The 57,671-nt window shown below is 41.8% G+C and carries 67 protein-coding genes and 2 pseudogenes (2 of these 69 cut by a window edge); 65 read left to right on the top strand and 4 right to left on the bottom strand.

All coding sequences use genetic code 11. The features are described from left to right. From essC to HP548_RS34070, 10 genes and pseudogenes are all read left to right on the top strand, one after another. Positions 1 to 3,714: the 3' portion of a type VII secretion protein EssC gene (essC, locus tag HP548_RS07475; protein WP_175381322.1), read on the top strand. It extends 291 nt beyond the left edge of the window; 3,714 of the gene's 4,005 nt are visible here — the last part of the coding sequence; its start codon lies off the left edge, out of view; its stop codon occupies positions 3,712 to 3,714. Positions 3,715 to 3,730: 16 nt separating this feature from the next. After that, a complete protein-coding gene (locus HP548_RS07470) occupies positions 3,731 to 4,561 on the top strand; it encodes a hypothetical protein (protein WP_109999890.1) in 831 nt (276 codons plus the stop codon). A gap of 6 nt (positions 4,562 to 4,567) precedes the next feature. Next, the gene (locus tag HP548_RS07465) at positions 4,568 to 5,116 is read left to right on the top strand and encodes a WXG100 family type VII secretion target (RefSeq protein ID WP_063566322.1); all 549 of its coding nucleotides are present in this window, start codon (positions 4,568 to 4,570) and stop codon (positions 5,114 to 5,116) included. 194 nt (positions 5,117 to 5,310) lie between these two features. Continuing rightward, positions 5,311 to 5,586, top strand: a complete 276-nt coding sequence (locus HP548_RS07460; RefSeq protein WP_017689071.1) for a WXG100 family type VII secretion target — start codon at positions 5,311 to 5,313, stop codon at positions 5,584 to 5,586. Between the two features lie 157 nt (positions 5,587 to 5,743). Beyond that, positions 5,744 to 7,834 (top strand): serine/threonine-protein kinase, encoded by a 2,091-nt coding sequence (locus tag HP548_RS07455; RefSeq protein WP_175381321.1) that lies wholly within the window; start codon positions 5,744 to 5,746, stop codon positions 7,832 to 7,834. A gap of 33 nt (positions 7,835 to 7,867) precedes the next feature. Beyond that, positions 7,868 to 8,620, top strand: a complete 753-nt coding sequence (locus tag HP548_RS07450; protein WP_064639011.1) for a vWA domain-containing protein — start codon at positions 7,868 to 7,870, stop codon at positions 8,618 to 8,620. A gap of 11 nt (positions 8,621 to 8,631) precedes the next feature. Then, positions 8,632 to 9,474, top strand: a complete 843-nt coding sequence (locus HP548_RS07445; protein WP_175381320.1) for a protein phosphatase 2C domain-containing protein — start codon at positions 8,632 to 8,634, stop codon at positions 9,472 to 9,474. A 189-nt stretch (positions 9,475 to 9,663) separates the two neighbouring features. Beyond that, on the top strand, positions 9,664 to 10,470 hold the full coding sequence (locus HP548_RS07440) for an SDR family oxidoreductase (RefSeq protein ID WP_076289576.1): 807 nt from the start codon (positions 9,664 to 9,666) through the stop codon (positions 10,468 to 10,470). Positions 10,471 to 10,649: 179 nt separating this feature from the next. Continuing rightward, positions 10,650 to 13,166, top strand: coding sequence for an ATP-dependent helicase HrpB (gene hrpB / locus HP548_RS07435; RefSeq protein WP_175381319.1), 2,517 nt, complete (start codon positions 10,650 to 10,652; stop codon positions 13,164 to 13,166). 256 nt (positions 13,167 to 13,422) lie between these two features. Beyond that, positions 13,423 to 13,632: pseudogene (locus HP548_RS34070) on the top strand (general stress protein); the annotation flags it as partial. Between the two features lie 530 nt (positions 13,633 to 14,162). Here the strand turns inward: HP548_RS34070 and HP548_RS07425 are convergent. Next, a complete protein-coding gene (locus HP548_RS07425) occupies positions 14,163 to 14,573 on the bottom strand; it encodes a YidH family protein (RefSeq protein ID WP_175381318.1) in 411 nt (136 codons plus the stop codon). A 61-nt stretch (positions 14,574 to 14,634) separates the two neighbouring features. Between HP548_RS07425 and HP548_RS07420 the strand changes: the two genes are divergently transcribed. Continuing rightward, complete coding sequence (locus HP548_RS07420) at positions 14,635 to 15,780, top strand: acyltransferase (RefSeq protein ID WP_175381317.1); 1,146 nt, start codon at positions 14,635 to 14,637, stop codon at positions 15,778 to 15,780. 15 nt (positions 15,781 to 15,795) lie between these two features. Here HP548_RS07420 and HP548_RS07415 read toward each other — a convergent pair whose 3' ends face one another. Then, entirely contained in the window at positions 15,796 to 16,008 is a 213-nt protein-coding gene (locus tag HP548_RS07415; RefSeq protein WP_175381316.1) for a hypothetical protein, read from the bottom strand. A 92-nt stretch (positions 16,009 to 16,100) separates the two neighbouring features. On the opposite strand from HP548_RS07415, the gene HP548_RS07410 reads away from it, so the two are divergent. From HP548_RS07410 to HP548_RS07385, 6 genes are all read left to right on the top strand, one after another. Continuing rightward, positions 16,101 to 16,475, top strand: a complete 375-nt coding sequence (locus tag HP548_RS07410) for a helix-turn-helix transcriptional regulator (protein ID WP_063563231.1) — start codon at positions 16,101 to 16,103, stop codon at positions 16,473 to 16,475. Between the two features lie 2 nt (positions 16,476 to 16,477). Continuing rightward, positions 16,478 to 17,479 carry a Gfo/Idh/MocA family protein gene (locus HP548_RS07405; RefSeq protein ID WP_076289581.1) on the top strand — a complete coding sequence of 334 codons (1,002 nt, stop codon included), beginning with the start codon at positions 16,478 to 16,480 and terminating at the stop codon, positions 17,477 to 17,479. A 292-nt stretch (positions 17,480 to 17,771) separates the two neighbouring features. Next, positions 17,772 to 18,212, top strand: a complete 441-nt coding sequence (locus tag HP548_RS07400) for a ribonuclease (protein WP_076289582.1) — start codon at positions 17,772 to 17,774, stop codon at positions 18,210 to 18,212. Between the two features lie 17 nt (positions 18,213 to 18,229). Next, positions 18,230 to 18,505, top strand: coding sequence for a barstar family protein (locus tag HP548_RS07395; RefSeq protein ID WP_099853184.1), 276 nt, complete (start codon positions 18,230 to 18,232; stop codon positions 18,503 to 18,505). A gap of 189 nt (positions 18,506 to 18,694) precedes the next feature. Then, positions 18,695 to 19,981, top strand: a complete 1,287-nt coding sequence (locus tag HP548_RS07390) for an MFS transporter (protein ID WP_175381315.1) — start codon at positions 18,695 to 18,697, stop codon at positions 19,979 to 19,981. 110 nt (positions 19,982 to 20,091) lie between these two features. Beyond that, a complete protein-coding gene (locus HP548_RS07385) occupies positions 20,092 to 20,775 on the top strand; it encodes an ArsR/SmtB family transcription factor (protein ID WP_090949185.1) in 684 nt (227 codons plus the stop codon). 159 nt (positions 20,776 to 20,934) lie between these two features. Here the strand turns inward: HP548_RS07385 and HP548_RS07380 are convergent, their stop codons facing one another. Further along, positions 20,935 to 21,501, bottom strand: coding sequence for a TraR/DksA C4-type zinc finger protein (locus HP548_RS07380; protein WP_076289586.1), 567 nt, complete (start codon positions 21,499 to 21,501; stop codon positions 20,935 to 20,937). 205 nt (positions 21,502 to 21,706) lie between these two features. On the opposite strand from HP548_RS07380, the gene HP548_RS07375 reads away from it, so the two are divergent. The 46 genes and pseudogenes from HP548_RS07375 to HP548_RS33305 all read left to right on the top strand — a co-directional run bounded on the left by HP548_RS07375 (position 21,707) and on the right by HP548_RS33305 (position 55,716). Next, entirely contained in the window at positions 21,707 to 22,084 is a 378-nt protein-coding gene (locus tag HP548_RS07375) for a DivIVA domain-containing protein (protein ID WP_024630343.1), read from the top strand. A gap of 62 nt (positions 22,085 to 22,146) precedes the next feature. Continuing rightward, the gene (locus HP548_RS07370; RefSeq protein WP_113052552.1) at positions 22,147 to 22,581 is read left to right on the top strand and encodes an Rrf2 family transcriptional regulator; all 435 of its coding nucleotides are present in this window, start codon (positions 22,147 to 22,149) and stop codon (positions 22,579 to 22,581) included. Positions 22,582 to 22,622: 41 nt separating this feature from the next. Further along, the gene (locus HP548_RS07365; protein ID WP_090949187.1) at positions 22,623 to 23,120 is read left to right on the top strand and encodes a metallophosphoesterase family protein; all 498 of its coding nucleotides are present in this window, start codon (positions 22,623 to 22,625) and stop codon (positions 23,118 to 23,120) included. Between the two features lie 231 nt (positions 23,121 to 23,351). Then, positions 23,352 to 24,266 carry a sugar phosphate isomerase/epimerase family protein gene (locus HP548_RS07360; RefSeq protein WP_175381314.1) on the top strand — a complete coding sequence of 305 codons (915 nt, stop codon included), beginning with the start codon at positions 23,352 to 23,354 and terminating at the stop codon, positions 24,264 to 24,266. Continuing rightward, complete coding sequence (locus HP548_RS07355; RefSeq protein ID WP_175381313.1) at positions 24,263 to 25,435, top strand: Gfo/Idh/MocA family protein; 1,173 nt, start codon at positions 24,263 to 24,265, stop codon at positions 25,433 to 25,435. Before HP548_RS07360 ends, HP548_RS07355 begins: the two co-directional genes overlap by 4 nt. Positions 25,436 to 25,488: 53 nt before the next feature. Next, positions 25,489 to 26,586 carry a Gfo/Idh/MocA family protein gene (locus HP548_RS07350; protein WP_175381312.1) on the top strand — a complete coding sequence of 366 codons (1,098 nt, stop codon included), beginning with the start codon at positions 25,489 to 25,491 and terminating at the stop codon, positions 26,584 to 26,586. Positions 26,587 to 26,790: 204 nt separating this feature from the next. After that, positions 26,791 to 27,441, top strand: a complete 651-nt coding sequence (locus HP548_RS07345; protein WP_175381311.1) for a hypothetical protein — start codon at positions 26,791 to 26,793, stop codon at positions 27,439 to 27,441. A gap of 176 nt (positions 27,442 to 27,617) precedes the next feature. Continuing rightward, positions 27,618 to 28,085 (top strand): hypothetical protein, encoded by a 468-nt coding sequence (locus tag HP548_RS07340; protein ID WP_175381310.1) that lies wholly within the window; start codon positions 27,618 to 27,620, stop codon positions 28,083 to 28,085. A gap of 189 nt (positions 28,086 to 28,274) precedes the next feature. Then, complete coding sequence (locus HP548_RS07335; protein WP_175381309.1) at positions 28,275 to 28,751, top strand: GNAT family N-acetyltransferase; 477 nt, start codon at positions 28,275 to 28,277, stop codon at positions 28,749 to 28,751. 247 nt (positions 28,752 to 28,998) lie between these two features. Then, positions 28,999 to 29,781: a nucleoside phosphorylase gene (locus HP548_RS07330; RefSeq protein WP_217504644.1), complete on the top strand. Its 783-nt coding sequence runs from the start codon at positions 28,999 to 29,001 to the stop codon at positions 29,779 to 29,781. Positions 29,782 to 30,043: 262 nt separating this feature from the next. Continuing rightward, a complete protein-coding gene (locus HP548_RS07325) occupies positions 30,044 to 30,691 on the top strand; it encodes a lysozyme inhibitor LprI family protein (RefSeq protein ID WP_175381308.1) in 648 nt (215 codons plus the stop codon). Positions 30,692 to 30,937: 246 nt separating this feature from the next. Then, entirely contained in the window at positions 30,938 to 31,315 is a 378-nt protein-coding gene (locus tag HP548_RS07320; protein WP_175381307.1) for a VOC family protein, read from the top strand. Between the two features lie 291 nt (positions 31,316 to 31,606). Then, positions 31,607 to 32,035, top strand: coding sequence for an NUDIX hydrolase (locus HP548_RS07315; RefSeq protein ID WP_076289599.1), 429 nt, complete (start codon positions 31,607 to 31,609; stop codon positions 32,033 to 32,035). A 91-nt stretch (positions 32,036 to 32,126) separates the two neighbouring features. After that, positions 32,127 to 32,975: a hypothetical protein gene (locus HP548_RS07310; RefSeq protein WP_175381306.1), complete on the top strand. Its 849-nt coding sequence runs from the start codon at positions 32,127 to 32,129 to the stop codon at positions 32,973 to 32,975. 201 nt (positions 32,976 to 33,176) lie between these two features. Then, the gene (locus tag HP548_RS07305; protein WP_175381305.1) at positions 33,177 to 33,725 is read left to right on the top strand and encodes an ATP-binding protein; all 549 of its coding nucleotides are present in this window, start codon (positions 33,177 to 33,179) and stop codon (positions 33,723 to 33,725) included. Between the two features lie 424 nt (positions 33,726 to 34,149). Next, a complete protein-coding gene (locus HP548_RS07300) occupies positions 34,150 to 34,716 on the top strand; it encodes a histidine phosphatase family protein (RefSeq protein ID WP_175381304.1) in 567 nt (188 codons plus the stop codon). Between the two features lie 119 nt (positions 34,717 to 34,835). Further along, positions 34,836 to 35,225, top strand: coding sequence for a hypothetical protein (locus HP548_RS07295; RefSeq protein WP_175381303.1), 390 nt, complete (start codon positions 34,836 to 34,838; stop codon positions 35,223 to 35,225). Between the two features lie 286 nt (positions 35,226 to 35,511). Next, a complete protein-coding gene (locus HP548_RS07290) occupies positions 35,512 to 36,621 on the top strand; it encodes a DUF3626 domain-containing protein (protein ID WP_326066300.1) in 1,110 nt (369 codons plus the stop codon). Positions 36,622 to 36,785: 164 nt separating this feature from the next. Beyond that, the gene (locus tag HP548_RS07285) at positions 36,786 to 37,301 is read left to right on the top strand and encodes a phosphotransferase-like protein (RefSeq protein ID WP_175381389.1); all 516 of its coding nucleotides are present in this window, start codon (positions 36,786 to 36,788) and stop codon (positions 37,299 to 37,301) included. An 80-nt stretch (positions 37,302 to 37,381) separates the two neighbouring features. Further along, on the top strand, positions 37,382 to 38,002 hold the full coding sequence (locus HP548_RS07280; protein ID WP_175381301.1) for a zinc dependent phospholipase C family protein: 621 nt from the start codon (positions 37,382 to 37,384) through the stop codon (positions 38,000 to 38,002). A 262-nt stretch (positions 38,003 to 38,264) separates the two neighbouring features. Beyond that, positions 38,265 to 39,044, top strand: a complete 780-nt coding sequence (locus HP548_RS07275; RefSeq protein WP_175381300.1) for a phosphotransferase family protein — start codon at positions 38,265 to 38,267, stop codon at positions 39,042 to 39,044. 198 nt (positions 39,045 to 39,242) lie between these two features. Next, positions 39,243 to 39,989, top strand: coding sequence for a class I SAM-dependent methyltransferase (locus HP548_RS07270; RefSeq protein ID WP_175381299.1), 747 nt, complete (start codon positions 39,243 to 39,245; stop codon positions 39,987 to 39,989). A gap of 45 nt (positions 39,990 to 40,034) precedes the next feature. Further along, positions 40,035 to 40,436 (top strand): GNAT family N-acetyltransferase, encoded by a 402-nt coding sequence (locus tag HP548_RS07265; protein ID WP_175381298.1) that lies wholly within the window; start codon positions 40,035 to 40,037, stop codon positions 40,434 to 40,436. A gap of 248 nt (positions 40,437 to 40,684) precedes the next feature. After that, a complete protein-coding gene (locus HP548_RS07260; RefSeq protein WP_246317980.1) occupies positions 40,685 to 41,038 on the top strand; it encodes a DUF5662 family protein in 354 nt (117 codons plus the stop codon). A 39-nt stretch (positions 41,039 to 41,077) separates the two neighbouring features. Further along, positions 41,078 to 42,073: a serine hydrolase domain-containing protein gene (locus HP548_RS07255; RefSeq protein WP_175381297.1), complete on the top strand. Its 996-nt coding sequence runs from the start codon at positions 41,078 to 41,080 to the stop codon at positions 42,071 to 42,073. 155 nt (positions 42,074 to 42,228) lie between these two features. Beyond that, entirely contained in the window at positions 42,229 to 42,753 is a 525-nt protein-coding gene (locus HP548_RS07250; protein ID WP_175381296.1) for a GNAT family N-acetyltransferase, read from the top strand. 242 nt (positions 42,754 to 42,995) lie between these two features. Next, positions 42,996 to 43,544, top strand: coding sequence for a GNAT family N-acetyltransferase (locus HP548_RS07245; RefSeq protein WP_175381295.1), 549 nt, complete (start codon positions 42,996 to 42,998; stop codon positions 43,542 to 43,544). A gap of 25 nt (positions 43,545 to 43,569) precedes the next feature. Continuing rightward, positions 43,570 to 44,088: a GNAT family N-acetyltransferase gene (locus tag HP548_RS07240; RefSeq protein WP_175381294.1), complete on the top strand. Its 519-nt coding sequence runs from the start codon at positions 43,570 to 43,572 to the stop codon at positions 44,086 to 44,088. After that, positions 44,089 to 44,612, top strand: a pseudogene (locus HP548_RS07235) (AAA family ATPase). 37 nt (positions 44,613 to 44,649) lie between these two features. Beyond that, a complete protein-coding gene (locus HP548_RS07230) occupies positions 44,650 to 45,564 on the top strand; it encodes a phosphotransferase (protein ID WP_175381293.1) in 915 nt (304 codons plus the stop codon). Positions 45,565 to 45,667: 103 nt separating this feature from the next. Then, a complete protein-coding gene (locus tag HP548_RS07225) occupies positions 45,668 to 46,075 on the top strand; it encodes an NUDIX hydrolase (protein ID WP_076289617.1) in 408 nt (135 codons plus the stop codon). A 367-nt stretch (positions 46,076 to 46,442) separates the two neighbouring features. Further along, entirely contained in the window at positions 46,443 to 46,916 is a 474-nt protein-coding gene (locus HP548_RS07220) for a GNAT family N-acetyltransferase (protein ID WP_175381292.1), read from the top strand. A gap of 110 nt (positions 46,917 to 47,026) precedes the next feature. After that, complete coding sequence (locus tag HP548_RS07215) at positions 47,027 to 47,512, top strand: NUDIX hydrolase (protein ID WP_175381291.1); 486 nt, start codon at positions 47,027 to 47,029, stop codon at positions 47,510 to 47,512. Positions 47,513 to 47,528: 16 nt separating this feature from the next. Continuing rightward, complete coding sequence (locus tag HP548_RS07210; protein ID WP_175381290.1) at positions 47,529 to 47,951, top strand: GNAT family N-acetyltransferase; 423 nt, start codon at positions 47,529 to 47,531, stop codon at positions 47,949 to 47,951. A gap of 245 nt (positions 47,952 to 48,196) precedes the next feature. Further along, the gene (locus HP548_RS07205; RefSeq protein ID WP_099853056.1) at positions 48,197 to 48,619 is read left to right on the top strand and encodes a DUF1801 domain-containing protein; all 423 of its coding nucleotides are present in this window, start codon (positions 48,197 to 48,199) and stop codon (positions 48,617 to 48,619) included. A gap of 33 nt (positions 48,620 to 48,652) precedes the next feature. Further along, entirely contained in the window at positions 48,653 to 49,084 is a 432-nt protein-coding gene (locus tag HP548_RS07200) for a GNAT family N-acetyltransferase (protein ID WP_175381289.1), read from the top strand. A gap of 13 nt (positions 49,085 to 49,097) precedes the next feature. Continuing rightward, positions 49,098 to 49,985 carry a class I SAM-dependent methyltransferase gene (locus tag HP548_RS07195; RefSeq protein WP_175381288.1) on the top strand — a complete coding sequence of 296 codons (888 nt, stop codon included), beginning with the start codon at positions 49,098 to 49,100 and terminating at the stop codon, positions 49,983 to 49,985. 125 nt (positions 49,986 to 50,110) lie between these two features. After that, positions 50,111 to 50,512, top strand: coding sequence for an NUDIX hydrolase (locus HP548_RS07190; protein ID WP_175381287.1), 402 nt, complete (start codon positions 50,111 to 50,113; stop codon positions 50,510 to 50,512). Positions 50,513 to 50,530: 18 nt separating this feature from the next. Next, on the top strand, positions 50,531 to 50,956 hold the full coding sequence (locus HP548_RS07185; protein WP_246317979.1) for an NUDIX hydrolase: 426 nt from the start codon (positions 50,531 to 50,533) through the stop codon (positions 50,954 to 50,956). A gap of 311 nt (positions 50,957 to 51,267) precedes the next feature. After that, positions 51,268 to 51,822: a GNAT family N-acetyltransferase gene (locus tag HP548_RS07180; protein WP_175381388.1), complete on the top strand. Its 555-nt coding sequence runs from the start codon at positions 51,268 to 51,270 to the stop codon at positions 51,820 to 51,822. Positions 51,823 to 51,851: 29 nt separating this feature from the next. Next, positions 51,852 to 52,736 (top strand): hypothetical protein, encoded by an 885-nt coding sequence (locus HP548_RS07175; protein ID WP_175381285.1) that lies wholly within the window; start codon positions 51,852 to 51,854, stop codon positions 52,734 to 52,736. A gap of 46 nt (positions 52,737 to 52,782) precedes the next feature. Next, positions 52,783 to 53,589: an N-acetyltransferase gene (locus HP548_RS07170; protein ID WP_076289629.1), complete on the top strand. Its 807-nt coding sequence runs from the start codon at positions 52,783 to 52,785 to the stop codon at positions 53,587 to 53,589. A 27-nt stretch (positions 53,590 to 53,616) separates the two neighbouring features. Continuing rightward, complete coding sequence (locus HP548_RS07165; protein WP_063563283.1) at positions 53,617 to 53,895, top strand: hypothetical protein; 279 nt, start codon at positions 53,617 to 53,619, stop codon at positions 53,893 to 53,895. Between the two features lie 12 nt (positions 53,896 to 53,907). Next, positions 53,908 to 54,705: an aminoglycoside phosphotransferase family protein gene (locus tag HP548_RS07160; protein ID WP_175381284.1), complete on the top strand. Its 798-nt coding sequence runs from the start codon at positions 53,908 to 53,910 to the stop codon at positions 54,703 to 54,705. 81 nt (positions 54,706 to 54,786) lie between these two features. Beyond that, positions 54,787 to 55,251 carry a hypothetical protein gene (locus HP548_RS07155; RefSeq protein WP_175381283.1) on the top strand — a complete coding sequence of 155 codons (465 nt, stop codon included), beginning with the start codon at positions 54,787 to 54,789 and terminating at the stop codon, positions 55,249 to 55,251. 3 nt (positions 55,252 to 55,254) lie between these two features. Then, positions 55,255 to 55,716 carry a GNAT family N-acetyltransferase gene (locus HP548_RS33305; protein ID WP_175381387.1) on the top strand — a complete coding sequence of 154 codons (462 nt, stop codon included), beginning with the start codon at positions 55,255 to 55,257 and terminating at the stop codon, positions 55,714 to 55,716. 43 nt (positions 55,717 to 55,759) lie between these two features. On the opposite strand, the gene HP548_RS07145 is transcribed toward HP548_RS33305, so the two are convergent. Beyond that, positions 55,760 to 56,107: a hypothetical protein gene (locus HP548_RS07145; protein ID WP_063563286.1), complete on the bottom strand. Its 348-nt coding sequence runs from the start codon at positions 56,105 to 56,107 to the stop codon at positions 55,760 to 55,762. 305 nt (positions 56,108 to 56,412) lie between these two features. Between HP548_RS07145 and HP548_RS07140 the strand changes: the two genes are divergently transcribed. Further along, positions 56,413 to 56,949: a GNAT family N-acetyltransferase gene (locus HP548_RS07140; RefSeq protein ID WP_076289633.1), complete on the top strand. Its 537-nt coding sequence runs from the start codon at positions 56,413 to 56,415 to the stop codon at positions 56,947 to 56,949. Positions 56,950 to 57,162: 213 nt separating this feature from the next. Continuing rightward, positions 57,163 to 57,671 carry the 5' portion of a GNAT family N-acetyltransferase gene (locus tag HP548_RS07135; protein WP_175381282.1) on the top strand. 46 nt of this gene lie beyond the right edge of the window, so the window shows 509 of its 555 coding nt (coding positions 1-509); the start codon lies at positions 57,163 to 57,165; its stop codon lies off the right edge, out of view.

Genomic DNA, 57,671 nt, shown 5'->3' with positions numbered 1-57,671 from the left:
AAAAAGTTGGAAGAGCGTACTACCATGTATCGTGCACAACTGGAGAAACATCGTGAAGAGCTGAAGGAAGCTCAAGCGGAGCAAGTGAAGAGTCTGTATGAAATTCATGGGGATCCCAATGTATGTCTTCAGTTGGTGAAGAATCGCAACAGTTCGTTATGGGAACGTTCCCCGGAAGATGATGACTTCTTGCAGGTGCGAATCGGCACAGGCGAAATTCCGTTTCGAATCAAACTTCAGGTTCCTCGTGTGGACGGTTATGAAAAGGATGAGTTAATTGAAGCGGCTCATGAATTGGCAGCTGAGTTCGAGACGGTGCCCGAAGCATCGATTACACTGCCCTTATTTCAGTCGAAAGTGATGGGGTTGGTCGGCAATCGTGAGGAAGTACTCGCTTCATTGCGCGTAATTATTTCACAACTGACCGTCCGTCATTCACCGGATGAATTAAAGATTGCTGCCTTTTATGAAGAAAAGGAATCCAAGGAATGGGATTGGCTGCGCTGGTTGCCCCACATTTGGGATGAAGATCAGGGACAACGCTATATGGCCGACAGGCACAGCGGTGCGCATCAATTGGCGGACAGCTTGTTTTCCGTGTTGAACCGACGGCGCAATAATAAGGAAGATCGCTACAAGAAAACCGTGCAAACTCCTTGTTATGTGGTGGTTCTCTCGGATACGCAATTAATAGAAGAAGAGCCGTTGCTTCCCCTGCTGCTGGAATCAGCTCAGGAGATCGATGTATGTACCATCATATTGGCAAACCGTAAGGAATCGCTACCCATGCATTGTCAGTTAATTATGGAGGCTTCCAAAGGCAAGGGGCTTTATATCAAAAAAACCGAGGATGCTGACGTGATCAGGCAAACATACACGCCAGATGTGATTTCCAGAGAGTCCGCAGAGGCGCTCTCGCGTTATATGTCACCGATTCGTCTGAAACGTTCATCCGCTTCGGATATACCTCAGGTGCTTCCGTTGTTCGACATGTTAAGCACATCACGAGTAGAGGATCTGGATGTGGTCACACGCTGGAGCCAGACACGATATCCGGACACACTTCCCGTACCTATGGGCGTGCGAGCTGGCGGCAAGAAAATTGCGATTAACTTACATGATAAAATCGAACGTCAGGGGCACGGCCCACATGGTCTGATCGCAGGGACAACGGGTTCGGGCAAAAGTGAAGTCATCCAGTCAATTGTGGCTTCTCTGGCTGCCGAGTTCCATCCACATGATCTGGCTTTTATGTTAATTGACTATAAGGGCGGAGGCATGTCGAATACATTTGTGGGCTTGCCTCACGTCGTCGGCACGATCACCAATCTGGATGGGAATTTGATTGAACGAGCCAATATCTCACTGCGGGCCGAACTGGTCAGAAGGCAAAAAATATTAAATGATGCAGGAAATCTCCAGCACATTGATGAGTATTACAAAATTCTGCGTTCCAGACATGAACAGCCGTTGCCGCACTTAGTTATCATCATTGATGAGTTTGCGCAATTGAAGCGGGATCAGCCGGAGTTCATGGATGAATTAATCAGCATAGCGGCCATCGGTCGGACACTGGGTGTACATCTTATATTGGCAACTCAGAAGCCTGCAGGTGTGGTCGATGATAAAATCTGGAGCAATTCGCGTTTCCGTATCTGTCTTCGCGTTCAAAGCGAAGGGGACAGTCGGGATATGATCAAAATTCCGAATGCGGCCTGGATCACCAAGCCTGGTCGTGGATATTTCCAGGTAGGCAGTGATGAAGTATTTGAGGAAATGCAATTCGCCTGGAGCGGTGCGCCGTATAATCAGCAGGAAGATACAACGACGGTACTGCCTGTTATGGAAGTTCGTTTGAATGGGAAACGGGAACCACTATTGACTGGAGAGCGCAGGGCTGTGCTCAAAGGGGAGGATGCGCCCAAGCAGCTTCAGGTATTTATTGATTATGTGGCAGAAGCGGCAGCAGAGGCGGGGATCACCCGATTACCTGGGCCCTGGTTGCCACCCTTGCCTGAGACACTGGAATGGGAAAGCCTCAATGACTGGCAGGAAGAAGAGAATCGTGAAGTATTGCTTGACGGCGGTGCCGCTGGCCTGAAACCTATAGTTGGCCTGCTGGATGATCTGCCTAATCAACGACAGCAGCCGCTCGCACTTCCGGTGGATCAGGGACATCTGGTTGTATACGGTATGCCAGGTCTGGGGAAAACGACGTTTGTGCAAACCTTGTTGATGTCACTGGCCCGTTCTAAACGGACTGAACCTTGGCATGGCTATATTATTGATATGGGGCGGATGATGAAGGATTTCGCAGGTTTGCCTCACATCGGTGCGGTAATGATGTCTGAAGAGGAAGATCGGATCAAGCGGTTATTCCGATACATCCTGAAACTGTGTGCACAACGCAAGGACATGATCTCGGAAGCTGGGGTTAAGACAATATCAGCTTATCGTCGTACAGCTCATGCAGCCGTGCCGCAGATTGTAGTTGTTATCGATGGTTATCTTTCTTTCCGAAATGCGTATCCCGAGGAGAATGAACTTCTGGAAACGATTCTTCGTGAAGGCGGCAGTTTGGGAATCACGTTTATTCTCACGGCCAACCGTGTTACGGATGTATTTGAGAAATTCAGAAGTAATATTCCTAATGCGGTTTCGTTTGAATTATCTGATCCAAGCGACTATTATTACGCAGTGGGTCGGCCGTCCAAGGCACCTAGCCAGCTTCCACCTGGAAGAGGACTAGTCAAAGGACAGGTTCCTCCATTGATGTTCCAGGCGGCTTTGCCGTCATCCGGAGCAGATGAAGGCAAGCGTTCTTCCGCTCTGCGCCGCATGATTGCAGAGATCAGAGAAAGCTGGAACGGAGAAGAAGCGCCGCAGATTGCGCCGCTCCCGGAAGAGGTTAAGCTCAAAGATGTGCTTATCCGTACAGGGACCTTCGGGCAAGTCGGAGACGTATCATCCTTAACAGTACCCGTAGGTTTGCTGACTGATGATCTTGAACCCTTCCAGCTGAATTTGCGTGAAGGGCCACATTTCATGGTTACGAGTCCGATGGAAGGTGGAAAAACGACATTTTTGCTGACCTGGATGTTATCACTTGCCTATCATGCGTCTCCTGAAGACGTGCAAATATACACGGTAGATATGCGGTATGGTTCCGGAGGACTGGGGGAAATCAGCAGTTTGCCCCATGTCCGCGGACATGTATCCCGTGAAGAACAGCTTGCACCTGTGATCCAACAGTTGTACGATGAAGTTCTAAAAAGAGGCGAGTTAACCGGTGGACCGGAGATCGTTCTTGTTATTGACGATGCGGATACGTTATCCAAGCAATTAAATGATTTTAACGTGAAGGATCAATTGGGAGTGATCGTTCGTCAAGGACGGGATCGAGGTATACATGTGATTCTGTCAGGAGTTCCGGCAGACTTTCCAACCTTTGGTTCTGACTGGGTGAACGATGTGAAGGCTTCCCAGAGCGGATTGTTGTTCGGGACTTTAGACCCTAATGATCTCTCGTTCTTCCGTATTCCTTATTCGGAATCCGGTGGGAGTTCAAATGGGCTGAAGGTACTGCCTCCGGGTCAAGGTTATTATGTTAAACGTAAATATTCCAGGGTTAAAGGTGCAATTCCATGTGATGGCACCTGGAAAATGACTGATTGGATTTCTGAAATTCGTGACCGATGGCATGTTGTAGTTTGAGGGGAGGTGGCTCATAATGTTGACGGTTCATGATTCCAAGCAAAAGGTAGTCACTTTGCAAATAAAAGAGCTTTTTTTCCTGGCCGGGATTCTCGGTTCAGACCGATTGCTTGGCGTGGAAGATCCGTTCCGCGGATATATGGCGGAAGACATTGCTTTGGAGTGGGAACGTGTGAAAACATCCCTGCTTGACAAAGGATATCTGATTCAGGATCAGGACAGCAATGAGCTGATCATGACACCGACCGTTTTCTCCAGGGTAGCCATTGCGGGACTGTCCGACAGGGCTTGCTGGATTCGCTACACGCACAGCGGCAAGTCGTATGAAAGTTATGTGCACTGCACGGATGAACGGGTCGTTGAAGTATCTCGTGTTGCAGACGAACCGGATTCGTTCCGGCTGAGTGATTTGGGGAATGTTCGTGAAGCGATTGATTTTCTGATTCAACGGATGAATTGGAGTGGTCATTCTCCGGCGGAAAAGCCGGCTCTGATGTGCTCCAAGAAAAAATTCTATGATGTGATGAATGATCTGAAGAACAAAGAATTACAGGCAGTGGCTGATGAGTTGGTACAAGAGACGAGCGATCCCGAGGGGTCACTTGCGCTTGCGCGCTGTCTGGTGAACAAGGAATCAGAAGGAGAACTGCGGTTGCTTGTATGGAACGGAGAAGGATGGAAATCACAGTCTGCGGCTTTTGCTGCAAGTACGGTATCCAACTGGCTGTTTCGCATGAGTACTGCGGCCTCGGATGATTGGCTTGTTGCAGCACTGACGACGAGAGAACAGTTTCACGAGATGCTGCTGGACTGGCTTAAACAGCCTGCAGGGGAAGAGGAAAGGTGATGGTAAATGCGCATTCGTGTGGAACCGGATGTGCTTCGGGCACTGAGCAGGCAGATTCAGTATGCGGCGGAGCAAATACAACAAAAGATGACAGTATTGGATCAGGCCATTCATTCGTTGGAGTGGGATCTTGAAGCCCGCGCCGCGATCATGAATGAATGGAATCACAGTAAGCGACTCTGCGAAGCGGCAGTACGTCGTTTTATGGACTTGAGCGTACAGCTGGGACGCAAGGCCTTGTTATTCCAGCAGGTGGACATGGAGTATCGTACAGTGTTGAGTCATGTGAACACAGCCTATGGCAATGCGGTCAATATGTTGAATGTTCTTCAGACGGAGCGTGCAGGGGAGATTATGCCTGCGCATTCGGCAACTGCTGCTGTTGTATCCGATCCATTTTCCGCGGTAGCGGCAGTGTACCGTGTACAGGATGCCGCACCGCCTGATGGCTCACCGGCGACCCTGATTCAGGCTATGCAGCCTGAACCTGTGGCGTGGAGATTCACAGATCCCTCCTTTCGTGGGAGAAGAGGAACCGAACCTGTGGTTTCCTGAGCTCACGGAGGACAAGGTTGAATAAGCAAGACAGCAGAAAGTGAATTTTTTTATAAATAGGCTGTTAGGGGAAGTTTCGAATGCCAAAAATGGGGTAAATAGGATTAGGTCCTTCGGCTTTTGTCCGATCGATCCTTGTATAGTACAATTTGAACAAGCGAATTTAATTGCACAAACCAAGGAGGAATTTACAAATGGCAGGACGTATTTTAGTTACCCCAGAACAGCTTGATCAGGTTTCCAACCAATTTAAACAAAGCGGTGAGCAAAGTCAGCAAATCGTTTCTACATTGACTCAATCCATCACAAGCATGGAAGGACAATGGGAAGGTATGACGAAGCAACGCTTCTTCCAGGAATTCCAGGAAGCTAGCAAACAAATGCAATCTTTCGTTCAGACGCTGAATAGCATCAGCGCGGAACTGACGGCTATTGCCAACAAATTCCGTACGGCTGACCAAGCTCGCTAATCTGCGATACATAGTTCGGGCAGGTTCCATATCCGAATTCGCCCAGAATCATATGCAGGAAGCAAGCTGAAGATTTACAACTACAGCAAAAACCGGGCGTTTTCACAACACCCGGTTTTTGTTGCACTATGACAGAATGACAGAGAGAGGGATGAGCATGTCTTTTCAACCAAATCCCGGGGATGAAGTGGTGATTAACGACATTGCCTATATCATTGGGCAGCATCCGGCTGCACCTGGCCTGGCTTACGCCCAAGCTGGAAGGCAGGGTATCGTCTATCAGTTGTTACCCCGTAACGGTTCCATAAGTGGGGCTAAAGCACTAAAAGTATTTTTTCCTAAATTCCGTATCCCGGCTATGGTGTATCAGTCTGAGCATATGGAGTCTTATAGTGAACTGCCAGGTTTGCAGGTATGCAAGCGTGATGTGCTCACTCCGGAAAGAAACGGAGCGCTCATTGGAGAACATCCTGATCTGTTGTATGCGGTATTGATGCCGTGGGTGCATGGTCTGACCTGGTTCGATGTAATCAGCGATCAGAAGCAGCTGACAGCAGAGGAAAGTCTGAAGCTGGCGAGAGCTCTGGCCGGGACCGGTTCAGCCATGGAACAGCGTGGGCTGGCTCATTGTGATTTGTCCGCACCCAATGTGATGATTCCGTTTTTTTCCGAAGTGGAGAACCTGCGAGGGGTTTCAGCAGTAGAATTGGTAGACGTTGAACAGATGTACGGTTCCAGAATGGATCGTCCGGATGCTTTGCTTGCCGGCTCACCGGGCTATGCGGCCCATCGGACAGTGAACAGCGGTTTGTGGAGTGCGTATGCCGATCGTTTTGCCGGAGCAGTTATCATTGCTGAGATGTTAAGTTGGTCTGATGCAGCGATTGTGGAAAAAGCATGGGGAGAAAGTTATTTTGACCAGCACGAAATGCAGACGGTAAATGAACGTTATTATGCCATGAGAGAATCGCTCCAGAAGCGCTGGGGCTCCAAGGTGTCAGATCTGTTTATTCGTGCCTGGGAGAGTCATGATCTCAGCAGCTGCCCTACGTTTGGCGAATGGTTTGTGGCGCTGGCTGCTGTGGATATCCATCTGGCAAGCGCAGCATCTGTTGAAGAATCTGAAGTTAAGGTTTCAGACCAGACAAATGCAGTCAAGACGAACCCGATTAAAGGGACTGGAGCAGCAAGCGATATATCGGATAAACAGGGAATTACGGATCAGAACGTGCCCTGCACGGAACCTTCACCTGGTCAGGAAGCGGTAGTCAATCGTCTCTTCCTTCAGGCGAGAGCATTGGAGGATGAAGGCAAACCGGCTGCGGCGCTCGAAGTGTATCGTTCACTACATCATTTCATTCCGGATAACAGTGCGATGCAGGTGGAAGTTGAGGCTGCGATTCAAGAGCTGGACGCGAAGCTAAATCCCAAGCATGATGATGCAGCTCAGCCAGCCAAGATACCTTTTTACCGATCCAAAAAGTTTATGATTTCTTCGGCGGTGCTGATTGTTCTGCTAGCTGGAACCGTACCAACGGTTAAAATATTGGCCGATCAGGCTGAGGTTAAACAGAAGGAGCAGGCGGCGGCTGCCAAGCAGGCTGAACAAAAGGCTGCGGAAGAGGCCGAAGCTGCGAGGCTGACTGCTCTAAAGCAGCAGGAAGAAGAAAAGAAACAAAAAGCGGCAGATGCGGCGAAACTGGATGCAGAGGAAAAGAAAAAGCTGGCTGAAGCGGAGAAAAAGAAGGCAGAGGCCAAGAAGAAAGAAGAAGAGCGTAAAGCACTTCAGGCCAAGTATGATAAGCAAGCGAAATATGAGGCTTATCTGGCCAAGCAGAAACAACAGAAGCTTGAAGCAGCCAAGAAGGCTGAACAGGAAAAGTACGACAAACAGGCGAAATATGAGGCTTATCTAGTCTGGAAAAAAGAAAATGACGCCAAAATTGCGAAGCAGGAAGCGGAGCGTAAGGCAGCAGCCGAGGCTCAGCGCAAACAGGAGGCGGCTCAGAAAGCTGCGCTCAAGAAAAAACGTGCCCAGAATGTCGTCACACTGATTGCCCATTACAATAAAGCGTATAATGCGCAAAAAGGCAGAAAAATTGAGAATGCCGAATCCTACGCGCGTGATTTTAAAAATCTGTACAATACCGATGCTACCTATTTCAAAGGTGTAGGTAAAGTGGCAGCACGAATGAATGCAATCAATAAATTCCTAAGCAATACGGATTATACATTACCCAACTTGTAAAATAACGTCAACGACGGAGGTGACACATCCCAGATGAACTATACTATTCAAGCATCCCAGCGCACACCCGCACTGATTATCTATCTAATTGATATTAGCGCCTCCATGAACATGGTTCTGGACAACCGTCGGCGGATTGATGTCGTCTATGATGCCTTATCTTTGGCTATTCGCCAAATGGTGTTTCGTTCGACCAAGGGCAACCGACTGACACCCCGTTACAGGATCGCGATTCTGGCATACAGCGACGATGTGTACGATCTGTTGAACGGGATAAAAGGAATTGACGAGATCGCTGCTGTAGGTTCCTTACCCGACTTAACACCGAAAAGATTCTCGGATTCAGCGAAAGCTTTCTTGCAGGCCGAGAAAATTCTGCAGGCTGAAATTCCAAATATGCAGGATTGTCCTGCACCGCTTGTATGTCATATGACCGATGGGGTAGCTACAGGCGAAGATCCGGAGCCCATTGCCAAAAGAATCATGGGTATGAGCGTGCCTGATGGCAATGTACTCGTCGAGAATATTTTTATATCCGATCATCTGCTGGAGGGCCCCATTCCGGAGCCACGAAGATGGAAGGGAATATCCCAGGAGACAGTCCTCCAGGATGAACATGGGGAAAAGCTGCGCAATATGTCCTCGGTTCTGCCGGAAAGTTATCGTGAAATGCTGGTTGAGGCGGATTATTTGCTTTCACCTGGTGCATTGATGATGCTTCCTGGTACTTGTGCAGAACTGGTATCCATCGGGTTTCAGATGTCCGCTGCTACGCCTGTGAGATAGGAGGGGAAATCATGAGAGCGATGCGTTTGGCAACATTGTCTGCTGGAGATAAGGGAAGCCGTGCGGACCATTATCAGGGCAACTTTCGCTATGTGAGTGTCCAGACCAGGGAACAGCCGTTGACCCGATATCAAGGTACTTTCAAGTGCAGGTACGGTTATGGAAGAGCGGCGGAGACTGTTAATCAAGGAGACACCGGACAGGATTTTGCTGCTGTTCGCATGAATGGTAATGTATGTACTTTCGTATTATGTGATGGGGTAGGCATGAGTTACCTTGGTGATTTTGCTGCACGCTTTCTGGGGAACGCCTTGTTGGAATGGCTGGAAACGACACAGCATCCTTCTTTGGATACTATGGAGCGTCTGCTTCATGATTTGACCAGTCCGGCATCCGAACAGCTGGAGAAGTTGCAGCCTTTGGAAAATTCACCTGTACTGCTGCGGGAAGTGCTGATGGAGAAGCGGAGCAAGGGAAGTCAAGCCATGTATGTGTGTGGACGCATCGAGCTCTCGGCGGGCAATCGAAAAAGCAAAGTGTGGTTAGCCTGGCAAGGGGACTCCCGCATCCGTCTCTGGCGTAACGGTCAAGAACAATCGGCAGCATTTCAGGTGAACTGCCGTACGAATGAACGTTGGTCTACACTGGAGGGTCCGGTTGGTGGCCAACCGCATATCTATGAGGCTAAACTGTCTGCCAATGAAGTAGTTCGTCTTCAACTGTACACGGATGGCCTGAATGACCTGGATGCGATTCAGGCTTATATACCAGATGAGCACATCCAGGTACTGCTGGATGCCAGACATACCGGTGGGCTTGAAGATGATGCCGCTTTCATTGAGCTGGAATGGTAAGGTCGGGTGAAGCATTACGGGATGATCTGATCATGCTGCTAAAAATGGTGAGCCTCAACTGCGAAAAAACTTATCCGTATTGATTTAAAAGACACTCTTTTTGGGTAATCTTGTGAAGAATCTACTTACAGATATTGCATGAACGTACATTCTTACATAATTACTGAGCGAGAAGGAGTGGAATGGATAATGACACAACATAACGGCAAACCAAGATTCGAAGGCAAAGTCGCCATTATTACAGGTGCTGGTTCGGGGATTGGCAAAGCGGCAGCACTCAAACTGGCGAGTGAGGGAGCACATGTTGCACTGCTCGATCTGGTTAATGATCGGATTTCGGAGACGGAAGCCGAAATTAATAAGCTGCGTGCAGGTGCGGCAAGAGCATTCGATGTAGATATTTCCGATCCTGCCCGGGTGGAAAAAGCAGTTCTGGAGACCATTGAATTGTTCGGCGGTCTGGATATTGTTTTTGCCAACGCAGGTATTAATGGTGTATCGGCACCGATTGAAGAAATTCAGGTTGAGGATTGGCAGCAGATTATTACGACCAATCTGAACGGGACTTTTTTTACGATCAAGTATGCACTGCCTCATATGAAGAAACGTGGTGGCGGTAGTATCATTATTACGAGCTCCATTAATGGTAATCAGCGCTTCTCCAGCTTTGGCATGTCGGCGTACAGTACATCTAAGGCAGGGCAGGTTGCTTTTGCGAAGATGGCTGCGCTGGAATTGGCGAAGTTCAAGATTCGTGTCAATGTCATCTGTCCTGGAGCGATTGCCACAAATATTGACCAAAGTACGGTCAAAACGGATGAGTTGCATCAAATCGTCATTCCGATGGAATTTCCGGAAGGCCAGCAACCGCTTGCGGACGGACCGGGTCAGCCAGAGCATGTCGCTGATCTCGTAGCTTTCCTGGCTTCTGCGGAGTCCAGACACATTACAGGTGCGGAAATTGTCATTGACGGTGCAGAATCTCTGCTGAGCTAAATGAGCATTTTGTATCCATCCATAGAGCGACTTTCAATCAGCGTCGTGAACAAGTTAAATGGAAGGATGTAAAATGTTGAAAATGGATGTATCTATGAAGTCGTTCCTCTGGAACGGCTTTTTTTGTTATAATGCTAACATTCGAATAGACACGTGGAACATTAATTAGGAGAGATGAGATGAAGACGGATTTACCGATACAACAGATTATTCCTGAGCTGAGGTTGTTATTTCAGGAGAAGGATACAGGTGTGTTAATTGCGGAGCCGGGTGCGGGTAAAACGACCGTAGTCCCGCTGGCACTGCTGGAGGAGCCATGGGTTGCTGGACGGAAAATCATTATGCTGGAGCCCCGCAGGCTCGCCGCTCGCTCGGCAGCTGCACGAATGGCAGCTTCACTAGGTGAAAAAGCAGGACAGACCGTAGGGTATCGGGTGCGGATGGATACGCGTGTAAGTCAGTCCACTCGCATAGAAGTGGTGACGGAGGGTGTATTGACCCGGATGCTTCAACAGGACCAGGGCCTGGAAGACACGGCGATGATTATCTTTGATGAATTTCATGAGCGGCATCTACATGGTGACCTTGGTTTAGCGCTTGCGCTTGAATCCCGGGCCATGCTGCGTCCAGATCTGAAACTGCTGGTGATGTCGGCCACACTGAACCCGGCTCCTGTCTGTACGCTGCTTGGTGAGGGGACCCAATGGATTGACTGTCCTGGACGAACATTTCCGGTGGAGACCCGATATGTATCCAAACCGGCATCCGAGCAGATCGAAACTTTTACGGCTGAGGCCGTCGTTAAGGCATTGGCAGAACAGGAAGGGGATGTGCTGGTTTTCCTACCGGGTGCAAAAGAAATCCATCGCACAGAGCGAGAGCTGTCCAACCGTATGATTCCTGCTTATGTTGAGGTACATGCTCTATATGGCAGCATGCCTGTAGAACGGCAGGATGAAGCTGTGCGACCCGCAGATGAAGGTAAACGGAAGGTTGTGCTGTCCACGTCGATTGCCGAATCCAGTCTTACCTTGGCTGGAGTCAAAGTCGTGGTGGACGCAGGGCTGAGCCGTGCGTCTGTATTTTCGCCGCGGACCGGCATGAGTCGGCTCGTTACCCTGCCGGTATCCAAGGCGTCAGCCGATCAGAGGCGAGGGCGCGCGGGGCGGATTGCACCGGGCGTGTGTTACCGGCTATGGAGCGAAGAGGCCCATGGCGCGTTGCCTGAGGCAGCAAAGCCGGAGATTGCCTCCGCGGACCTTGCGCCGCTGGCGCTGGAGCTTGCCGCCTGGGGTGTCCAGTCCCCTGCAGAGCTGCAGTGGCTGGACACCCCGCCTGCCGCAGCCTACGGCCAGGCACAGGCGCTGCTGCGCCAGCTGGGCGGCCTGGACGAAGCAGGCCGCATCACGCCCTTCGGGCGGCGGATGAACACGCTTGGCGTGCATCCGCGACTGGCCAGCATGCTGCTCCGCGCGGCGGAGCTTGGGCTGGCCAGCTACGCCAGCATGCTGGCGGCACTGCTGCAGGAGCCTGCGGGCCTCCGCAGCAGTGGCAGTGCAGGCGCGGACACCGATCTGCGCCCGCGCGTGGAAGCGCTGCTGACTGCGGACAGCAGCGCTATGCCGCAAGCGGCAGCGTCTGTCGCAGACGTCGCTGCCGTGCGGCGCATGCTCCTGGAGAGCCGCCAGCTGCGCTCGGCGCTCGGCCCGGCGGCCGATCCGGTACGGCCGGATGAGGACAGCTGCGGATGGTTGCTGTCCTTCGCTTATCCGGACCGGATCGGGCAACGCCGGGAGGACGGCCGCTATCTGCTGAGCAGCGGCCGTGGGGTACGGCTCGCAGCGACAGAATCGCTGAGCCGTTCAGCCTATCTGGTCGCAGCCGAAGCCGACGACCAGGGCGCGGATGCGCGCATCCTGCTGGCTGCGCCAGTGCAGGAGAAGAGATTGCTGGACTTGGGTCCACATCTGTTGCATGAAGAAGTTCAAGTGGCCTGGGACCGAAACACCCGCAGTGTGCGAGCACATAGAAGGCTGCAAATTGGAGCCATTACGTTGAAAGAGAGCAGTATTGCACAGCCACCCGAAGACCAGGTGCTCGAAGCATTACTCTCAGGAATACGTATCGAGGGGCTGGATTGCCTGCCCTGGACAAAATCATCGCGACAGCTGGCGGACAGGATGCGCTTTTTGCATCATCATTTGCCAGAATGGCCTGATCTTATCGAAGATCATCTGACCGAAGAACTGGCAGAACATCTCAGCCCTTTTCTGACAGGTATGCGATCTGCTGCGGATCTCAAGAGATTGGCGATGCAGGATGTGCTGCTCGGCGGACTGAGCTGGGAACAGCGACAGCAATTGGATCGTGAAGCTCCTACACATATTCAGGTGCCTAGTGGTTCACGTATTCCAGTGGACTATAGCCGACCTGAAGATCCTACGCTCGCGGTGAGACTGCAGGAGATGTTTGGACAGCAGGAGACCCCGCCTATTGGTGGTGGTCGAGTACCACTGACCATACATTTGCTTTCCCCGGCGCAGCGGCCTGAACAGGTCACACGAGATCTGGCCAACTTTTGGCGGGAGACTTATTTTGAGGTGAAGAAAGACTTGAAAGGTCGTTATCCCAAACATTATTGGCCGGATGATCCGCTCGAAGCGATAGCGACTAACCGGGCTAAACCACGAGTTTAGCTAGAATGTGTTTTCCAGCCTCGGTCTGAGAGTTGGGTCTGAACGTGCTCTGAGTGGGCGAGTATGCGATCGGCGGATTTGTGTCTTGAGTACTAACGAACCACGTGCAGGCCCTAGCGCGGTGACCCGCTGTATATCAATGGTCGGTCATTCTCCTAGTCCTTTAAGGATATGATATTGCGGTGGAAGGGTTTGAAAGAAAACAAGGCGGGTAATAACATAGCGAACCACTCAATTAGATGAGGAGGGATTCACTATGCAGAAGAAAATCGTAGGTGTGTTTAATACAGAACGTGAGGCATCATCCGCAATCGAGGGACTGAAAGCGCAAGGATTTACTTCAGATGAAATCTCGGTAGTTACACAAGATCGAGATGAACTGAAAGCTATTCGCGAAGAGACGGGTACAAAAGCGCCCGAAGGTGTAGCTGCAGGTGCGGCAACAGGCGGAGTGCTAGGTGGAGTAGCTGGATTGCTCGCTGGTATTGGCGCATTGGCGATTCCGGGCATCGGTCCTATTCTGGCCGCAGGCCCTATTGCCGCAGCCTTTACGGGTGCAGCTGTAGGTGCAGGAGCAGGCGGACTTGTAGGTGGACTCGTGGGTCTCGGCATTCCGGAAGAGGATGCAAGACAGTATGAGGAATACGTGCAAAGTGGTAAAATCCTGCTACTCGTGGACTCTACGGATCGGGACACGGATGTTTATGACGTGTTTAGCAGTAACAGTTATGTGAACCGGGACAGAATCGATGTCAATCGGGATGATGTTACGGTTGAGCGCACGGATCTCGATATGGAAAATCAAAGATTGGAAGCTCGGGATAAGGCCGCTCGACTTGGCAACAATACTTTTCTATAATAAATCGGTTCAGTAAAGACAGGAATCTTCAACTGGAATGACATAAGTGAGCCACCAGGTGGTCATCAGCCGGTTTCCTTTAGAGGAAGCCGGCTTTTGTCCCTGTTTTAACTTCCTGCTGTAGCAAGGTTCAGGTGTTAAACCTGCCAGGCAGGGAATAACAATACATACAGTAATACGGCCAGGGCCAGTCCGATCACCAGTAGCATCAGCGTCAGGAACCGAATCAATTTCGTGGATGCCTGGAATGATTGTGAATTAATCTGATTGCGTTTTCGGTGATAAGCGGAAGCAGAGCACAGGATGATCAGAATACCGCTGACCAAGGAAGTAATACCAATGATGATTGCTGCGATATGGGCCATCCGATCATAGGCCGTTGAACTGAAGCCGAAGCCGGCTGCAAGAAAGCCAATGCCAACCATGGCAATGCCGGTACGAACCCAGGCCAAAAAGGTCCGCTCGTTAGCCAAATGCTGTTGTACATATTTGGAGTCAATGGTAGTTATGCTTTGGTCTGTATCTGAGATGTGAATCACCTCGTTCATCAATATATGGCTTCATTGTACGTCGTTTTCATGGCAAAACCAAGAAAGGAGGCTGTCTGTTATGCCTCGTAAAGAACGAATTACAGAAATCGAGAGTCTGAGGGGAATTGCTTTTGCGGCGGTCGTCCTTCAGCACTCCATAGCACATTATTCCGTGGTCCCAGAAGCGGGACTGGAAGACGGCGTATTGCTCGCGATCCTGCTAATGCTGTCCAAATTTGCAGTACCCCTGTTTATTTTCATCACAGGTATGGTGCTTTTCTATAATACAGGAGACAAGTTGCATTATGGACGTTTCATGCAAAAGCGTTTAACCGATGTCATCGTCCCCTATATGATCTGGTCACTGATCTACTTCACACTCGCGCCTCGCGGCTGGAACGGATTTGGTTGGCAGGATATCCCTGACCTTGGTTTAAAATTAATCACGGGTAAAACGACCTCGCATTTTTGGTACATTATTATGCTTATTCAGTTTTATCTGTTGTTTCCCCTGTTTTTGCGAGCAATCCGTTATGTCTATAACCGATATGAGGCGAAGGGGCGCACAATAGCTTTTCTGATTTCCGGTGTGGTGTACCTTGTGCTCGCGGATCAATTGCGAAATATCGCCAGGTTTATGGAATGGTTGAATGTCCCGGTGCTGACCGATGCCTTTACAACCTATGCCGATCGAAATTTTCTGTATTTCTTTTTTTATTTTGTGCTTGGTGCGGTAGCCGGGCTATCGGTTCAACGCTGGAATGAGTGGATTCTACGTTTGCGTTGGGGATATTGGACCGTGTTTATTGTCCTTGGTCTTCGGTTTATATATAAGTTAATGCAGGAGTTCCAGAAGCCGGAGGGTATACAGATTACCTTCTATACCGTTAGTCTCATCCGGCCGGATATGATCTTATTCCTCATTGCTTCCATCATGGTGATGTACCAGTTGGCTGGCAAGCTCCACAATATCAGAGTAACAAGATTGCTGGCGTGGATTGGCGGGGTGTCATACGGGGGCTACCTGATGCACATGCTGATGTTGCGCTACAGCTACATTCCGGATGAACAGTTTTATGTGGCATGGGGATTAAACCCCGTAGTGCGTACAATCATCACCTGGCTGCTTGCGCTTACGTTATCCTGCGTACTCACATGGCTCATCTCTCGCGCAAGCTGGGGCAAGTGGATTGTGGGAACCGTACCGAAGTCCAAACCTGATTAACAGGTGAATACATCATTATATGAAAAATTCAGAACAACATTGAGTTTGGGGCAAAAAAATGAAGGCAACAACCTGAAAAAAAAGTGACGCCAATACCATGATAAACACTTTTGAAATAAATTTTAAAATTTCATTACATGAAAAATTCATAATAGAAAACCCAAATTCTCGCTCTACCTTACGTTCCTGCCTATCCATCATTTCTCCTTCTTGCTTTCCAATTTCCATGGACTAAAGGAAGAAAGACGGATAAAGATGGCAGAAGGGGAACGTAAGTTTTATAATACTAGATATATAGAGCTGACAGGAGGGGAATGAACGTGGCTTTTATGATTGCGCAGCGGGCATTTATTAAGCTGTATCTGATTACCATGGTTGAACAGCATAGGGGATACGGCTATGAAATGCTGGAGGCAATGAAGCAGGAATTCAAAGCCTACGGTTATGTACCACCCCAGAGCGAGATATACCGGGCGCTGCATGAATTGGTTCAACAGGGTGTCTTTTATCGTACGAAGAAGCTGAAGGGCAGTGATCCCAAAGTCGATTTTCAGGAAATCGTTTTATATCACTTCACGGATGATGGTGCGGAGAAAGCTGAATTATATAAAAAACAGGTTAAGGCCGATCTCGATCGTTGTCTCGGCATGTTACACAAGGCAGAAGAGGACAATTACGGAGTGAAAGGAAGATAAGCATGGACAGACACTTACAGTGGGGTGTACTTGGTACATCTACAATCGCGAAAAATGCAGTCATTCCGGCGATTCAACAATCCGAACGTGGTGAAGTCTTGGCGATTGCCAGCCGCAGCAAGGAGAAGGCGGAAGCTCTTGCGAATGAACTCGACATTGCCAGAGCGTATGGTAGTTATGATGAACTCATTGCGGACCCGGATATTGAAGCTGTGTATATTCCTCTGCCGAACCACATGCACAAGGAATGGACAATTAAGGCTGCTCAGGCTGGAAAACATGTATTATGTGAGAAACCAGCTGCTCTGAATTCAGAGGAAGCGGCGGAAATGATTGAGGTATGTCAACAGCACGGCGTACTGTTTGCAGAAGCCATTATGTATCGATACCATCCCAAGCATAGACGTGTGCAAGAGATTATAGCCAGTGGGGAGATTGGTACGGTCAGAGCCCTCCATGGCAATTTCACATGTAATACTGCTGACGATAAAGATAATGTAAGGTTCAAAAGGGAGATGGGCGGAGGATCATTATTTGATCTTGGCGTATATCCTATCTCGGCAGCTCGTATGTATCTTGGGCAGGAGCCGGAAGCTGTAACGGTACACGCTCTATTTTCGGAAGAGCATGATGGCGTCGATATGATGGCTTCTGGACTTGTGGAGTTTCCCAATTCAGTAGCATTAACGTTTGACTGCGGCATGTGGGCCTCTGGACGAGCCGAGATGGAGATTCTCGGTACCGATGGGCGGATTGAACTTCCTAAGGTGTTCGGCTGGGAGAATAGTGATATTCCACCACAGATTATCGTGCACACCGATTCCGTCAGCCGTGAGGAACGTGTATCGGTGTCCAACTCCTACGTTTTGCAGGTGGAGACCTTTGCAGCCGCAGTGCTTGAAGGAAAAGAGTTACCGTTTAGTCCGCAAAATACCATTCAGAATATGCGTGTTATTGATGCATGTCTGGAATCGGCAAGAACCCGTCAACGGGTGCAATTATAGATTAAAGCAAGAGCTAACATGATAGCATGATAGATGATAAGAAATGATCGAAATGGTAGACTCCATCCGCGGGATGTGAGTCTTTTGTTATATTTAAATGTTATATTTATATATTTTTACAATAATAACGGTTAAATTTGATATTCCCTCCAAAATGATGTGATATAAATAGTAAATAGATGGCTTGTTCACTATAATCTAGCAGAACGTACATCCTGGCAGAATTCACATCTCATATCACTTACATAGTGGCAACGTTCATCCATTTTAGAGTCATTGGGAGGCTGGATTTATGAAAAAGTTTTTGTCTTCAGCTCTGCTTGCGGTTATGTTAACGATTGTTTTCTTCACAGGTTCACAGATCGCTCCGGTTGGACAACAGAAGGCTTCAGCTGCAACGTGTACCATTATCAATACGTTTACTGGTGTGGCCAACTATCTCAGCGCTAACGGACAACTGCCATGTAACTACATTACCAAAGCACAGGCAACGGCACTAGGCTGGGTATCGTCGCAAGGTAATCTCGCTACGGTCGCTCCAGGCAAAAGTATCGGTGGAGACGTATTTAGCAACCGGGAAGGCTTGCTTCCAGCAGCGAGTGGCCGCACTTGGCGTGAAGCGGATATCAACTACACTTCCGGTTTCCGTAATTCTGACCGTATCCTGTACTCCAATGACGGCTTGATTTACAAAACGACAGACCACTATGCATCCTTTACTCGCTTGAAATAAGGAAGGACAAGACAGACATGAAGAGGGTAGTACTTAACGGTGAGGACTTTTACAGCACGACAGAGTTACATGAGCTATTGAAGCAAAAGCTTGAACTGCCAGACTTTTACGGTGCAAATCTGGACGCCTTGTGGGACTGCCTTACAGGCATGATTGAGCTGCCGCTTGAATTAATCTGGACGAACTACCAGATCAGCAAGGAACGGCTGGGTAGTGAGGCAGAGAAGGTGTACCAGTTGATGCTAGAGGCGGATGAAGAGAGTATTGGATTTCAATTCAAGACTGAGGACTAGTACATGAACTACGAATCATAGCAGCAAATATTGGTGCACAGAGAACAGACCCTTCGGTCTGTTTTTTTGTATTTTATAGGGATATACACAACGTTAAAAATATTTTCACGAAAGGGTTGATTTTCGCATATCATACGTTAAAATAAAATTAACATTAAAAATATTTTCACGTTGAGAGGCGGAGTAATCATGAGCGAAGGTACAGTCGCACACAAACAAGGGATCGGGGAATTAATTCGGATTAAACCATATGTGCAGTTTATGGTGAGCAAGGTAGTATCCAGATTCGGCGATTCGATTGATTCCATTGCCTATAGCTGGATGGTGTACATTCTTACAGGTTCAAAGCTGCTAATGGGAACACTGCTGGCTGTTAACTTTTTGCCGAGTATCTTTCTGGGGCTGTTTGTCGGCGCACTGGTTGATCGCATGTCGCCCAAAAAGGTGATTGTGCTCACGAATACTGGTCGAGGATTATTTGTTGGCATTACAGCACTATTGTTTGGTCTGGGTGAACTGCAAGTCTGGCATCTGTTCGTCATCACCATTTTGAATTCCCTTCTGGAATGTTTCGCGTCACCCGCAGAGGTATCCAGTGTACCGCGATTACTTCCCAAATCAATGCTGCTGTCTGGTAATGCCATGGCCTCATCTGCAACCCGGGTTGCAGAACTCGCAGGACTTGCAGTGGCGGGAACGTTAATTGCAACGGCAGGGATTACATGGACGATATTAATCGATGCGGGCTTGTTTGCTTTAAGTGCACTCCTGATGAGCCGTGTGGGGTACCCGAAAACTAAAACATCATCTAACAATGAAAATAAAACATTAGAATCATCTGATTCTCCTCCAGCAAGAAAAAGTATATTTTCTGAAATGACAGAAGCCTTTCATTTTATGCGTAAACATGTGTTGTTACTGATCGTTTCCATTCTGTTTGCCTTCGTTAACTTCTGTCTGATGCCATTCAATGTTCTTCGCACGCCATATGTCATTGAAACGTTGCACGCCGGAGCAGGAGGGTTAAGTCTACTCAGTGGGCTGATTGTGGCAGGCATGGTACTGAGTGGCTTGTGGCTGTCTCACCGAGGATCGAATTACCGTAAAAGTGTGCTGGTCATCGTCGGCATTGTCATGTTGGGGCTCAGTTATGCCATGACTGCAATCCCGGCTTACATGACGTCCTACCAGCTGCCTGTTGCTGCTGCCTTTTGTCTGATGATGGGCATGGGGATTCCACTCGCTACAACACCCCTTGCGTCCTATCTGATGGAAGTTACGCCTTCCGATATGCTTGGCAGAGTGTATGCCCTTCAAAGTATGCTCGTTGTGAGTGTTGCTCCATTAGGCAGCTTGGTTTCAGGAGCCCTTGCCGATTGGGTGGCATTGCCGATTCTGTTTATCGTGTTTGGTGTTTTGCTTGCTATGTCAGCCGCTTTGGTACTTCTGAGCAAGACTTTCCGCACCGTTCTATAAAAAGGCTTCAGGAAGCCTGTTATCTTCAGCCTATTTTGACCGAAACCCTGTTCGGACGGTATAATATACACATGATGGGCAACAGGTACCCCGGAAATGAGGATACAGGTATGCAGCGCAAAGTACTTTCAACGATTGAAGAAATCAAGGTCTACTCCGATCCGTATCGGATACAGATCATGAATATGTTTAATAAACAGGGTAGACCCTCTACGGTTAAAGAGATCGCAGACCAGATGGGCGAAGTGCCAGCCAAGGTACATTATCATGTGAAAAAACTGGAGAAAATCGGTCTGCTCACCATCGTATCCACTCGTGAAATTAATGGAATCATCGCCAAATATTACGAGCCCTTCAAGGGAGAAATTCAGCTCCGTAACGAAGATGAAGAGAATTCACCTTTGAAGGAGGTATTTCGTTCCGAAACCTTCAAATTGTTAAATGAAATGTTTGAGCAGAGCCGTCGGCGATTCATGAATCAGGCGGAAAACGGGGACCGTATGTTTATCTCAGATATGACGTTGTATGCTAGCCGGGAAGAAGTAGAGCAGTTGTACAACAACATTACGAAGATGTGTGAACCCTATTTAACGAAAGACAGGCATGATGCGGACCAAGAGGTCTTTCATTTATTCAGTTCCCTATCCAAAGATACGGTGAATAAGCCTGCTTCGGGAACCACTGGGAAATTGAAAAAGAAGGCTTCACCCGATAAGGGCAAGTCCGCTGCCAAAACGTCAAGACCTGCTAAAAAGCAGAAGGAATCCTCGTCTGGTGGTCAGGCGGAAGAGTAACCGAAGCATATTCATCGGCTTTATTGAAGTTCCGTCTGTGTAAAGATGATATGCTGGACCAAGAAAAAAAGCCGCCATTGGCGGCTTTTTCATGCGTAATTTGGCATGGTGAAAGACATGTACCTATCTAAGCGTAAACGACCTTAATTCGTTCATAAACTACATGTTTTCATCATAATCTTTCACGTCACGTTTGGCTGCAGTTGCGGGGGAGTTCGATGTGCCATATTCCTCGACGGCTTCCCAGGCGTCAGCGTTATCGAACTTGCCAGCATTGCGCTGTCTTACTTCACCGGCACCACTTGGCGGCATCGTCATGACTTCCTCCTCAACGGGCCGTTCGTTGCTTAACTCGCGGTTAGGCGTATCATCGATACAGTAGGCTGTGTAAGGGATCGCTTCGAGTCGTTCAAAGGGAATATCCTTACCACAGGTCACACATGAGCCATACGTTCCCTGTTCGATTCGCTCCAACGCTTCATTCACCTGGTTGAACTCGTCGGTTAACGTATCATCTATCGCCAAGTCACGGCTTCGCTCAAACGTCTCCGTACCAGCATCTGCTGGGTGATTATCGTATGATGACAGCTCGCCAGTTGAATCTTTCAGGGACTCGGCTGGAGCACCGTCTTCCATGCTGGATTCAAAATGACGCTGTAGGTTTTCACGTTGTTCCAAAAGAGCGTTTTTCAGCTCTTGAAGTTGATCTTTGGTTAATGTACTCATAAGGACATGCTCCTTTCCCGCAATGGGGTTGTAGTCAGTCCTTACCCGAATTTCATAAGAAGCAATCAGTTTCATGTGTAAAGAGGGTCGTTCGATTTTATATCTGACGGATAATGTGTTATAAAAAATATAGAGAGAAAATGCGGCGGTATCGAAGATCTTCTTGTGCTTACCGCGGCGCGTTTGATAATGGAGGGTTGTCAATATGGATGAGCATATGAAACGAAGATTGGACAAACAAAGACAATTGTTCAAGCAATTGGGCGTGCAGCTCGACGCTTTATCGATTCATGAAAAACAATTCAATTATAAACTTCGTGGTTATGATCCGGATGAGGTGGATGCCTATCTAGATTTGGTTATTAAAGATTACGAACGTTTCTATGCCAATATAGCGGATCTGATGGACAAGTGGCAAGAGCAGCAGTTAACGATTCGGGATCTGAAGTCATCGGCAAAGCCAGTGGAAGATCCAACGAAGATTGATCGCAAACAACTGGATGATATTGTGAAGCAATTGGAGTACAGCGTTCGGCAATTAAAAATCCGGGCACGCCCTGAACAGGACCTGTTTTCCGAGTAAGTCTACACATCTGGGATGATATAAAATCAGCATTATAATGCTCAAATAAAAGGTGGTTAATCATGAGTACTCATTTTTCGGTCAGTGTGCATTGTTTGTTGTTGTTGTCTTTCAGCGCGCCTGAACGAATCACTTCGGCACTGATTGCAGGTAGTGTGAATACCAACCCTGTTGTGGTCAGACGTATTCTCGGCGGATTGAAAAAGGCAGGACTTGTGGACTCCTCACCGGGAACAAGAGGATTTTACCTCGCCAAGCCGTCAAGCGAAATCACATTAGCCATGATCTATCAGGCTGCCAAGGATGAAGGCCCATTGTTTCCGATTCACGGTAACTGTAATCCGAATTGTGATGTTGGCCTTCGTATTGATAGCCTTTTGACCAATCTGTATCAGGTTGCCGAAGCAAAGGTGGAACAGTTTTTCGCATCCATTACCCTTGAAGATATGGAGCGTTCCTGTTCCCAACTTGAAGTTCTTCCATCACATGCCGAATAAAGCATAATGTAAGGAAAAGGGAAGGGAAGGTGTGCTGTACTATGAAAATTATTGTCATCTCGGACACTCATTTACCTCGAAGAGCACGTAAATTACCCGATCCCTTGGTTGAGGCGCTATCAGATGCTGATCTGATTCTCCATGCGGGAGATTGGTCGGACTGGAGTGTACACAAGCTGCTCAGCGCTTATGCACCCGTTGAAGGTGTTGCCGGTAATACGGACCCACCTGAAATAGGTCAAAAACTCGGGTTCTCCCGCATCGTTGAAGCGGACGGTTTACGTCTTGGTCTTGTACATGGTCATCTGGGATCGAAGTCTACAGAGCAGAATGCGATCCACACTTTTGCAGGACAGCAGGTGGATGCTGTGATTTTTGGACATTCGCACATTCCTGTGATGCATACGGTCAATGATGTGCTGATATTTAATCCGGGCTCTCCTACGGATCGGCGCTTTCAGCCCCAATATTCTTTTGGTATCATGACTACACATTTAGGGAAATTGCAGGCGGAACATGTTTTTTATGATGTAAAATAGAAGTAGCAAACCAGGCATCTCGAATCAGAAGGATCTTCTGTTATTCGGGGTGCTTTTTGCTATGTATGCAATCAAAAGGGAACTTGCAAGTTATCTCTGAATGGGGAATATGGTCTGCTGTTTATCTGTCATTCATCTCTTCTCGTTGCCCCCTATGGAGGCCTTCGTATGAATGATACAATGCGTTTACAACAATAAATTGAATACGTTTACATAAGGAGATGAATGTTGATGAAATTGTCTGTATTCACTGTTGCCACACCGGACTTGACCGCAGAAGAATTGGCTTCTGCTGCAGCCGCAGCAGGCATTGAAGGGATCGAATGGAGATATCGTGGAATACCGGCGGATGCTTTGTCCGAAGAACCTTCTTATTGGAGACATAATCGTTGCTCGATAGATCCGGATCAATGGGAGGAACAGGTACCTGCATTTTGTGAAGCGGCAAAAAAGCATGGCAGACAGTCGATTGCATTGGTGCCATATCTGAGCTGTGGAGATCTGCTTGCCACGGAGCAAGCATTTCAAACGGCACAAGCCTTAGGGGCATCCATGATGCGTGTTGGGGTTCCCGGCTATGATCGCAAAACCAGCTATCCTGAATTATACAAACAAGCTGTGCATTATCTGAATGAGGTTCAAGAGATGGCCCAACAGTATAAGGTAAAAGCTGTAGTAGAGACCCATCACCAAACGATTGCCCCCACTGCATCACTGGCTTATCGGCTCGTGCAATCGCTGGATTCACAGCATGTAGGAGTATTGTACGATCCAGGTAACATGGTCCATGAAGGATATGAGAACCATCGTATGGGACTGGAATTACTGGGACCTTATCTGGCACATGTGCATGTGAAGAATGCGGCCTGGTTCAAGGATGCATCTAACATGAATTCGAATTCCAGTGTGAATGAAAAAAATACAGAAATCTCGTTAACATCAAACTGGCATTGTCAGTGGGCCCCCTTGACTGAAGGCGTGGTGAACTGGTTGCAAGTATTCCGTGACCTCAAATCCGTTGGATATGATGGATATTACGGGATTGAGGATTTTAGTGGAGTCTTGGAATCGAAGGTTATGTTACAGCATTTTGCAGATGTTTTTGCCGAAATTGAACGTCGTGTGGAAGAGGAGGTACAGGTATGAGTTTGGTTCGAGTAGCCGTCATTGGAATTGGGAATATGGGTGCAGCCCATGCCAGAACGTTGGTAGCAGGAGAAGTACCTGGTGCAGAACTGGTGGCTGTGTGTGATGTGAGACAAGAAATGGAGAGCTGGGTATCCAACAACCTTCCGGCTTCAGTCACTTATTGGCAGGATGCGGAGCAGATGATGTCATCAGGGACGATTGATGCGGTAATTATAGCAACTCCGCATTATGACCATCCGGAAAAGGCCATTCAGGCTTTTCAGTATGGCTTGCATGTCATGATCGAGAAACCTGCCGGTGTATACACCAAACAGGTACGCAAGATGAATGAAGCGGCGGCTGCCAGCGGCAAAGTGTTTTCCATGATGTATAACCAGCGAACCAACCCTTTATATATCAAACTAAAAGATCTGATTGCCTCGGGAGAACTGGGTGAGATACGTCGCACCAACTGGATTATTACGAACTGGTATCGCTCTCAGAGCTATTATGATTCAGGCGGCTGGCGCGCAACGTGGGCTGGTGAAGGGGGCGGTGTCCTGATCAACCAGGACCCTCATCAACTGGACTTGTGGCAATGGACCATCGGCATGATGCCGGTGCGTATGCGTGCCTTCTGTTCATTCGGCAAATACCGGAACATTGAAGTGGAAGATGATGTAACGGCATATGTCGAGTATGAAAATGGAGCAACAGGTGTATTCGTGACCACAACGGGTGAAGCACCAGGCACCAACCGATTTGAAGTCAATGGGGATCGAGGCAAAATTGTCATTGAAGATGGTCAGTTGACCTTCTGGCGTCTTCGTGAACCCGAACCTGAATTCAATCAGAGATTTACCGGAGGATTTGGACAGCCAGAATGCTGGAAATGCGAGGTGCCAATTACGGGTGTGGAAACCGGACATCCTGGCCTGATTCGCAACTGGATCGATGCCATCCTGAACGGGACTCCGCTTATTGCTCCCGGTGAAGAGGGTATCCATGGTTTGACTTTGTCTAATGCTATGCTGCTGTCAACCTGGACGGATAACTGGGTAGATCTGCCGATCGATGAGGATTTGTTCTATGAGCATTTGCAGCAGCGGATTGCCAGTTCAAATACAAAGAAAGACAAGGCAGAGAGTGGTAGTCAACCTGTCGATCTGTCACAGACATTTAAGTAAGGTAATTGTGTAGCTGGTTATTCACGAATCCCAGACGGAAGGACGGAGAAGACATGGCAAAAGACGGAATGTTCTATGCTCCAAAGAGTCTGAAAAAAGAGGTCGTATGCGGTCCAGGTGAGTTTACCATTGCTGCTGTGGCGTTGGACCATGGACATATCTACGGTATGGTTGGTGGGCTGGTGGAGGCTGGGGCAACACTCAAATGGGTATATGATCCTGACCCGGCTAAAGTCGAGGCCTTTCGGAAACAGTTCCCACACGCACAGATCGCGGCATCTGAAGCGGAGGTACTTGCTGACGATGAAGTGCAGCTCGTAGCCGGAGCAGCCATTACATCTGAACGTGCGCCACTCGGTATGAGAGTCATGGCTGCAGGCAAGGATTATTTTACGGACAAAGCCCCCTTTACCACACTGGATCAACTGGCCCTTGCGCGTGAAGAGGTTAAACGCACTGGGAAGAAGTATATGGTCTATTACAGTGAGCGTCTGCACGTGGAAAGTGCAATCTATGCCGGACAACTGATCGAACAGGGAGCCATCGGCAAAGTTGTACAGGTTATGGGGACAGGGCCGCATCGATTGAATGCGGGTGGTCGGCCTGAATGGTTCTTCCAGCATGAAAAGTATGGTGGCATCCTCTGTGATATTGGAAGTCATCAGATCGAGCAGTTTCTGACCTTTGCTTCATGTACGGATGCAGAAGTGGCGTTCAGTCGGGTGAACAACTTCAATCATCCACAATTTCCGGAACTGGAGGACTTTGGCGAAGCATCACTCATCGGCAACAACGGGGCTTCAGGTTACTTCCGCGTTGACTGGTTTACACCGGATGGTTTGGGTACTTGGGGCGATGGGCGAACGATTATTTTGGGAACGGACGGATACATTGAGCTGCGTAAGTATATCGACGTGGCGAGAGAGCCTGAAGGCGATCAGGTATACCTGGTTAACCATGAAGGGGAATACCGTTATAGCGTCAAAGGAAAGGTCGGTTATCCATTCTTCGGTGAACTGATCCGGGATTGTCTCGATCGAACAGAAATCGCGATGACACAAGAGCATGCGTTCAAAGCGGCAGAACTCTGCTTGATTGCGCAGCATAAGGCAATGAGTGAGAGAGTGGTATGGAGTAGTGGTGCGAAGTAAACGCATTTATTTAAGATAGTAATAGATTATGTAGGTGGAGAGCGGCCTGATGTATAGGCTGCTCTTTTGTTTGTTGTAGTACCTTCGCAAATGGAACAATATGGTTTATTATGTATGTAGTTCAGAAATTGTCTTGAATGTGTGGTGTTTATGAAGTACATAAATTAGATGTTATAAGAAATTGGCATAAAGAGAGGGGATTCAATGGAAACCTATGCTCACTTTGTATCAAAGCAAACCGATCAAGGGATAAAAATATTCAGACACCATACAGAATTTCGGTCTACGAACGGTTCTGGGAAGGTAATAGGTTTGATTGTAATGATGAATCCAGGGAACGCGAGACCTGTTGATGACGTTCTTTTTAATAGGCTCGAAAATTCTGAATATGAAACTGAAGAGCAGGTTCTCACAATGCCGGATAATACAATGAAAAAGGTTATGAGTATGATTCAAAAAGCTTACAAAAATAATGGGATTACATTTCCAAATCAATATTCAATTCATATTGAAAACATATTTAACATTCGTGAGAAAGAAAGTGATAAGGCAAAAAGATATGCAAAAAGTATAAACGGAATAGATCATTTAATGTTTAAATGTAGAGAATTATTAAATAACTATGATTTCGTATTTTTTGCTTGGGGCAAGTTAGATATAGCCTTAGAACGGCAAAAGAATTTATTTGATAAATATCCTCAAGCAATAGTCGTAAATAGATTGAATTATAAAGGCACTCTGATGGATGTGAACTATCCAGTACATCCCTTATACATGAATACGGAATATTTTTTAGAGGCGTCAAAAAACAAATTGAATGTTAGATTAATCGCAGAAGATGCCAACATCTTATAACATAATATTCAAGCAGCGGCTCCGATGGAGCCGTGGTCTGCAAGATGGATTTCGAAGAGGGATTTCAGCCGACAACCCCTTCGGGGTTCATGAATACAGGAACGTTATAGGAAATAAGCAAACACATAAAGAAAATTTATTTTATCTAACATATTTTTTTGTGAGGAAGTGATTGAGTGAATAAAGACATTCTACTTGAATGGGATAGTAAGCATAGTGCAATGAAACGCACGAAAGAACATTACTGGAAGACCTATAGGAAGTGGCGTGATGAAAACAAAGGCGATTATCATGATACTTTTAAAGGCAAATTATATGATGAATTTATAAGTCTTGAAGAGCGTGCTATATACCTAAAATATAGTTTTAACACAACAGAAGCCGTGGTATTTTGCTCGATTAATATCTTTTACATAGAAGAGCATATAGGAACCTATGATATAGAGTTCTTTTTGAACGGTGAGATCGCTGATGATTATCTCGATTTTGGAAGCGTATTATTTAAAGATCGGATTATTAAAGTTAAGCATAATTTGAAGACTGCAAGAAGCGCTCTAAAACTAGGACTTGAACTATCAGACATTTTGAAAATCACAGAAATCCCACTCAAATATATAGAATTATTAAAAGAAAAATATAGTTGATATAAAGGGAATGGTACAAGAGGGATTGGTCATTCGAAGAAGCCGCTGACATCCAATAACATAATATTCACACTGCGAACATTTGTCCTTGGTCCGGCATGCGCCGGACACTCAGCATACGCTAAGTCGTGAATATAGGAACGTTATCAGAAATAACATGAATATATAAATTAGAGCGGAGAACATCAAATGAAATTTGAAATAATTCAAGCAAACAAAGAATGTAAGGAAGTTTTGGCGAATTTGATGCAGTTTTATATTTATGACTTTTCAGAATTTATAAAATGCGATGTAGAAGAAGATGGGCTATACGGAGCTTATCCATTAGAAGATTACTGGATAGAAAAGAATCATAGATTTCCGTATTTAATTAAACAAAATAATAAGTATGTGGGTTTTGTATTGGTAAGATTAATTGAAACGGCTGAACGTGATTACTATTCAATTGCTGAATTTTTTATATTAAAGAAATATAGACGAGAAGGGATTGGCAAAGCTGTAGCTGCTCGTATTTTTGATTTATATAAAGGACAATGGGAAGTCTATCAGATCGAAGGAAACAAATCGGCTCAGATATTTTGGAATAAAACCATTGATGAATATACAAAAGGGCAATTTAAAGAGCGGATAGAGAATGGAAGAAGAATACAGGATTTTATTAGTTGATTCAAGGGGTCATGTTACATCTGATAACATTGCATTACACATCGGTCGCTACGGTCCCTTGGTCACCAAGAAGAGTTTTCGTAGAAGCTGAATAAGGTGACACAGACACATCCAACCGGCTAAGTGGCAGAGCCACCCAGACCTACGGCTCTTAAGCCGATTGAACGTCGGTAATACGCGAACGTTATATGTAATAGCTGCAAAGAAATAATAAAAAAATTTTAAATTACTTTGGAGGTATGTCGAGGTGGAGAACAAAAAAATCGATATTAATGAATTCCCGATATTGGAATTTGATGAATCGCGAGTTGCAATAATAGAGGCAACTAATTTTATTAAGCCAAAAGAAGAATTTGAATACTGTGTCATAACATTTTTTCGAGATGTAATTGAAAAAATGAAAACGGAGGGAAAGTTGAAAGAAGTTGCATCTCTACATTGCGAGACTGTAGATTTGCCAATATATGAAACATATTATCAAGGAAAAAAAGTACATATTACTTTGGGGTATTTAGGAGCTGCAGGTTCAGCAGGATTCTTAGAAGAACTGATAGCCTATGGTTTTCAGAAATTTATAGTTTGTGGTGGTGCAGGTGTATTACAAAAAGACATTGCTGTTGGACATGTAATAGTACCAGTTTCGGCAGTGAGAGATGAAGGAGTATCATACCATTACATTAAGCCATCAAGAGAAGTTGAATGTAATCTAGAGGTATTAAAATTCATAGAGGACGATTTTAATATACATAACATAAGGTATATTAAGGCCAAAACTTGGACGACAGATTCATTTTATAGAGAGACTAAAGAAAAGGTTGAGTTGCGGAAAGCAGAAGGGTGTATAACTGTAGAAATGGAAGCAGCAGCATTTATGGCTGTCTCACAATTTAGAAATGTAAAATTAGGTGTTATCTTGTATGGCGGTGATGATTTAAGTGGTGTCGAATGGGATAGTCGAAGTTGGAATAGCAGATCAGAAATAAGAGAAAACCTTGTTCAAATATCAATGCGGATATGCAGTTCCTTATAATGAAATAGCTATAATCCATTTATTAATGCATTTATTAAAAGGGAAATGCTAAATAGACAACACCGTATTCACGCTGCGGCACCTGATGGGTTTTGGTCTGCAAGGGGCATTTCGGAGAAGTGGATTCAGCAGACAACCCTGCGAGGCTAAGTGGTGTAGCCACCCGGTCTTAGCGGACCTTAAGCCTCTCGGGTTTTTGAATACAACAACGTTATGCGCCATTACCGGTAAATATTAAAGATAATATTTAAGGAGATAATTTATGAAAGGTAAGATACTCTTCTTATTTTTTATTACGATGATGTTTTCATCTTGTCAAAATATTAGTCAATCGACTAATAGCGAAACTAAATCAATAATGAATTCTGAACTGCATCCTGATGTAGAGAGTAAAGGTAATGGAACAGAATCGAAAGAAATAACTGAAGGTCGATCAGAGCCTTCTAACAACGAAGTGTTATCCATGAGAATTGGGAACTACGATTTAAAAGGAGAATTTTATGATGAAATGCTTCGAAATCCTATAGATCATGATTATGAAGTAGAATTTAATGAATTTCAAAATTCCAAAGAGATTATTACAACAATGGGATGGGGATCGTTGGAAAGCAAATATACAGAAATTTGGGATAAAGAGTTGAATCAAATATATAAAAAGCTTCTTTCTAAGTTGGATAGAGAACCAAGAGAAGCACTAATCGAATCGCAGAAAGAATGGTTACAGTATCACTTGAGGGAAACAACATTTGTAGAGAAGACATTTATTAATAATGGTTACCTTGGATCAAAAGGATCGGTAAGCCTAGGCACGGTTATACGGGAGAGAATTAGGGAAAGAACAATGCAATTATTTGAATATCAATATTTGCTAGATAGTGAAGTTGAGTTTTTATACCAAAGTGAAAAATAGAGTTGGAATCTTGATCAAAGGTTTTTAGGTGATGTTTCGAAGACAGTAACGGCGCTTAACAATGTATTCATGTTGTGGGGCTAGCACCCGTTGGTTGTCAGATGTATAATCATGGAAGAACACTCAGACAACAAACGAGCCAGTCTAAGATAATTGCTATCTAAGGCTGGCTCGTTTCGTGAATACGAGAATGTATATGAAACTGGCTAAACCCTGAAAAAACACAAAACCCAGGAGGGAATTTTTTTGAATAACTTGATTGAGAATGTTGATCATATTCAAATACCTGTTAAAGACGTTGATCAGGCTGTAGGATGGTATAGTGAAGTGTTAGGATTAGAACTACTGAGAGTTTATCCTCATGCAGCATGGCTGAAATTCAATTCAGGCCCTGTACTGATGCTTCACTTCAGTTCGAAAAATGATAAGACATTATGGTTATCCAATGATGGTTTTCCTATGCCATCATTTATGTTTCTAACAAAGGACATTGAATTATTACACACAACGTTACAAACACATGATGTAAAGGTAAGACTATATGAAGATCATGGGTTTGGATGGGTAATTAAGTTTACAGACCCATTTGGAAATGAGTTAGGAGCATATCAACCAAAGAAATGACCGCAATATAAAGAGAATCTGTAAGTATATCAAGAAAGAGCCAGCATTATATAACACCGCATTCACGCGGTGGGTCGTATCGCGCCCCTTGGTCCGCCCGAGGATTTTCAAAGAGGTGGAGTCAGGCGGATAACCCAGCACCACCTAACCGCATCGCGGCCTTATGATCTGGGAGGCTAAGATAAGATCTATCTAATCCTTTCAGATTTACTTAAGGTGGTGAGGATTCGTGAATGAAGTAAAGTTATATGAAAGATAATCAGATCTAAATCAGAAGGGAAGCCAAACATAATGATCAGAGTCGATGTAGCTTATTCCTTAATTACTGACCCAACCAATTCCAAAATATTAATGGTAAGGAATGTAGATGATTCTAGTGACCGATGGTCACTTCCAGGTGGCGCTGTTGAAAGAGAAGAATCATTAGACCAAGCAGCAATAAGGGAAGCTAAAGAAGAAACTGGACTAGATATTAAAGTTCATGGAATACTGGCAGTAAATGAATGTAAATTTCCGGAAAAAGAAGAACATGTAATATTTATAACATTTAAAGGTGAGGTAATCGGTGGGAATGAAGAAATAGTTAGACCTAATGAAATTTCTGAAATAGCTTGGATTGATATAGAGAAGGCTGAACAATTAATGCCTTACTATAAAGATGGATTAAGAAGACTAATAGATGGACATGAAATAACATATTTTAACGAAGGCAATAAGTAATTTTGTTAGTTGTTCGCGAGGTCCATTTCCCTAAGATAAGAGCTCTCTATGGGGAATGGACCTCGCGAATACAGAAACGTTATTTGAAACTTTGGAATGGCGGAAAAAAGAAAAAACAATAAAGGAGATTACCTCAATGTGTACTAGTTTCGCTGTTCATTTAGACAAGACATTTATTGGTATGAACTTCGATATTTCTCCAAGACCAATCAAAATTATTATGATTGGCGAAGATCAACTATCAGTCCTTCAGAATGATGATGGACAATTTTATCCAGCCTTCGGTTTGAATAGTAGTGGTACATTCATGAATTTATTAATGGTCGATCCAATTGAAGAAGGCAAATATAGACGTGGCAAGAATTGCGTACATATTATGAAATTGTTTGAAGAAATTCTTTCAGGACGGATCGAGTTATCTCAATTAAGTGAATATTTAACCAATAACGTAATTGTTAATGTCCCTAGTCATAGTGTCCACAGTTTGATAGCCGGGAGAAATCGGAAGACATATATTGTTGAGCCTGGAAGAAAGAACATTGATATTAACTCTTCCGATAGGGACTTCATGGTACTAACTAATTTTCCAGTATCGGATAATTTCAATAATGAATATAAGAAAGTTGAAGGACCAGGAAAGGATAGATACATAAAGGCCTATGAAGTCATTACAAATAACAAAGAAACATTTAATATTGAAACAGGCCTTAACTTGCTTAAGGGTACTGCTCAGCAAAGTGGGGATTATCCAACCCAAATTTCGCTTATATTTGTTCCAGAAGAAAGTAAAGTTCATTTTACTTTGAATGGAGATTTTACAAAGATATTTGAATTCTCATTTATCCATAAGCAAATTCAGAGTTTTGAAGGTTTTACAAGCAATAAAAGTCTTAAACTTACCAAAAAAGGTGTATTACTTTCAGAACTTGAAGATTGGTAATGACTGTACAGATATAGGAATAGGAATTCGAGAGTAATTCAAATGAAGTCTTAAGCATCACATCACATTCACATCACATCACACTATATTCATGCATAGGGCCACTAGGCACTCGTTCCGACCGGGTGATGAGACGTTGTGGATACGAGAACTTTAAGTGAGGGTCCGGTAAAAACCATAATAGAAATAGGAGAGATTCTTATGGACCGCTTGGTAGTCATGACGGTAGGAAAAACTCATAGTGGCAAAACCACCTTTGCCCAAGAATTAGAATCTGTATTACAACAAGCTATTGTAATTGATCAAGATAATCATGCTGAATTTATTAATGAGCATTACAAGAAACTTCGCCCTATAGAAGGCCCAAACACTTTAAAATTTTCTGTAACTGACGCAATTGTTAACTACGCTACGGAGCAAAGCAATTTCCACATTATCTTAAGTAACTCTAATTTGAATAAATCAGGAAGAGCAAAAGTTCTCCGATATTTTCATAACAAAGAATTTAAAAGTATCATTGTGTATTTTGATTTACCCGATGATTTATTGAAAGATCGCGTTATACGCACGCAAAGAAGCAAGGCTATATTTAGAAGTGCATCAAGCTTTTTGGAAGTATTGGAGAGACAAGAAAATTTGTTAGAAATACAACCTAGTAAAGATGAAGCAAATTATATATTTATCATTAAGGACCCAAATAATATAGCGGAAGTTATTCAACAAATAATAGCAATCACAGGTACTAGATGATTCGATGAAGGCTGATCCTTCAGATAACATTATATCCACGCTGTGAGGTTTACGCCCCTTGTTCGTCCCGATGTATAATCATTGTAGATATCGGACGACACACGAGCCGACCTAAGATAGGAGCTATCTAAGGCCGACTCGCGTCGTGAATACAGTAATGTTAGGTGAAATTACCGTAAAGCAGGTCAGATAGGAAAAACAAAGATGGAAGACCTGCAAGAAGACGGTCAAATCACCTAACATCATATTCGAACTGAGGTCTATACGGCCCTTGATCTACCAGAAGTATATTCGAGAAGAGTAATTAGGCTGGTACCCATTCCCCTAAGATAAGAGCTATATATAGAGAATGGACGTCGCGAATATATCAACTTTATGTGAAATCATAGTGTGATTTTTATGAAAGCATCTAAAGGAGGCTTGTATGAAGACAATTATCTATATGGTTAGGCATGGAGAATCACCATACAACGAAGGAAATGAAAGAACAAGAGGGCTTACCCCAAAAGGAAAGATCGATATTGAAAAAGTAACGAAGTTACTTATAGGTGAAGGAATAGACATGATTATATCAAGTCCTTACACTCGAGCAATTCTGAGTGTTGAAGGATTGGCCAAGCACTTAAAGTTAGATATTAAAGCATTTGAAGATCTTAGAGAACGACATTTTGCATCTTATAATATTGAAAATGCAGAGTTAATGTCTAGTATCAGAGAGAGTTTTAATGATTTTGATTATACCTTGCCGGGTGGAGAGTCCAATGCTGATTGTCAAAAAAGAGCAATCTCAGTTCTAAAACCCTTACTAAAAGAGAATAGTGGGAAGAAAATAGCAATCGGGACTCATGGTCTTGTGATGACTTTGATGATGAATCATTTTGATTCAGCTTTTGGTTTGGAGTTTTTGAATCAATTAAAGAAACCAGATATTTATAAAATGCAATTCGAGGACTTAGAATTAGAAGAAGTAACAAGAATGTGGAATGATTAGATTTCCTAAGGTATATAAAGAAAACTGTGACATTACATGTCAGAGTATTCACGCTGCCTTGGTCTTGCTGGAAGCAATTCAGTGAAGTGTAAAAGATCTAAGAAGGATGAAAAGAAAAAATGATAAAATCTATTAGTATTGATGCATGGAATGGGGCCACATTTAAGGAAGAAATCGTTGTGAATCCTACATGGACGGACGCTTTAAGTTTTTTAAGAAAACTCGATGGAGATAAATTTACATTAGTATTTTTTGAGGTATCAGACACCGATTCAGCATTAGTTGGGGGCGGACCTGAATATTTCATTGTGTCTATTACAATTGATGATACTATATATACTCTTATGAACGATAAACAGGGTAACTGTGAAATTCCTCTGGTTGTTGGTGGTCAGTTAGGCAATTATTGTGATAACATTTGTATAGAATTAATTCCCATGCTTGAAGCCATAAAGTATTTTTATGAAACCGGAAAACTACTCGAATTACATAAATGGAAACAAGAATAAAATTACTCTGAATGTAACTCGAAGAAATGAGTGACATCATCTAATGGGCAGCAGGGTTCGTGGTCCGGAAGAGCAGATTCACCGGACACTTTCAACCTGCTAATTGGCAAAGCCACCTGTCACTAAGTGCCTAAAGCCACTTAAACATTGTGACTTAAAAAAAACTGCGAACGCTTACATAAAGGCTATGAAATTATGCGTTACTGCAGGGAGTGATGATGCTCCTAATAGCCTTGTTTTTAAAAGTAGGTAGAGGTCTCAATTTTAGAAAAGGATGGTGTTTCTTGTGTCGAACAACAGACAACTTACAAGATCTCAGAACGCAGCGATTGAATATATAAGTAATGACGCAAGATCCCAAAAAAGAGAAGCTCAAGCATCACTCAAAGAAATTTTTCATTTTTCGAATATTCCTTGGAATACCTTTGAAGAAGCAGTTCATAAGATTAAATCCCATGCAAGGGTGGCTTTGCATTTTCATCCGGATCGTCCGGTTTTAGATATGAAAAGTGTAGCTCAATCTTTATTAGCGCAGGGAATCTATAAAAGTCAGTTCGAGACTTTCATATCCAATGGGAGCGTATCTGCATACGTAGGTGGTGCAAGAGATCTTTGGGAGGAAAAACTATTTGGCGGAGCATATCAGTTAGAAGGTGCAACCAACTTTGAACGGCCAAAGTATGGTGCTCTTCATTTGTTGTTACATCCGGATGGACCGTCTCCACGATTCGGCTCTTGTTATTTTCTTTTAAAACCGAATGCTTCATATCGCTGTACGTTCACTTACGGTGGATCTCAAGATGCTCCAAAGGAAAAGGGGACATATGAGGAATTAGACGATATTTTATCTGCGCTTTTTTCGGATGCTTTCTTTCGGGATTATGCTATTGGAGAAAAAGATCTTACTCCTAAAAAATTGATAGATCAGCTATTGTACAATCTGGAACGCCCGTTAGAGGATCCGTCAAAACTGGCCCCACATCGGAATCTTAACCATTTTATCGAAACTCAAATTCATGGAGATATATATCTTGAAGATGATGTGGAAATTTTAGTAGCTGACCCATCGTTCAAAGGAACGGAAATAGGGAATTATTTAGAGCAAATCTGCATCAAATATTCCATTGAACTATTTTGGCATATGGGTTTTGCGATGCGTGCAGAGGAAGTGCCCTCTGATTTTAGGGGTCCAACCATGCCATCATTAGCGAAGCGAATTGCAAGCAACGGTAATATTGACGCAAGTGTGATTGGGAATGCTGTCAACGATTTGAAGCACAATCCTGATCTCTGGTCTGACAGAGGTAATTACGAAGAAGTGCTTCAGGAATTAAAATACATGTGGCATATACTTGTTAGATATGGTAAATCGATTGATAAGCTGTATAAAGGATGATTCTACTGAAGAAATCATTATTAATAAAACTAACAAGTGCTGTATTATCAACGATTATTATGTCTTTTATGTGCGCAACGATATTCTTTCCTGATGAGTTCGGAAGTACATTTTTATTGGGGATAATAAACTCAAACATAACCGATGCAAAGGAAGATGAGAAAATGGATAAAGGGAAAATTATTTTTCTGAATGGCGTAACCAGTTCAGGTAAAACTTCACTCGTAGAAGCGATGCAAAATTACGATGAACCCTTTTTTTATGTTGTGGCCAATGATCTTTTTGAAAATACGATTGGTGATAAACATTTGCAAACAGACTACTGGAAGTATTTAAGTGAAGCGATCATTCTAATGTATCACACAGCAAAATTATTTTCGGATCATGGAAAGAATGTTTTAATCGATGGGATACTTGTTGAAAGACCGGAATTGAAGCCGCATTATGATAAAGTCCAAGATATATTCGATGGATATCCTTTGGATATCGTTGAGGTTTACTGCCCGTTAGATCTTTGTCGTAAGCGAAATATAGAACGTGGTGACAGAAGAGAAGATCAATCCGATGAGCAAAATAAAATAATATCGCAACACATTCGCTATAGCTTTTCAGTCGATACGAGTTTGAATACGCCGGAAGAATGTGCAGAAATGATTATCACATCAGTATTCAAAAAATAATTTAATGATTGAAAATATCAGTTCAAGGAAGCAGAATCAGACAAACACACTTCAAACTTTCATTGAGGGGAGGAAGAAGTATGGGTTCAAGAATAATGCATCTGATTGTGGCAAATAGAATTGCAGATTCCTTATCTATTGTAGATAAGACGCCGTTTTTACTTGGGAATATTGCACCGGATGCTGTTACAACAAAAGATTCATCACATTTTTTTGCTGGTGAAATTCAGGATTATTCAAGGAACGTCGACTATAAAGGATTTTTACATAAGTATCGATCACAGGCAGAAGACCTTTATGTTCTAGGTTATTTCACACATTTAATTGCAGATGACATATGGTTGAAAGGTTTTAATTTACCTTGGTTAAGGAACAGAATGGAAGCTAATGAGGGACTATATAAACAGTATCATAACGACTTTAGATTATTGAATGGGAATTTGCTTGAACATTATGGATATAAAGAGGAATTAAGAAACAGGCTCAATCACATTCCAACAATACCGCATTTAGAGGAAGTTAAATCTACAGATGTCGAAAAGTTTGTGCCATATATATTTGACGATTTGAATTATGACAAAGGGATTTTAAATGAAACCCTTAATGTTTTTACTTTTGAGCAGATCATTGGATACTTAGAGACATCAGTCGATATGGGAATATTAAATATGAAGTATATAAAGATAAAGTACAATTTGTAAATAATTTTGTAAAGTCTGAGGTGTCCCTTAACAATGCATCCACGTATCGCACCCGCATGGTAGCTGTTCGATCTAAAGACATGAGATAAAGTCAATCGCAATGTCATGTGGTTCGAAGTTGTAAATTTAATAATTTATGTTGAACCTGTATGTACATTTCCGGAGTATCGGCATAAGATATGATACTTTCTTAACCCTCACGGATTCGTGAATGTAGGAAACGCTATTTAAAAGGGGAAGAATTGTGAGAAAGGATGAATGCATGAATATTCAGGACCTCCCAATTGAAATAATAGAACAAATCGGAAAAGTTCAGAGAATTACTTTTCCCAGGCAAGGTCATACTTCTATCGTAGCTATTTTGGATACGCCCGATAAAAAGTACGTGATCAAAAAGACAGAAAACGATCTCTATAATGAATGGTTGTCAGAAGAATACAAGGTGCTTCAATCTCTTTACCATACGGGACTACCAGTTCCGCGCGCACATTCATATCATGTCGAGAATAAATCGAGATGGCTTTTAATGGATTATATTGATGGAATAAGTTTGAGAGAATTTCTATCTAAAGAGCCCGATCTCAAAGATAAAGAAAAAGCTATTTTTAACTTTGGACTTTGTTTAAAGAAAATACATGAATGTTCTTGTCCTATTGAATTATTGAAGAATGATAATCCTTGGTTAGATACAATGCTAAATAAAGCAGAATATAATCTGACTCACTTTGCAGTAGACGGAACAGAAGAACTACTTAAACGATTGAAAGAAGTAAGACCTAAACCAATAGATAACACTTTGATTCATGGCGATTTTACAATAGATAATGTATTAGTTAATGAAGGCAATATAGTTGGAGTTATCGATTGGTCAGGAGCTACGAACGGGGATCCAAGATATGATGTAGCATTGGCAATTAGACCAAAATATAATGCTTTCGATAATAATAGAGATAAAGAAATATTTTTTAACGCATATGGCAAGTTAAGAATAACGGATGAAGAGTATAACTACTTTGAAGACGGGGTATATAGCTTCTTTTAGTATCCTTTCACAATGTGTACAGCAGATAACAACATGTTCAGGCATCGAACCATTTGGCCTTTAAGTTGGTGAAGTTTATGAATTCAGTAACGTTGTTGGAGGTGAACCATTATAAATCATCAAGAGCAAGAGCGATTACGAAGAGGCATTAGTTAAACGAATGAGCAACGAACAAAAGTTATATTGAGGGGGATCAGGATGAACAAACACTGTGTTTATGAAACAAACAGATCCTATTGGGATACAAAAGGAAATGACTTTTTAAGAGCAATCGTGCTTCCTTTTTATGGAGCATTTGTAACAGAAGAAAAATGCCAACTTTTTGGCAATTTCTCAGGAAAAAAGATTTTAGAAATAGGCTGTGGAGATGGCCAATCATTGCAATATCAGGGAGAGCGTAAGGCTGCTGAACTATGGGGGATGGATATATCAGAAAATCAAATTGAAAAGGCGAAGCAACATCTGACAACGTGTGGTCTTTCAGCAAAATTGATTTGTTCTCCTATGGAAGAAGGATCTAACATCCCTGTGGATTATTTTGATTTTGTTTATTCGATTTACGCCATAGGCTGGACAACCGATCTTGAAGGAACTTTTCGTCGAATCGCTTCTTATTTGAAAAAGGACGGCATATTTATTTTCAGTTGGTCTCATCCAATTCACAAATGTGTTGTTGATGAAAATAATAGATTGGTTTTTAACAAGTCTTATTTTGATGAATCTTGGTATTCGGTCGCTCCTAATTTTGTTCAAGGCGAGCTAACTTTGTCTGATCGTAAACTATCAACCTATATAAATGCGTTAGCGAAAGCAGGGTTTGTTATTGAACAAATGATTGAAGAAACCGATCAGGAAATAATCCAACTGCATGATGAAAATAATGATCTTGTAAAAAGAGCAAAAATGTTTCCTGTAACCTTTGTTATCAAAGCAAGAAAACTTTGAAATTACTGAATTGATCCAAAAAAATATTATCTATGGGAGTTACTCATGGTAACGTTAAAATTACATACAGAGAAACCGATTCTACAATCTGAACTAATGGGTCTTTATCAAGATGCTGGTTGGTGGCCTAACCGAGATGAGAATGGAATATTACAGTTACTTGTAAGTGGTGTTGCAGTAGGAGCTTGGAAAGATGATATATTAGTTGGTTTCTGCAGGTCTATTTCAGACGGAATATATCGGGCTTATATAGAAGATGTTGTTGTATTAAGTACTTACAGAAATAAAGGAATAGGAGAACTAATGGTCAAAAGACTTTTAGATGAATTGAAAGATATTGACGTTATTAGTTTGTTTTGTACAGAGGATTTGGGTGGCTTCTACGAATTGTCAGGTTTTAAACGGACAAAGCAAATTGTAATGCATTATAAGAATCAAGGAATTTAAGGTTGGCTAACGTGGTGTATACGGGAACGTTATGTGAAAGAAATGTAAAATCATAAAAAAGGAGTATTATTGAATATGAGAACGCTGTAAGAATTGTTTGAAATTGAGTAAGAAACTATAAAGCCGAAGGAGATGGTCGCTATACTCCTAGTATATTGGCGGTATTTTCTTTATGTTTTGGATCATAAATTAAACGTTCTTATCAATGTTGGAAAGAAGGATTATATCTTCAAGGGATAATCCATGACATGTCTAAATTCTCTCCTCACGAATTTTTTCCTTATGCACGTAAATTCTATTCAAATCAGAAAGACGAGGATACCGAGCTGAGATGGAAGAATGCGTGGCTGCACCATCAAAATCATAATAAACACCACTGGGAGTATTGGATAGTAAATAAAAATACTAGAGAAGCCTTACCAATGCCAAAGAAATATTTGATAGAAATGGTATGTGACTGGCGGGCTTTCTCAAGAAAATGGGGGCGTAAAGTTAAAGAAACTAATTTACCAGAAAGAATGATGACATCTGAAAGTATAATATTACACCCAAAGACAAGGGAAGAACTTGAAAATTTCATGAAGAAAAAACAACAACAATAAACAACAACAATAAACATAGTGAAGAAGGTGCACCTTTCATTGTTTAACCTAAAAATATCAAATAATAAAGCATTCATTGAACTGAATGATTATGTCTTACAGGTAAAGAATAAAATATCTGCTACCGCTGCTGCGACATATATTATTCATAATGATCGTATCGTGAATGAATGGTACTCAGGAGTACATGACAATTCTAAACCTAGTCGATTAGTTGATGAGGAATCACAATTTAATGTTGCTTCAGTTCGAAAAACATTTTTAGGATTTGCTATTAGTCTTGCATTACATGAAGGTAAGGTCAGAAGTATAGATGATCTTGTTGTGGACTACTTGAATGAGTTAGATAGGAAAGCACTAAGGCATATAACAATACGACATTTGTTAACCCACACTCATGGTTTAGGTGATCTGCATAATAGATTGTTTCTTCAAGGAACCGACTGGAAGTACAATAATACTGGTGTTAATCTGCTAATCGAGATTATTCGGAAATTATATAAAATCCCTGTATCACAATTACTCGAAGAGCGTTTATTCTCACCTATGGGCTTTAACCAAACAGGATGGAGGAAGGAAAATAATGAAAAATTAGTATGGCTCAATGAACAATATAAGGATGATCAAGGTAACCAGGCCAACTTATTTATGAGCACAAAGGAACTAGCATATTGGGGTTATCTGCATTTGAATAAGGGAGCTATAAACGGGAATCAGATACTTCCTAAAGAAATATTTGAGCAGACAACCACTATAATTAGTCCTCCTGATCTGGAACAACAATTGCCGAGAAACGGTTTTTTTTGGTTTGTGCAAGATGAACCGCGGTCTTTTACAGAATTAGGTGATAAACTTCCACACGGTTCTTTCCAGTCTCTGGGCGCCACTGGATGTGCCTGTCTTGTCATTCCTAAGTGTAAAACTGTTGCGGTAAGAATGTATAATCAGACTGGACAAAATCCGTTAGGGTACGACTATCTTGAGGATATCAAAACATTTGGGGATTTGGTCTGTAAGTACATAGAAGATCTATAAACCGTGAACTTGGCTTAAAAGATATCAGGCATTCCATTTAAAAGATAATGATAAATTTTTACTGAATAAGAATATATGTTCTGATATAATTGAACTGAGAATAGTAAGTCTCTTCCTCTAAATTTGGTACAAATAAAAACAGTGAGGTGAATGAGATGGAACAAAGGAATTCGCCAGAGGTAAGAATTGAACTATGGGACGAAGGAGATTTAGATTTGCTTCGCCAATTAAATTCGCCTGAGATGACAGTACACTTCGGAGGACCAGAGACTGAGGAGAAAATACTAGCTCGCCATAAGCGCTATTATGAAATCGCCCAAAATGGAACAGGGAAAATGTTTAAGATTCTCTTACTTCCGCATCTTGAAGTCGTGGGTAGTGTAGGGTATTGGGATCAGTCGTGGAAAGAAGAATCTATTTTCGAGATAGGTTGGAGTGTTTTATCGGAATATCAAGGTAGAGGAATAGCGACAGAAGCAACAGCAAAAGCCATAGCTTCTATCCGTTCTGAAAAGAAGAAACATAAATTCATTCACGCTTTTCCTAAAACCAAGAATCCCGCTTCAAATGCCATTTGTCGCAAGCTGGGCTTTTCGTATATTGGCGAGTGTGATTTTGAATACCCTATTGGGACTACCATACGATGTAATGACTGGAGATTGGCAGTCGAGGAAAATTAAGATCAAGAGCATGGAGGGGGATTTTAAATCAGCTGCATGGCTTTCTCCATATTTCAGGGCAGATGAGAGACCATCTGTTTTTTTTGCTTGATTTACTTCATATATGTAATAATATGGTTAGCGCTTAGTGCATATAATTTCCTCATTAAAGGACATAAAAGATCCCAGTTTCTATAGATTTATTTTTATTTGAATCCTAGAGATGCTCAGTGAAACAACTTAAACCATTAAGGAGAACTAAAATGTCGCAGTTTCCCAAGTTAGAAACAAAAAGACTTGTATTAAGAGAGCTAACAAAGAATGATTCCAAAGATATATTTCAATGTTTTTCATTGGATGAAGTTACGAAGTTTTATGATGTGGAGAGTTTCACAAACATTAAACAAGCAGAAGAATTAATTCAAAGGTGGAATGAAAGATTTGAATCAGGTCAAGCTATTCGTTGGGGAATCACTTTGAAGTCGGAAAACAAAGTCATCGGAACATGTGGCTTTCATGGCTGGATGAAAAATCATTATAAGGCTGTCATTGGATATGAACTATCACCAGAATATTGGCATCAAGGTTTTATGACCGAGGTGGTTGAAAAGGTAATTGAATATGGATTTAACACGCTTGGTTTAAACCGAATTGAAGCATTTGTAGAACCGGAGAATGTGGGATCAAGAAAGGTTCTTGAGAAAATCGGCTTCAGAGAAGAAGGCATATTGAAGGGGAATTTTTATTGGAAGAATCGATTTGTTGATAATGCTATTTATGCATTTCTCAAGAGTGACTATAAAGTTCATTAATTAATAACGAAAGAAGGATAGCCAGATGATAACAATTAGGTTTGTCTCACATGAGGATATCCCACACATTCAATCCATAGCTCAAGAAACATGGAATTATACTTATCAAGGCATATACTCCGAAGGCTACATACAAGATTTTCTAAGTAGAGCATATTCAGATGAGAATTTAAGTCGATCTGTCGATAGAGATATTCAAAGTGCTAAACGGAGTTTTTTAATAGCAGAATTTAATGGCAGAGTCGGTGGATATGCTCAAACAAGACAAGTCAAAGAAGAAGAATATGAATTACTAAGAATCTATATACGACCTGAATATCACAAAATGGGAATAGGAAAAGAATTTATTCAGAGATTCACTCAAGATTTAAAGCCAATAAATAAACTGTTTGCCTGGGTAGGGAAAGAGAATTATATAGGAAGAGCATTTTATGAGAAAAGTGGATTTAAAGAAATAGAAGAAATGATTGAAACCATAGAAGGGCACAGCAAAACGCAAGTTAAATATGAATTGGAAATCTCCAAGGGAAAGGTGGTTTCATAGATGTTTTTTCTTCAAATGTCGGGATTTCCTGGTTCCGGTAAGTCAACTCTTTCAAGAAGGATCGCTAAAATTACGGGTGCCATAATTATTGATCATGATATCTCAAATCTTCCATATTAAAATCCATTGGGGATAGTAATTTAGAATTAAAAGTTTTAGGTATGACTTCATATAATATTGATTGGGCCCTGATAGAGTTTTATCTCTCCCAAAGCTATGACGTAATATTCGATAGTCCATGCTTTTATCCTGAGATGATTGAAAGAGGTTCGTCATTAAGTAAGAAGTATAATGCTAAATATAAGTACGTTGAATGTTACCTGAATGACTATCAGGAAATAAGTAAAAGATTACAAAATCGAGAACGGATGATAAGTCAGATTTCGGATACATCTGAAGAAGAGTTTAAAAATAATGTTAATGAAAGTAAGAGACCTAATGATATTCAATGTTTGCGTGTTGATTCGTCACAACCTATAGAGAAGTATTTAAATAACGTATTAAATTATATTGATGAAGAATAAGGGATGTCTCGTGAAATCGAAGATCCAATGATCCAATGTGAAAAAATGCAAACGCTTTAAAACATTTTCCGAAAGTCATGATTCTAAGAATAAAGAAAGAAGGCTGAATTTGGTGATGCATGACATCTTATTACATAAATTTAAATATAGTACACTGACTGAGCTTACCGGAGGTTACACCAACAGTAGTATTTTACTTGAGGGATCAGATCCTCTGGTCGTAGCAAAGATTTTCAATGCTCATAATCGTGATGCGATAACCGAAATTAAGTGTTTAACCCTATTGAATAATTCAGGTGTGTCGCCAAAGATTCATGACTATTTTGAAGACAACGGTTCACAGTACATTATTATGGACTACGTGCACGGAATTAACAGCCAGAGATTTCTTGATGATGGAGACATTCATAGAGCTAAGGAAATCTACGAGTTGCTTGGAATTCATCTTGCAAAAGATATTCACTCATTAAAATGGAGAGATGGTGACCCTGACCTGTCAATCATAGAACTAATAAATATTAATATTGATGATCTTAACTATGTACCGAATAATCAAAAGGAAAAAGTAAAACAGATCCTTAATGTATCAGTTATAGGGGAGAAAACCTTAATCCATGGAGATTATGGACCGCATAATGCAATTTTATCTAATAAATTAATATCTATTATTGATTGGGAGTGGGCAGGCTGGGGGAATCCACTGCAAGATGTCGCATGGGTAATATGGTTTGTACATTTACATTATCCAAACTTCTCTCGGGAGTTGTCTGAGATTTTTATTAATGCGTATAGTAAATTTTCAGATCTGAAGATTACAAATGAATTAGTGAAGGTATACTCAGTTTCAAGAGTAATTAATGTTTTAGATCGGATAAAGTACACAAATGAAGAAGTGAAAAATGAATGGCTACGAAGATTGGAATGGACATTGGAAACCAACTTTGTAGGATAATTTATGGATGAGGAAGCCCTATACATAGCATCGTTTCCCGCTTGTGCAGGACGATTTGAAAATACTTTAAAACTAATACCCCAAGAGAGGACTATCTATATCTATGAATCCACCTAAGCATATCGTTTCAGCGGCTGCGATTGTAATGAATGAGAACAATGAAATATTACTAGTCCGGGGACCTAGAAGAGGATGGGAAATGCCTGGAGGGCAAGTGGAAGAAGGAGAATCCTTACAGGATGCCGCAGTCAGGGAGACAAAAGAAGAATCAGGGATTGATATAGAGATTATTCGATTTTGTGGAATATTCCAGAATGTGAAGGGTTCAATCGTGAATACATTATTTTTAGCAAGACCGATTGGGGGAGAACCCATAGTAACTAGTGAAAGCCTAGAAACAGGATATTTTCCAATAGAAGAAGCATTAAATAAGGTGACTTGGAAGAACTTCAAACAACGAATTGAATATTGTTTAAGGCCAGATTTGCAACCATTTTATATTGAATTCTAAACCGTTTAATCCAAAAAAGGAGATGGTACCTATCTATTCTTATAGATCTCTAATGAATGAAGACTTGAAAAGTATAAGTTCTTTTCCTCAGTCAAAGGAAGAATTGTTTTATATTAGTCCTCGGTTTAAATATCCTTTAACACCAGACCAGATATCAAGGCTCTAGCATTTTATCACAAGCAAGGATTTAAACCCTTTGATATGCGAATAACGGATTTAAATGAACAAAAAATAATAACTATACAAATGAAGTTAAAGATTTAGAATGCATTCAAGAAGAACGAAACCGCATATTATACGTGTATTGTTGGGAACTAACATAGAAGCAAAACACTAAATTAGCTTTAATAACGGAGGACGATATGAAATGGAAATCTCATTATCCAAAGCAGGTCTTAAAGAAGCTTCAATTATTCACGAAATGCAAATAAAAGCATTCATGCCTCTTTTAAATAAATATAAAGACTATGAAACAAGCCCAGCAAATCAAACGGTAGAACAAATAGAAGATCGAATAAATCAAAGCTATACAGATTATTACCTAATAAGAGAAGCAAATATTCCTGTGGGGGCCATTAGAGTAGTAAAAAAGGAGAATAAAATCTATCGAGTAAGCCCTGTATTTATTTTACCCGACTACCAAGGGAGAGGGATTGCACAAAAAGTATTTTCAATGATAGAAGATAGGTATAGCGATGCGAGAATATGGGAGTTGGCTACAATCTCTGAAGAGCAGAGGAATTGTTACCTTTATGAGAAATTAGGATATAGACAGAAGGGAGATACGAAACAAATTAACGACAAGATGACGATTGTGATTTATGAAAAATGCATGATTTAGGTAATCAAGAAAAAGGTCAAACATTCTAGTGACAACATTAAAACTGATGAGCAGCTGATAACGTCCCTTGAGTTATAAAGAAAATTTGAAACTAATAAAGGACTGATTGCATGTTCTATGTTAATTCAAGAGCGATCATTGAAAGACCTGGTAACGAAGCAACAGAGATTGTTATACAAAGAAGAACAAAGATAGATTCCTCTTTTCAGTTTGAACTTCCTGGAGGTAGAATTGAACCGTTTGAATCGTTGATCCAAGCTCTGGTAAGAGAGGTTAAAGAAGAAACCGGATTAGATGTTTATGAAATTGAAGGTACTGAAACAAGAATTGATACAACTGGAATTAATCCTGAATTTGAAGTGGAATGTCTTAGACCATTCGCTGCTTATCAAACCATTAAGGGACCAATTGATTCTGTTGGATATTATTTTAGATGTAAGGCAAGTGGAGATTTGCTAGAAGCTGGTGACGAAACAATAGATATTCAATGGATTGACATTAAGAAACTAAATAAATTATTTATGGAGAATTCATTAAATTTTTCTGATGTTGATCGTGCCGGAATTAAGTATTACTTGAATCATCGAGGATTTTGAGAGGAGCTGGAATTGAATGGATTTTATATATGGAGAATATCTTATCAGTGATAACAAAGAACTTATGGACATCCATGCGGTAAAGGGTTTCTTATCTAGAAGCTATTGGGCCAATAAGAGATCCGATGAAAAAATTGAAAAGTCCATCCATTCTTCAATATGTTTTGGGATATATAAAGAGGCAATTCAAGTTGGTTTTGCAAGGGTTGTCACAGATGATGCGACAATGTATTGGCTTTGTGATGTTTTTATTCATGAGGAATATAGGAGCCAAGGACTTGGTAAGAAACTAATTGAAGTGATTACACAATCGGATCGCTTTAAAGATTTAATGGGGTTACTTGGAACATTGGATGCACATGAATTATATGAACAATATCAATTTAATAGAAATAGTGAACGCTTCATGATAAGACTTCCTGATTATTTGAGGGCGTGATGGCATTGAAGAGAGCTGTTTATTTTCTTTCTTTGATTATTGGAATCGTTTTTACAGCCCTAGGAGTACTACCAGCTATTTTTGACCACCCATACAATGATGAACCAAACTCCGGGCCGGCAAGTTTTTGGGAACTGATTCTAATCATTAGTTACGAACAATGGATATTGTTTCTGATTGTTGGTCTGATATTAAGTCTGTTCCCTGCGTTAAAGCAACGGAAGACATGAAGGGAGATTTTATCAATGTACAAACTTAAAACAAAAGAAACAGACAACAGCGTCATTGAATTTATTGAAAGTGTTGATAGTCCCAAAAAACGTGAAGACGCGTATCAGCTATTAGATATTTTCACTGAAACAACAGGGTATACAGCAAAGATGTGGGGACCGAGTATTATTGGATTCGGCTCCTATCATTATAAATATGAATCTGGTCATGAAGGTGACGCACCCCTGGTGGGCTTTTCTCCTCGAAAAGCAAAAATCAGTTTGTATTTTGCGACAGGTGATGCCGAGCGAGAGAATCTATTAAAAGACTTTGGAAAACATACGACAGGAAAAGCATGTGTATACGTCAATAAAGTTGCAGATATCAATCTAGATGTATTACAAGCGTTGATCAACCAATCCATCAAGTTCTTGAAAGAAACCTATCCGGATCATTAATTTCTGTACACTGTTATTATTGGAGGTCACGTAATGAAAGAAGAGAACATTCATATACGTTGGGCGAACGAAAATGATGCAGAGGACCTTCTTAAGCTCAATAATGCTTTTAATGGCATAGGTACATCCGTAGAAGAAGTAATAGATAGTCTTGCTTTATCTAATGAGTTGATTGCTCTAGCTGTGATTGACGATCAGGCAGTTGGATTCGCTTGTGCTCAATATTTTAAATCTTTTTGTTATCGTGCACTCCAGGGAGAAATCACAGAAATGTATATTGCCGAAGTTGCCCGGAGAAGAGGATTAGCTACGTTGCTAATTGCTTTTATAGAGGAGGAATTCAAAGCACGAGGTGTTACCGGTGTAAAAATTCTGACAGGCCAAAGTAATGAAAGGGCTATAAAGACATACGAAAAATCAAACTATGCCAGAACGGAAGAAGTATTGCTACAAAAGAAACTATAAGGAGCATAATCGAATGTCTGAATATTATTGGGATAATAAAATTGAATACCTTAAAAATACGAGATGGCTGTACTACAATGACGATTACCTTCAATTTTTAGTGCAATTTGTTTGGAAGATAGATAAACCTGTAAGCGTTATCGATTATGGGTGTGGGTTTGGTTATTTGGGTCTTAAACTGCTGCCTTTTTTACCAAAAGGGTCAACCTACACTGGAGTAGATAAGGGTGAAATTTTAATCAATGAAGCTAAGACGATTTTCTCCCAACTTCCTTATGATACAGAATTTATTACTTGTGATATAGAAGACGTTGTATTGGAGAGGAAGTATGACATTGCATTGAGTCATGCTTTTTTATTACATATGGATGACTCTGTGAAAATACTCCAAAGGATGATTGAAAGTGTGCTGGAGGGTGGAAGAATCATTTGTTTTGAACCTCATTGGATTGGAAATATGGCGAACTATCATGTGGAGGGCGTTGAACAAAGTGAAATCATTAAACTAGGCGTTTTACAGAGATTATTTGAAAAAGATCATATACGTACAGGTAAAGATGGAAATATTGGAATGCGATTGCCCATATTAATGAGTCAATTAGGATTAACGAATGTGGAATGTAGAATGAGTGATAAGGTCAACTTTCTAGATCAAAACATGGACTCTACCACAAAAAACATTCTCTATCACTCAATTAAAGAAGATGGTATAGGACAGGATCCTGGCAATTCAGTAGAGGTAACCAAACGATTATCAACTCGGGGCTTAACCCAAAATGAAGCAAAGGCGCAGTATGAAGCGGAATTAACATTTTCCAAAGTATTTGATAATGAATCTTGGTTGACTTATGCAGCCAGCATGAAGATTTCATTTGGAACGGTCCGAAGGGAAGGAAGTTAAGAACTGTGGTTTACGGATTGCACTTTATTATTGCTAATTGAATGCAGAGGACCTTTTGATTAAAGGGAGCTTATTATTTTTAATTGGATGTATTGAATCTAAAACATAAAAAAGGAGGACTTTAAATGAAATTTATTGTGTCTGCAAGTGTGATTGTCCTTAATGAGAACGATGAAATCTTACTTATGAAGGGACGGAGAGGCTGGGAAATGCCTCAAGGCTGTGTGGAAGAAGGTGAGACCATCACACAAGCTGCTATTCGAGAGGTGAAAGAAGAGACTGGCATTGATATTGAACTTATTAAGTTTTGTGGCCTATATCAGAATACTACGCGGGGAGTATGTAACAATATATTCACTGGGAAACCGATTGGAGGAACTCTAACTACAAGTATTGAAAGTGATGAGGTTGGTTTCTTTACATTAGAACAAGCCAATGAAATGATAACCTGGGGGAATTTCAAGGAAAGAATTCACAAAGCATTGGATGAGAGCAATCATCCCATTTTAGTTGAGTTCTCTGAATAACATATGGGTGAAGGTATTTTGAAAAACAACATCGTTGTTGTGGTTAAGGGAGTCATTGAAAATAAAGGCAGGGTATTGATATTAAAACGTTCTGGTGCAGATGAAGTTGCCGCTGGGAGCTGGGAAACCGTTGGTGGAAAGATCGATTTTGGAGAAGAATTAGAAGAAGCTTTGGCTCGTGAAGTGAAAGAAGAAGCTGGGCTTAAAGTGAGTGTTGAGAAGTTACTATTTGCTACTACTTTTTTTACGGATCCGCATAGACAGATCGTATTACTGACATATTTGTGCAGAGCGACAGATGACCGAGTGATACTTTCAGAAGAACATAGCGAGTATATGTGGGCAACCCGATCAGATTTATATGACTATTTACCACAAACTATTTTAAATGATTTTAAAAAATATAACGTAATCGATACAGTTGAAATCATAGCTAAACAATAAGGACTCAAGTAACTCATTAATCTACTTCAACGAATATAATTCGGCAAACGAAAGGGATATTTGAATGAACCCAATTACTATAGAACCAATCGATAGAACGAATTGGGAAGAGGCGATCGCGATATCTTTACTTGAAACACCCTAGAAAAAGTAATGCACGTGCAAGAGCCTTATATGAGAAGATAGGATTTATTAATCAGGAATTGGAAAATCAGGATGGTGAAGTGATATATAAAATGAAATTGAAATAAATAGAAATCGGTCATTATGAAGGTACAATGATCCATTTTCATGTAAAAGGCGGGGATAGTATGGTGTACAACGATCTCACTAAAACGATGACCACAGAAAGGCTGCTGTTAAGATTATTTACGCAAGCAGATGCTGATACCGTTACCAGACTATGTAATGACTACAACATTTATAAGAATACACTCACATTACCCTACCCATATACATTAGATTGTGCAGTGTCTTGGATAGAGCAACATAACGAAAATTTTAATGCAGATAAATGTTATGAATTTGCTATTTGTAATAGGGAGACAGGTGATTTGTACGGGGCAATAGCATTATCTAATCAACAACGTTACGATAACGGTGAGTTGTCTTATTGGGTAGGTCAGCCGTTTTGGGGAAAAGGTTATGCAACGGAAGCAGCTAAAGCCATGTTAGACTTCGCTTTTGATGTGAAAAAATATCATAAGGTATATGCGCGACACTTTGCTTCTAACCCGGCATCCGGACAAGTTATACAGAAGATTGGCATGATACAAGAAGGAGTACTGATGGATCATGTCAAGAAAGAAGACCGGTATGAGGATCTGATTTACTACGGAGTAGTGAGAAGTAAAGTGGAAATGTAAAATTCAAACCCAACGTGGAGGAATACATATTGATAATTAAACCGGGTAAAAAAGTTTTACTTTCGTGGATGGATTGTTATGTACCGGAAAAAGATTTGTTTTTCCTATCAAAAGAACATCTTGATTATGAATTTGACTTTACCGATGTGCTATTAATGCCAAAAGAGGAGTTCTATAACCACAGCACTTATAGGCAAGTGAATTATGTGAATGGTTATGAGTACTGGAATATTAAGAACGTTGATTATGTAATCATTGCGCATAAAGAATGGATAGAAACCATTCCTGAAGATAAGAAACGATTTTTATTAAATGCACAAGTGCAAAGTGGAAGAGGGCTTGTTTTCCCTGTTACATTTGTACATGATTTGGAGGAAATACCTGCAAGCTATGTGATTGATGGGGACGTTATCCTTCAGCGCTACATGTGGGAAAAGCTGAACAAATCATGCAAAGAACAGATACTTACGACATTGGTTTACGAATGGTGGGATAAAGGGGAATGTGAGAAGCCACCTGAGTCGCTACCTGATTTTCTAAAACCATATGCCAATTCGTTTGCAAGTTCCCAAGGTGCAAATTGCCTCGCAGCAGTTTTGTTTGCAATCTCCAAAGGGAAACAGGATTGGTTTATCTATGAATGGGTACATCAAAAAACGTTTCTTGAGAAATTAAAACAGTATCAATACGAGGAGTTATTAACTCACGAACTACATCAAGGGGACGTTGTCGTATGGACAGATGAGAATGGGATCATTCAACATGCAGCATATCATCTGGGAGAAGAACTATATTTCAATAAAGATGGGCAAACGATATTCAACCCGTGGAAGATACTCTCTAAAGAGCAACTGTATAAGGAGTGGGAGCATCTTACCATTGTAAAGTATAGGCCATGTAATGAATTATTTTGATGGGGATTAAAATGGAGTTCCCGTACTTTTATTTGGAGGTAAAGACATGAATCGACTGATTCCATCCATAGATTTAATTAAAGAAATTGAACTCTCTGAAATCGATTATATGACAGATCGCATGCTTGCTATACAGAGTCGGGACAACAATCCGGAAGGAATTGAGATTCAGCAATTTGGAAATGCCATCTGTTTCTACAGTAAGACCATGGCATGGCCCACTTTCAATACGGTGAAGGGTTTAACGAATAATGATCTGGAACATCTGGATGCTATCATTGATTTTTATAGACAGCGCGATCGGAAGGTTCAGTTCGAAGTTATTCCATCTGTGGTGGATCAGAACTTCTTGAAACGTTTAACCGACTTAGGCATGAATGCATCGGGATTTCATTCATCTCTGATCATCAAACCGGAAGAAAAAAAGAATCACTCAGATCATATCCAAATTCAGGAACTTGAAGAGGATCAATTCGAGCTATACGCGACCATTCATTGCAGGGGGACCGGTTTGTCGGATGATGGTATCCCTTATGTCGCCCAGAATAATAAGGTTCTTTATCACCGTCCAGGTTGGAAATTTTACATCGCATATGTCAATGACATTCCTGCAGCGGTAAGTGTTCTGTTTATTAAAAATCAAAAGGCATCCTTAACCTTTGCAGCAACATTACCTGAGTTTAGAAATCAGGGTGTACATCAACAGCTTTTGAATAGAAGAATAACGGAAGCCTTGAATAAGGAATGTAATCTGGTGGTAGGGCAATGTTCTTTTTTATCTCAAAGCCATCGAAATATGGAGCATGTTGGCATGAAGTTGGGATATATCCGAACAGCATGGACGGAAAGATAAAAACTGGATTGAATTAGGAGGTAGCTCATGAACAATACAAATAAAATCCTGGGTGCGGTTCTCATGATTAGCAGTATTTTTATTTCAACCTTAGATAGAATTTCCGTGAGAATATCTACAGCCATAGTGGAAGCGGGATACGCTTCAGGTGGGAAAACACGCGAGATAATCCCAGCAAGTGATAATGGTTTCACGGGTTTTCTCGTATATTTCTTATTTTTCGTCGGATTTGTGTTATTGATTGCTGGATTCCCTGGGAATCCCAGAAAGGATAAAACAAATAGGTACACACAAAACCGATCTTAGGAGGGGTTCATTTTGCCTGAGTACGAAGAAGCCCTAAACGGAGGCAATGTGAATAAGGTTGTAAAAGTAGGTAGCACAGTTAGGCGTGACGCTATACCGAATCCGTATGTATATGAATTGCTTAAGCACCTTGAAACGGTGGGCTATGCGCATTCCCCTAGATATTTGGGAGTAGATGAGCAGGACAGAGAAATCCTTTCTTACCTGGATGGTGTGGTTTCGGGAAATGACTATCCTGAGATTGAAAGTTATATGTGGTCTGATGAGATCTTAGACAAAGTAGCGAAACTTTTAAAAAGCTATCATGATGCTACAGTGGATTTTGTTACATCTACGGTTTCTTTGAATAATTGCCCATTGATAGCTTCAAAAGAAGAAATAGTCTGCCATAACGATTTTGCATTGTATAACGTTGTATTTAAAGATCGGCTGCCTGTAGGAATCATCGATTTTGACATGGCAGGGCCTGGTCCGCGTCTATGGGATATCGTTTACAGCTTGTATACCTCTGTCCCATTAGCAGGTTTTTCACCGGGTAAAGATGAAAGAGAAGTCGTTCCATATAATAAACAGGATCATGCATCTGAGCGGAAAAGACGTATAGCGTTATTTTTTAACGCTTATGGTATGGATGTGCCGACAGATCTGAAGGAATGGGTGATTTCTCGAATTCATTTCATGTGTACCACACTATCTGATCGGGCGGCGTCAGGAGAAACAGCTTTTATCAAAATGGTTGAAGAGGGTCATCTGGCTCATTATGAGAAGGAAGTAAGGTTCCTTGAGAAACATTTTGGTGACTGGAGTTAATTCAACGTTTTAGGTTAAGAAGTAATTATGGGGAAGATGATTCAGCTTGTTTCAAGCTGTGGTCGTTAGAGGTGAAGTAGTATGAAAAATCGTTATTTAATACTTGGTTTAAGTATTGCTATTGTTGTTTGCATTGTTTCTTTAACTGTATTAAGAGAGAAGAGCACTATATCAATAAAGCCTGACGAAGTTGTTAATGCTGAAATATATAATTTTGTTTTACCTTCTAACGAAGGTGATCTCCAAATGATTAATGTAACTGAGACAAAAGATATCGCCTACGTATTAACCAACTTAAGTGAAATAAAGTCGAAGGGCAAAGGATTATCTTTGGATGGAGATTATTCTATTGTATTCAATAAGAATGATGGCTCCAGACTTGTATATATGTATGAGAGCGGGACTCTTACAACTTCAACCGGATTTAAAGGTAGAATAACCAGTGACAACATCATTAACAGGCTGTGGGCAGGCCTTGATTATCCTGTTCAAAATGTAACTGGAAATGAACTTCCATCGGATATGAAAACGAAACGAAACGAGTGATATATTGTGATCAGATTAATACCTACTACTAGAGAGAATTGGAAAGATGCATTAAACTTACAAGTTCAAGCCAATCAAAATCATTATGTTCCATCAGTAGCCGTGTCCCTAGCGAAGGTGCACATTCGTCCAGATGGGGATGAGTACAAGTATCTACCATTTTGCATATATAACACGGAGGATACCTTAGTGGGTTTTGTTATGATCACAGTCGATGAAACAACAGCTTGGTCCTATTGGTTAAATGGTTTTATGATCGATGTAAGCTACCAAGGTAAAGGATATGGAAGAGCAACGCTAGATGCAGTAATTAGCTATATAAAAGAGAACTATGTCCATAGTAAGTGTCTGAATTTAACGGTATGTGAAGATAATGAAGTTGCCAGAAAGCTTTATGGAAAAATGAAGTTTACTGAGACCGGTGACGTATATGATGATGAAATTGTATATCGATTCGTTTTTTAATTTAACGAAAGAGGTGCAGTGATGATATATCGGAGGAAGACTCCTACTTCTGTTTAACCAGTACAACACCTATAATGATGACCACAAGCCCAATCCACGTTTTCCAAGAAGGTACTTCCTTCATAAACCAATATCCCATCCATATGGAGATGAGCACTTCTATGCATTTGGCAATGACCAGAACATAGCCCAGTTGGCTGACAGCTTTCATTCCAAACTTGACACCGTATCCTACGCTCAGATTAGCGGCGAGAAATAGAGGCAGCATCCAAAGATGGAATTTGAATGTGGACCAGAACTGAGTGTCAATATGCTTGCTTTGATATGAAAAAATAATGTTGATACAGGCTAAGCCAGCAAACATGAGCACAAAGCTGATAAGGTACAGCATAACATCACTCCCAAGGATAAGTAGTATGATTAATGTTTCCTCGAACCAAAAATTTTATCCATGGGCATGAAATGATGTTAGCGAAGATGAGTGGACTAGCTAAACCGATGATAGTGAGGTTGTTTCGACGGGTCAATGATTCCAAAAATCAGACGATATTCGTTACGTTCAGTCAAGTAATCTGGAAAACATTTCTATGATGAATTTTACATAAAAGCAATATAGAATTCATTAGATTCCACACGTCCTTTTATATACTTAGTTTGTTTGACTCAGCGAACTAAAAGGACTAGGTGGTCGTTTAAATGTTAAAAAAACGAGACTTGCACGAATGCCACTCACTGCATGATTTAATGGTCGACCCCGCTGTTTTTCCATACGTTCGTCATAAGTGCCGATCTTATGAGGAATATTTATTTGCTACTAAACAGGTGATTGATGAAGAAGAGCAAAACACATGTATTTCCAGAACGATCCTTAATGAGCTGGGACATCCCATCGGAACCATTGATTTATATCACATGGAACATAATACAGGTTTTCTTGCAACATGGATTGGAGCCCCTTATTTCGGAAAAGGTTACAATCAACGAGCAAAGGAAGCCTTCTTCGCTGAGTTGTTTCTTCAACATGAAATTGAAACAGTCTTTCTTAAAATTCGAAAACAAAACATTCGATCCAAGAAAGCGGTTGGAAAATTGCCTTATGTCAAATTAGTCATTGATATTCACCACGAAGTGTATAAGTTGATAAACAATACGGAACAAATCTATGATTTGTATTATGTGAATCGTTCTGACTTTATGGCAAATGAAGAGATGAACCATGTAGTTGCTACGTAACAACTAATTTCGATATCTATTCAAACGAAATCCCGCCAGGTTTGTCCTGTCGGGATTATTATTATTTTCTTTTGAGAATTATTAATTTTGCAGATAGGAAACAATAAGTAGGGATGCAGGAATATGGAAATTAAGGTCGAAAGAAGAGATATAAGCAAGAATGAAACAACGTTATAAGCAAATCGTAAAGTATTTTAATTCTGAGGTGATGTAATGGAGATCAAAAAAATAGAGAAACTATCCAATGAAGATTGGCTTCAACTTGGAAGCTTTGGATATAAATCAACTCAAAAATATGAGCTTACCAGAAAAGAGACACAAGATTCCTTTAGTATGAATTTAACGTTGATAAATTTGGATGACATCTACGAAAAAGAAGAATTGAACAGCACAGATGATTTGGAACGATATGAAGAAATCATACAACTGGGATTTTCTTATGGAATATATATAGATGGGAAAATCATAGCGCTCGCCATTTCTGAACCACAAACTTGGAATAATACGCTGATGATATGGCATCTTCAGGTGAATGAAAAATACATAAGAAAAGGATATGGGAGACTGTTGATCAATAAAGTGAATGAGATTGCCCAGGAACAAGGTTTCAGAGCGATCACGTTAGAAACCCAGAATACGAATGTTCCAGCCATTCATTTTTACAAGCAATGTGGTTATCAAATTGAAGGAATTGATGTATCACTATATTCAAATAATCATAG

It is taken from the genome of Paenibacillus taichungensis (assembly GCF_013359905.1).
Taxonomy (GTDB): Bacteria; Bacillota; Bacilli; order Paenibacillales; family Paenibacillaceae; genus Paenibacillus; species Paenibacillus taichungensis.
This window is presented reverse-complemented; position numbering and strand designations above follow the sequence as displayed.

Excerpts from the sequence above, each read along its gene's own strand:
- HP548_RS07260 (WP_246317980.1), top strand. The coding sequence starts at position 40,685 with ATGTCTAAATTCTCTCCTCACGAATTTTTTCCTTATGCACGTAAATTC.
- HP548_RS07325 (WP_175381308.1), top strand. The coding sequence starts at position 30,044 with ATGAAAGGTAAGATACTCTTCTTATTTTTTATTACGATGATGTTTTCA.
- HP548_RS07240 (WP_175381294.1), top strand. The coding sequence starts at position 43,570 with ATGATAACAATTAGGTTTGTCTCACATGAGGATATCCCACACATTCAA.
- HP548_RS07225 (WP_076289617.1), top strand. The coding sequence starts at position 45,668 with ATGAATCCACCTAAGCATATCGTTTCAGCGGCTGCGATTGTAATGAAT.
- HP548_RS07245 (WP_175381295.1), top strand. The coding sequence starts at position 42,996 with ATGTCGCAGTTTCCCAAGTTAGAAACAAAAAGACTTGTATTAAGAGAG.
- HP548_RS07140 (WP_076289633.1), top strand. The coding sequence starts at position 56,413 with ATGTTAAAAAAACGAGACTTGCACGAATGCCACTCACTGCATGATTTA.
- HP548_RS07460 (WP_017689071.1), top strand. The coding sequence starts at position 5,311 with ATGGCAGGACGTATTTTAGTTACCCCAGAACAGCTTGATCAGGTTTCC.
- HP548_RS07215 (WP_175381291.1), top strand. The coding sequence starts at position 47,027 with ATGTTCTATGTTAATTCAAGAGCGATCATTGAAAGACCTGGTAACGAA.
- HP548_RS07465 (WP_063566322.1), top strand. The coding sequence starts at position 4,568 with ATGCGCATTCGTGTGGAACCGGATGTGCTTCGGGCACTGAGCAGGCAG.
- HP548_RS07455 (WP_175381321.1), top strand. The coding sequence starts at position 5,744 with ATGTCTTTTCAACCAAATCCCGGGGATGAAGTGGTGATTAACGACATT.
- HP548_RS07170 (WP_076289629.1), top strand. The coding sequence starts at position 52,783 with ATGAATCGACTGATTCCATCCATAGATTTAATTAAAGAAATTGAACTC.
- HP548_RS07210 (WP_175381290.1), top strand. The coding sequence starts at position 47,529 with ATGGATTTTATATATGGAGAATATCTTATCAGTGATAACAAAGAACTT.
- HP548_RS07190 (WP_175381287.1), top strand. The coding sequence starts at position 50,111 with ATGAAATTTATTGTGTCTGCAAGTGTGATTGTCCTTAATGAGAACGAT.
- HP548_RS07265 (WP_175381298.1), top strand. The coding sequence starts at position 40,035 with ATGGTAACGTTAAAATTACATACAGAGAAACCGATTCTACAATCTGAA.
- HP548_RS07335 (WP_175381309.1), top strand. The coding sequence starts at position 28,275 with ATGAAATTTGAAATAATTCAAGCAAACAAAGAATGTAAGGAAGTTTTG.
- HP548_RS07155 (WP_175381283.1), top strand. The coding sequence starts at position 54,787 with ATGAAAAATCGTTATTTAATACTTGGTTTAAGTATTGCTATTGTTGTT.
- HP548_RS07420 (WP_175381317.1), top strand. The coding sequence starts at position 14,635 with ATGCCTCGTAAAGAACGAATTACAGAAATCGAGAGTCTGAGGGGAATT.
- HP548_RS07400 (WP_076289582.1), top strand. The coding sequence starts at position 17,772 with ATGAAAAAGTTTTTGTCTTCAGCTCTGCTTGCGGTTATGTTAACGATT.
- HP548_RS07395 (WP_099853184.1), top strand. The coding sequence starts at position 18,230 with ATGAAGAGGGTAGTACTTAACGGTGAGGACTTTTACAGCACGACAGAG.
- HP548_RS07345 (WP_175381311.1), top strand. The coding sequence starts at position 26,791 with ATGGAAACCTATGCTCACTTTGTATCAAAGCAAACCGATCAAGGGATA.
- HP548_RS07300 (WP_175381304.1), top strand. The coding sequence starts at position 34,150 with ATGAAGACAATTATCTATATGGTTAGGCATGGAGAATCACCATACAAC.
- HP548_RS07390 (WP_175381315.1), top strand. The coding sequence starts at position 18,695 with ATGAGCGAAGGTACAGTCGCACACAAACAAGGGATCGGGGAATTAATT.
- HP548_RS07445 (WP_175381320.1), top strand. The coding sequence starts at position 8,632 with ATGAGAGCGATGCGTTTGGCAACATTGTCTGCTGGAGATAAGGGAAGC.
- HP548_RS07370 (WP_113052552.1), top strand. The coding sequence starts at position 22,147 with ATGAGTACTCATTTTTCGGTCAGTGTGCATTGTTTGTTGTTGTTGTCT.
- HP548_RS07360 (WP_175381314.1), top strand. The coding sequence starts at position 23,352 with ATGAAATTGTCTGTATTCACTGTTGCCACACCGGACTTGACCGCAGAA.
- HP548_RS07195 (WP_175381288.1), top strand. The coding sequence starts at position 49,098 with ATGTCTGAATATTATTGGGATAATAAAATTGAATACCTTAAAAATACG.
- HP548_RS07200 (WP_175381289.1), top strand. The coding sequence starts at position 48,653 with ATGAAAGAAGAGAACATTCATATACGTTGGGCGAACGAAAATGATGCA.
- HP548_RS07440 (WP_076289576.1), top strand. The coding sequence starts at position 9,664 with ATGACACAACATAACGGCAAACCAAGATTCGAAGGCAAAGTCGCCATT.
- HP548_RS07315 (WP_076289599.1), top strand. The coding sequence starts at position 31,607 with ATGATCAGAGTCGATGTAGCTTATTCCTTAATTACTGACCCAACCAAT.
- HP548_RS07355 (WP_175381313.1), top strand. The coding sequence starts at position 24,263 with ATGAGTTTGGTTCGAGTAGCCGTCATTGGAATTGGGAATATGGGTGCA.
- HP548_RS07305 (WP_175381305.1), top strand. The coding sequence starts at position 33,177 with ATGGACCGCTTGGTAGTCATGACGGTAGGAAAAACTCATAGTGGCAAA.
- HP548_RS07415 (WP_175381316.1), bottom strand. The coding sequence starts at position 16,008 with ATGGAAATTGGAAAGCAAGAAGGAGAAATGATGGATAGGCAGGAACGT.
- HP548_RS07250 (WP_175381296.1), top strand. The coding sequence starts at position 42,229 with ATGGAACAAAGGAATTCGCCAGAGGTAAGAATTGAACTATGGGACGAA.
- HP548_RS07375 (WP_024630343.1), top strand. The coding sequence starts at position 21,707 with ATGGATGAGCATATGAAACGAAGATTGGACAAACAAAGACAATTGTTC.
- HP548_RS07270 (WP_175381299.1), top strand. The coding sequence starts at position 39,243 with ATGAACAAACACTGTGTTTATGAAACAAACAGATCCTATTGGGATACA.
- HP548_RS07405 (WP_076289581.1), top strand. The coding sequence starts at position 16,478 with ATGGACAGACACTTACAGTGGGGTGTACTTGGTACATCTACAATCGCG.
- HP548_RS07380 (WP_076289586.1), bottom strand. The coding sequence starts at position 21,501 with ATGAGTACATTAACCAAAGATCAACTTCAAGAGCTGAAAAACGCTCTT.
- hrpB (WP_175381319.1), top strand. The coding sequence starts at position 10,650 with ATGAAGACGGATTTACCGATACAACAGATTATTCCTGAGCTGAGGTTG.
- HP548_RS07295 (WP_175381303.1), top strand. The coding sequence starts at position 34,836 with ATGATAAAATCTATTAGTATTGATGCATGGAATGGGGCCACATTTAAG.
- HP548_RS07220 (WP_175381292.1), top strand. The coding sequence starts at position 46,443 with ATGGAAATCTCATTATCCAAAGCAGGTCTTAAAGAAGCTTCAATTATT.
- HP548_RS07285 (WP_175381389.1), top strand. The coding sequence starts at position 36,786 with ATGGATAAAGGGAAAATTATTTTTCTGAATGGCGTAACCAGTTCAGGT.
- HP548_RS07145 (WP_063563286.1), bottom strand. The coding sequence starts at position 56,107 with ATGCTGTACCTTATCAGCTTTGTGCTCATGTTTGCTGGCTTAGCCTGT.
- HP548_RS07450 (WP_064639011.1), top strand. The coding sequence starts at position 7,868 with ATGAACTATACTATTCAAGCATCCCAGCGCACACCCGCACTGATTATC.
- HP548_RS07425 (WP_175381318.1), bottom strand. The coding sequence starts at position 14,573 with ATGAACGAGGTGATTCACATCTCAGATACAGACCAAAGCATAACTACC.
- HP548_RS07350 (WP_175381312.1), top strand. The coding sequence starts at position 25,489 with ATGGCAAAAGACGGAATGTTCTATGCTCCAAAGAGTCTGAAAAAAGAG.
- HP548_RS07180 (WP_175381388.1), top strand. The coding sequence starts at position 51,268 with ATGGTGTACAACGATCTCACTAAAACGATGACCACAGAAAGGCTGCTG.
- HP548_RS07275 (WP_175381300.1), top strand. The coding sequence starts at position 38,265 with ATGAATATTCAGGACCTCCCAATTGAAATAATAGAACAAATCGGAAAA.
- HP548_RS07365 (WP_090949187.1), top strand. The coding sequence starts at position 22,623 with ATGAAAATTATTGTCATCTCGGACACTCATTTACCTCGAAGAGCACGT.
- HP548_RS07385 (WP_090949185.1), top strand. The coding sequence starts at position 20,092 with ATGCAGCGCAAAGTACTTTCAACGATTGAAGAAATCAAGGTCTACTCC.
- HP548_RS07165 (WP_063563283.1), top strand. The coding sequence starts at position 53,617 with ATGAACAATACAAATAAAATCCTGGGTGCGGTTCTCATGATTAGCAGT.
- HP548_RS07280 (WP_175381301.1), top strand. The coding sequence starts at position 37,382 with ATGGGTTCAAGAATAATGCATCTGATTGTGGCAAATAGAATTGCAGAT.
- HP548_RS07205 (WP_099853056.1), top strand. The coding sequence starts at position 48,197 with ATGTACAAACTTAAAACAAAAGAAACAGACAACAGCGTCATTGAATTT.
- HP548_RS07470 (WP_109999890.1), top strand. The coding sequence starts at position 3,731 with ATGTTGACGGTTCATGATTCCAAGCAAAAGGTAGTCACTTTGCAAATA.